This is a genomic window from Sulfoacidibacillus thermotolerans, from assembly GCF_003144315.1.
GTDB lineage: Bacteria > Bacillota > Bacilli > Alicyclobacillales > SLC66 > Sulfoacidibacillus > Sulfoacidibacillus thermotolerans.
This window is the reverse complement of the sequence record NZ_MPDK01000022.1, coordinates 1-43673: the sequence shown is the minus strand read 5'-3', so window position 1 is coordinate 43673 and position 43673 is coordinate 1. Positions and strand designations below refer to the sequence as shown.

Genomic DNA, 43673 nt, shown 5'->3' with positions numbered 1-43673 from the left:
GTGAATAATGGTCCTATCGTGATTACCGACTATCGCGAAATCCTCCTTAGCCAAAACGAGGATGTTCTTGTCATTTCCGGCGGCAAAGGGCCGACGGAATGGGTAATGCGGATTGAGGCAGAAAGATTAAGTACAACGGATTAACTAGCCTGTCGATTTAACCATTCCAAAAATTTTTCTCGGTACACACGGCGCATCGAAGGCGTGACAGGAAAAGAAGGAAAATCTTCTCTTTTCATAATGTTGCGGGCAGTGGTTTCACTGATACCAAGCGCAGTCGCAACATCCTTCACAGTCATTACCAATGGCAAGTTCACGGGAATCACCTTTCTTTTATATGGTTTATACAAATTGTATTTCGCTTTACGCGAAAAATCAATAGACTTTTTTGCGTAAAGCGATTTTAGGAGTGGTGTTTTGTTGGATGCGTTTGGAGAACGTTTGTCCGACCTGCGAAAGTCGCGCAATTTAACCATGCGAGAAATGGCAAAAATGTTAAACATTGCAATATCTACGTATGCAGGGTACGAAAGTGGAGATCGAGAACCGAATTTAAATGTCATCACGCAGTTGGCGAAGTTTTATGGGGTAAGTGTAGATTATTTGGTTTTAGGAAAATCAGGAAATGATATGAGTTTAGAGTTTGATTTAAAGGCAGCGCTACAAAAACAACAAGTAATGTTTGATGGTGTTCCTTTGAGTGAAGAGGATAGGCGAAAAGTAGAAGATGTTTTGACTGGTCTATTTTGGGAAGCTCTGCGCCGCAAACAAGATCGCTCGAAGGAGTGAGACTGTTGTCAAGAGCTAGAGAAACCGCACGCGCAATTGCACGTAAATTTGCCACAGATAATCCTTATCAAGTAGCGGAACAATTAGAATTTAAAGTAAAAATTAAAGATTTGCCATCGAGTGTAAGAGGATTTACAACAGCCATTTTTGGCATTCGGTTTCTAGTGATAAATAATGCTCTGGACGCTACCTTTGCAAAATTTGTTTGCGCTCACGAGTTAGGTCATGCTATTTTACATCCTGACTGTGATTATTTTGAGATAAAAGATACTTTATTTCCAATTGGCAAATATGAACGCGAAGCAGAAGAGTTTGCAATTTCATTTTTATCTTCGTTCAGTGCCCCTGAATACGGCGAACCGTTAGAACGGTTTTATCGTAGAATTGGAATTCCTGTGGCAGGAGGAATTTAGGATGACAACAGGACGAGTTCGCAAACGTGGAGACAAGTGGGGATATATCATTAACATGCCCTACGATCCAATACGCGGTAACTATCCAACAATTAGAAAAAGTGGATTTCAGTCAAAAGCGCAAGCTTTTGAAGCGATGACTCAAGCCATCGCTAAAATTGATTCTGGAGAAGTAGCCTTTGCCGCAATGAAAGTCGAGGAGTATTTGAATGAATGGCTTATCCAAATTCAAGATAAAGTTGCACCTAGAACGCTAGAAACCTATGAAGATACAAAAAAAATAATAAGTTTTTATATCGGCGATTTGCGACTTGATAAATTAGACCATTTTGCAATTGAATCCATGTATGAGAAATTAAAAGCAAAAGAATTAGCCCCGTCAACAATTCATCGCGTACACCGTGTGTTGCGTGCAGCATTAAATCGAGCAGTAAAGCGTGGAATCATTAAAGAAACTCCGATGAAAAGAGTGGATTCACCAAGCGGAAAAATTGAACGTCGCAATGTGCTATCCGTAGAGCAGGCACATCAACTACTAAATTGGCTTAAAGATCATCGTTATCTTTCTTATTTAGGAGCAACAATAGCACTTCATACTGGGATGCGGCGTGGTGAAATTTGCGGGCTTCAGTGGCGAGATATAGATTGGGAACGTAAAATCATCCGAATCACCCGATCACGTCAGCGAAGAAAAGGAAAAGATTTTATCGGTAATCCCAAAACAGTCGGCAGTATTCGCCCTATCCCGGTTGATGATGATTTAATCGAATTATTGCACGTATGGTACGGTGCGTTTCCTCTCCCTCCTATTGATATGCAATTTATACTTGCACACCCTGACGGCAAACCTATTGATCCAATGACATTATCGCGCGATGTCCGCATCGCGGTAAATAAATTAAACCTGCCAAAAGTATCATTCCATGATTTACGACATACTCATGCCACATTGTTACTTCAAGCTAATGTTCCATTAAAAATCGTATCAGAACGGCTAGGTCATGCCTCAATCGCAATGACAGCAGATACCTATTCGCATGTCACTGAAACGATGCAACAAGACGCTACGCAACGCATATCTGATTTATTACGCACAAAAAAATCGTAACAAATTCGGAGCATAACTTAAAAACGCGCTTTTTATAGACATAAAAAACCCCATAAATACGGGATTTTTTGAACGAGGTCGCAGGGTTTAACCATGCGACCTCCAACTTGCAAGGTAGGCGCGCTGCTCCTCCGTGAGCTCATCAATTTCAACTCCACTTGCAGCCAATCGCATGCGTGCTACTCGCTCATCAAGAGCTTGTGGCAAACGATGAACACCTGCTGAGAGTGGCTCCTCATTCACATAGCGGAGCGCGAGTGCCTGCAGAGCAAATGTCATATCCATCACTTCAGCCGGATGCCCATCCCCTGCGGCGAGATTCACAAGTCGACCCTCAGCGAGTAAGTACACTTTGCGACCATCAGCAAATGTATACTCCTCCACATTTTTGCGCACTGTCTGCACAGATACTGCTTTGGCACGTAAATCCGGAATGCTGATTTCTACGTCAAAGTGACCTGCATTTGCGAGGAGTGCCCCATCTTTCATCACGTCAAAGTGCTCTCCAACAATACAATTCTTATCCCCAGTCACCGTAATAAAAAAGTCTCCAAGTTTTGCTGCCTCGCGTATGGGCATGACGGAATAGCCATCCATCAGAGCCTCCAATGCCTTGATCGGATCGACTTCAGTCACAATCACTTTCGCCCCTAACGCGGCAGCGCGTAAAGCCACTCCCTTTCCACACCAACCATATCCGACAACGACCACTGTTTTTCCTGCCACAACAAGGTTTGTCGTACGCATAATGCCATCCCATACAGACTGTCCAGTTCCGTAACGATTGTCAAATAAATACTTGGAGTATGCATCATTCACGGCAATCATCGGAAACCCAAGAACCCCTTCTTCTTCCATTGCACGCAAGCGTAAAATGCCTGTTGTAGTTTCCTCACATCCGCCTTTGATCTCTGCCACTTGCTCTTTGCGTTCACGGTGCAATGTGGATACTAAGTCGCCCCCGTCATCGATGACAAGCTCCGGGTGAAAGTCAAGAGCCGCCTGAATATGTTCATTGTATTCAGTTGCGCTGGCGCCGTGCCAAGCAAAGGCATAAATTCCGTCATGGACAAGCGCCGCAACAACATCATCTTGTGTAGAAAGCGGGTTGGATGCCACGACCGCAACTTTTGCGCCTCCGGCTTGTACCACTTTTGCGAGGTACGCTGTCTTCGCCTCCAAATGTAAGCAAATGACTACGCGCTTGCCTGCAAATGGCTGCTCTTTGCGAAACTGCTCTTCCAACGAGCGCAACAAAGGCATATGTTCTTTTACCCAGGAAATTTTTTTTAATCCGTCACGATATAGCTCGTAATTTCGAATGCGCGAAATCTCGCGCACATTTGCTTCTTTATCTGCAATTTGACTCAAGGGTACAGCCCCACCTTTCATAAATTGAACTCTCCTCCAGAGTACTACGTTTTCCTGCTCGCGCAAAGCATTCACTTTACAGAAACCAAGCAGTGAGTAAATAAGCAGCCGGCGGCAGTGCAAAAGCGGCAAACAAAATGCCTTGCAACCAAGAATCCCGCTCACTTTCTGGCGATTCGATTGTGCGCAGTGATCCTAATGAGAGACCGATCAGTAACCAAATCACAACCAACGCCGCCACTTCAAATGGAGCCATCATCGTACCGATGTAATGATACATTGTTCCAGTCCATACAAGATGGAATAAACTTACGCCATAGAGCAACAAAATACTAAAACGCAGGTATCTTTCCGACCTCATTACACCCATCCCCCAGTTAAGAAGCGGTTGACCAGCAATGCGAAAGCAAAAATCATCATCGCTGCAAGAGGCAAGCCCACAACCATAGTTCGCTTCGAGAAAACTTGAGGCATGAGAAATATATTACGCACATCGATCATTTGCCCCGCAAGAAGAAAAGCCATCACGGCACCAGGAGAAAATAGTGTCGTTAAGCTGGCCGCAACAAATGCATCCGCTTCCGAGCAGAGTGAAAAGGCACTGCCAAGCACCATCAGTAAAACAATGGACCAGATCGAGTGCTGCGTAAACGCAGTTACCACTTTTAGTGGCCACAGTCCTTGCGCAACTGCTGCAAAGAGCGCACTGATGACAAAAAAGGGTCCGACAGTAAACAGTTCATCCACTGAGTGTTCTGCCGCATGACGCCACTTCGCAAAACCTTTTTGTGTGTGATGGTGATCCTCGGAATATTTCACATTCCATTTTTCCGTCAATCCTTCTTCCTGCAAATACACCGCAATTCCTGTTACTAATGCGATGATCAGAGCAGATCCAGCACGCAATAAAACAAAACCCAACTGTTGCCGGAAAGCAATAAACGTGGAAATGAGCGCAATTAGGTTCAACGTCGGCGTCGCCAGTGCGAAAGTAAATGCAACGGATTCACCAACTCCTTTGCGGCGAAATGTCCGTGCCACTGGAATCGTTCCGCAATCACAGACGGGAACCACAAGCCCAACCATACTCGCAGCCAAACGCCCAGTCATCGAATCTGATAACAGCGCAGATAAGTGATTGGCCCCAACCCATGTTTCAATTAGTGAGGAGAGAATGGAACCAAACAAAATAAAAGGAAACGCTTCCCACACAATACTTTGAAATAAAGTTTTTACCATATGCCCATGGACCAACGGGTGGACATTGCCCTCACTATACACTGCAATGGCTACTAAGCACACCACAATCAATCCGACCAAAGTCAGCGTCCTGACCTTGGCCCCAACGAGTGCCCCATGAATCAAAACGCCCCCGCCTTTCGTATGTAAAATCACTATTTGTACACGTTATTCGGGCGGGGGGCTGGACATGCCCTAGAAATGCAAATAAGGCTGATCTTAATCAGCCTGCTGACACGGGAACAACGTCCCACGCATAAACTATTTTCATGATGCACCTTGTCAGAATAAACAACTTAGAAATCAATCAGACCAAGGCTAATTTGAATCCCTTCGTTCACCCTTTGCATTAACTCATCGTCGAGATGTGTAATTTTCTCGGTCAAACGCTGCTTGTCGATCGTACGAATTTGTTCTAAGAGAACGACCGAATCGCGTTCTAATCCGTATGTTGACGCTTCGATTTCGACGTGAGTAGGCAACTTTGCCTTCTGAATCTGCGCGGTAATCGCGGCAATTATCACGGTCGGACTAAACCGATTTCCAATATTATTTTGAATGATCAGCACGGGACGGAAACCGCCCTGTTCAGAACCAACGACTGGGGATAAATCAGCATAATACACGTCACCGCGCTTGACGTTCATACGCCTACACCCCACTGACGAGCCGTTGTGCGATTCGCTCCGCCTCTGCTTCCGCTTCAAAAGCCTCGGAGGCCAAACGCAAATTAATAACAGCCATTTCTTGGTATCCTTGCTGTAAAAGTTCCCGAATGCGCTGCTTCTTGCGTTCTCGCAAGTACATGGCCGTAGCCTTCCGAATCAAATCACTGCGCGTGTTGCGTTCTTCCGCAACAAGCACATCGACTTCATCAAGAAGGTATGGTGGCATGCTGATGGCAATCCGCCGTGATCTAGACAATGCAAGATCCCCCTTACTACCTACAGATCCATTCATATTATAACGCACTTTATAGCAACACATCCAGTTCAATGGCAAGTCTCTTCTAGATTTTTCACGTAGGTGATGATTCTTGGTACACGCGCTGAAACTCGACATAGCAGTTCATAAGGAATCGTATCGAGTTGAGCTGCCACTTGCGCAAGAGAACCACACCCTTCGGATTCTCCATAAAAAGTCACCACATCACCAACTTTCACAGACAAGTCGGTCACATTAATCATCAGTTGATCCATACAAACGCGACCGACAATAGGAGCACACTGCCCATGAATTTTCACCTTTCCCACATTGGATAATGCCCTGGGAATGCCATCAGCATACCCAATGGGTACAGTTGCAATCACCTCTCGCCGCGTAGCAACATACGTGCGCCCATAACTAACGGCCTCGCCTGGTTCAATCACAGCGAGGCGTGTAATGCGCGAGCGCAAAGAGAGTACCGGGCGCAATCGAAACGACGAATCTTCCATAGGAATGGGAGAATAGCCATACATCGCAATCCCATATCTAACCATATTATACTGATAGCGTGGATCGCGCAGTGCAGCTGCACTATTTGCTGCATGGAGAATTGGAACGTGTATCCCTTGTTGCTGAGCAGCACTCGCAATTTCCTCAAACCGCAATCGCTGTTGCTCTACAAATGGGAGCGAACGAGTTGGGTCATTCTCTACTAACCGCGGCTGAATTCCGCTCTTTTCTTGGAGTAACTCTTCATCAGCTGATGCGAAATGCGTGAATAGACCCTCTAGCGTCAGCCATGGAGATTCTGCCGCTCTTTGCAAGAGCTCGAGCGCAGCAGGCAGAGTACGCACACCAAGACGTGTCATTCCCGTGTCGATCTTAACGTGAACTGTTACCCGATTTTTATACTCTTTTGCTTTTTTTTCTAAAAAAATAAGGTCTTGTATACTCCCCACTGTTGCCGTTAATCGATACTTTACAGCAGCTTCCGCTGCCGCTTCAAATAAAGCGCCATAAACCAGAATGTCCGTCTCAATACCAGACATTCGCAATTGCGCACCCTCTTCATACGTCGCAACGCCTAACCGATCTGCCCCTGCTTGCAATACAGCTTGTGCAACCGTCGACGCGCCATGACCATATGCATCTGCCTTGACTGTAGCCATAAAGAGGACATTCGGAAGAAGTCTTCCCTTTAAAAGCCTCACATTATGAACAAGGTCTTCAAGATTAATTTCAGCCCAAGTTTGTCTCCACACATCCCTCACCTATGAAGAGGATACCACAAAACACTTGTATGAAGGCAACTTTCGTTTATTTCCCGCCTTCATCAACCATGGATGCCGCCACCCGCACCATTTGTTGAATTGGCATATGCGAGGTCAACTGAAATTCCACCCCATGTTCCAACCAATACAGTTGATGAACGGCCACATTTCCAGTCAAAACAGCTGGAAGACCATACAAAGTCAGTAATTGACCCGAACCAAGCTCAATACTTCCAGGAGTAGGACGAGTTTCCACAAGCGTAAAAGGTTCTGGACCTGCATAGCGCACGAAGACAACTCCCCCCTGCTCTGCTTCGTCTTCAAGATTATCATTTTGCGGTATATAAGAAGGTTCAATCACGCCAAACCCTTGCTCAATTGCACTCACAGGAACTTCAATAGATTTTAAAGTCGTAGCTTGATCAGGAGAAAACGCATTGGGTGGAAACTGAACTCCCTTTTTGAATGAAATGTAGTTTAAGGTGATTACAGGACGACGCTCCTGATCGTATAACACGACCTGAATCGGATGAAAGGTCGCCTGATCTAATTCAATCTTTTGACTACTAATCAAAGCATTCGATGAATCCGCAGCAACCACGAATGTGACTACCTTATCCTTCACAGAATAACCAGGTTTCACAGCTGATACAATTTTACTCAGAAGTGAACTGTAGAGATACATTTGTCCCTGTTTCTCAGCCCAATCCCCTTGGAACCGAATCACTTTGCGTGTAGATGGACTGATAATATAAATCCCCTGTGCATTATGCAAAATAATTTGTGAGATCTCTTTGTTCTCATTCCCTAATGCGATCCGATACAAATTCGGCGCCTGGTACCAGGTTTCAACATAATAGCGCTGCACGGAATCTTGCACATGCACGGTCATAAATGCTTCACTTTTATACGTCGTGAGATTGTTTTGTACACTCTGCAGTTGTTTGGCCATTTGCGTTGCACTCATTTGCCCGCATCCAGATAGCACCAACGCTAGACTCACAGTCAAAAGAAAGGAAGCCCAGTTTTTCCGTCGCACATGATCACCCCTGTCTATCCATCAAGAGAAATGTCCATTGCCCGGGAAATTTGTCGAAATGCTGTCCCTAGCCAGCGAAATAAATCGGAGGCGAGCAAGGATTCTTCACTCTGCTCTTTCTGGCAAGCTAATTGTGCTGCTAACCCATGCACATAAACACCGACAATCGCTGCATCCTGCACATCATATCCCGACGCGACTAGTCCAGCGATCATCCCAGCCAGCACATCGCCCGTACCGCCAGTCGCTAATCCACTGTTGCCCGTTTGATTTATCCATATCCTTGGTTGTGGCGTAGCAATCACCGTCCCCGCTCCCTTGAGGACTACAACAACATTTGACGCTACCGCAAATTCTTTCGCATAGCCTAATCGGTTTGCCTGCACTTGTTCAACAGAAACATCTAACAAACGTGCAAATTCTTTAGGATGTGGAGTAATCACTGTTGGAAACGATCGCCGTGCAAACCAACTCTGCCCTCGATCTCGCAGTGACGCAAGTACAGATAAAAAATCGGCATCCAATACGAGGGTAACTGGCAGATTCGCCAGTGTAAAAAGCAATTCGACATTTTCCCGCAAATTCATTCCCAGTCCAGGTCCAATAACCCCCGTAGTCACCTCTCGAAACAATGCGACAAGCGCATCGATTGCTTCTTTCGTCCATTCTCCTGCTCGTCCGGGATAGCGCTTAATGATCGCTTCCACCGGGAAGGCGGTGAGCCATGCCGCTGAGAGATCAGTTGGCGCAAAGTAATAGACAAGACCAGCACCTGCACGATAAGCAGCTTCTACTGCCAAGCGCGCCGCACCATACATCCCCTTACTGCCAGCTAAAATGCCGACTCGTCCAAAAGTCCCTTTATGTGAATCAGTTGGTCGTTTTCGATATCGACTAGCTGCCAGATCAGGTGTAATTAAGTAATGATGTGCACCATGCGCTTCCGCCTGCTCCCGTGGCAATGCAAGCGAGGCAACTACGATCCGCCCTACAAAATTTCGCCCCGGATCCATGTACAACCCAGGCTTTGCAAAGCCACAAGTCACAGTGATCGCCGCTTGCACGCAATCTGCATCAATTTGCCCCGTATCCGCATCGAGACCCGTTGGCAAATCAATTGCGACAACTGTGCGCTCAGCTTTTCGTATGGCGCGTAAAAGTGGCTTAATGGGCTCACGCAAAGGAAGTTTACTGCCATTCCCAAGAATTGCATCCACTATGACATCCACATCTGCCAGATCATCTTGCTCCGCAGCCAATTGCCCTTGCAATTTGAGGTAAGCTTCGAACTGTAAACGTGTCATGGGTGCAAGTTCGTCCTCTGGCGCTGCTAACCATACCCGAACCTGATAGCCAAAAGCATGCAAATAGCGGGCCGCGACTAATCCATCTGCCCCATTATGTCCCTTACCAACTACAACAGCGATCCGCTTTACGTGAGAAGACACAGCAGTTGCGTTTGAGCGCTCCCCCATTTGTTCATGAACACCCATTCCATCTAACAAATCGATGATCACTTGTGCCACTCGCAAGCCAATCGATTCCATAAGTGCCGCAGAAGGCACTCCCATTTTCTTTATCATGAGCTCGTCAAGTGTTTGCATCTCGGCACTTGTCACAAGTAACACGTTTCTCCCTCCGATGTGTAAAGATATATTCATAACTACGTACAAGTAGTACAACCACTCACTTATGCCTATAAGAAGTCACAAGTGCGCAAAAGGCGCCCAATCGGCGCCTTTTGTTTTTCTGCTTTTCTTCCATGTCCCGACAAGTAAAGGATACTTTATTGTGCATATACGACGACAGCATTTGGATTCGGACTCCCCGGTTCAACAATTCCGTTCCCTGTCGCCAAAGTACGCCCAACTTGAAAGCCCCATTCGATATCGCCGCTCGGATACATAATCTGTACAGGATACGTACCATTGCCTGGCCCCATCCACGTGACAGGATATCCTGCTGACTTTAGTTCGTTGACAACAGCTTGTGAACCATAAACCTGTACAGGAATCTGACTGGGCGCCGGCAAAGGCGGCAGTCCTAATGAAGAGCCTGTCGAACCATAGGGTTTTAGCATTTGATAGATGTGCTGCGGATTTAGTACATCGTAGTACGCCCCCGTAATATAATTCTCCTGGTTAATACCAGGCAAAGGCGCACTCGCAATCTGCATCGAATCCCCTAAATTCCCTAATGTCACGTGGACTACTTTTGCCCCTGGAAGATCAGCTGCCAGCGCAATCAGATCGGAAGTACTCATGTCCGTAGCAATATCTTTTTTCCAGGTATTCATTAATCCGCCGATGCTCGTTATATCTGTTCCTGGACTCAATAACTTCTCCTTTAAAGCTTCCAAAACCTGCGCTTCGGCATCCATTCGTTGAAAATCGTTGACGCGGACTGTGCTACTCGCTTCATTTTGGCGAATACGGATATACGCCAACGCCTGTTGCCCATTTAACGTTTGCCATCCCGGATAGAGATTCGCATGGCTGTGCAGTGGATCATATAGACGCCCTGGCACATCCACTCTCACTCCACCAACAGCATTGACTGCATCTTCAAATCCATTAAAATCAGTGACTACCCAGTGGTTGATCTTCATCCCCGTCAACTGCTCAACTGCCTGTACAGACAGTTGCGCCGCTTGATTGGGGTGCATCTGTGCCCCAATAAAAAACAAGCTTTTAATCTTAGGAATCGGATTATTAAACTGAGGTTGTGCGAATAAAACATTGCGCGGAATCGAAATTAAAACTACTTTATGATGTTTCGGCTCGACGTGCGCGATCATCAGAATGTCGGCCTGTCCACCGCCTGTACCTAAATCAAGCGGCCCTGCCGGGTCTCTCGCATTATTCCCAATCAGCAAAATATTCTCCTGCGGAGCCCCCATCAACGCTGTGACGACGTGTTCAAACGGATTGCCGCCACTTGGATTTTTCACGCTCGTATAGACTGCCGCCAGCGCCGTACCGAGTAGAATCGCGGCAACCCCTGCACCGACAAGTGTCGCTATCCTTCTGCGTTTCTTGCGCCGCGCCTTGTCTGCTGTTCTCCGGTTTTGCGGGCGATTTGCCCCGGACTTCTGATCCATAGTTTCAACCTTTCTACTAGATATGCACCACTACATCTTTGTACACAAGTTCGTCATTGACATACCATAAAAAACGCTATTTATTATATCATACTACGTCGATCCTCTCACTATAAGCAATCGGATCTGTTAAACCCGCTTCTGCAAACCCTTTGCGGCGCAATCGACAACTGTCACATACACCACAAGCAACAGACCCTCCTTCATAACAAGAAGACGTTAGTTCATAGGGAACTCCGAGTTTTGTGCCGAGTGTCACAATTTCCGCCTTGCTCAAGTATAAAAGTGGCGTTTTGATCTGCAAGGTAGCTCCCATCGCCCCAGCCTTTGTCGCAAGAGTCGCCGTGCGCGCAAAAGACTCGATAAATGCCGGACGACAATCTGGATACCCGCTATAATCAAGTGCATTCACTCCAAGGTAAATCGCATTTGCCCCTACCACTTCCGCATAGGCTGTAGCAATCGACAAGAAAATCAAATTGCGTCCCGGGACATACGTAACAGGAATTTCATTGGCAATCACTCCGCTATGTGGCACAGCAATCTCTTTATCCGTCAATGCGCTCCCCCCGATCGCACGCAAAAACGGCAACGTAGCGATTTGATGCTCCTTGACTCGATAGTACTCAGCTACTTTTTTTGCTGATTCAATCTCAATTCGATGCCGCTGTCCATAATCAAAAGTTAGCGCGTATACTTCTTCCCCTTCCTGTACAGCGACACCAAGACAAGTCGTGGAATCCAATCCGCCACTTAAAATAACGACTGCTTTCTCATATTGCTTCAAGAATATTTACCTCCTTATCTAAGACGCGATCGAACTCGTGATCAGGTCATACAACATCAGACTCCACGCTGTGCTGGATCCCAGATCACCTTGTGAATTTGCAAATTCAGCTTCACGTGAGCCAACCCCTTTTCCAGCATCCACTTTACAAGTTCGCTCGGCTCAAGGGCACCCCACACTGGACTAAACAGCGGCGTCCCGCGCACGTGATAATCTGTAAGAACTGTACAAGCTTGATCAAAATCAGAACGACTGGCTATGACAAATTTTAATTCATCCTGTGAGCGCAAATCTTTTAGATTCGAAAGTTGCATCTTGTCTGTCTCACCTGAACTGGCCAATTTATAATCGAGAATATAGCGGACTTTTGGTGATGCCACCTCGCGCAAAAATGGCGCCAAATCAATAGCTCCACTGGTTTCCACGTGAATGTCGACGATTGCTTCAAGGGTTGCGAGTTCATTTAATAAAGCGATTGCCGGACGGGTGTAAAGCAACGGTTCACCACCAGTAAGACAAATTCGCGCTGCTCGAAACTGCTTTACACGCTGTATAATCTCATCGACAGAAAGCACCATTTCCGCTGAAGCTGGCGGATAACTATACGGAGTATCACACCAACTACAACGCAATGGACATCCAAAAAGGCGAATAAATATTGTAGGAAAACCTGCTGCCGTTCCTTCCCCCTCCACCGTTTCAAAAATCTCCACCAGAGGAAGAGTGAGTGTACGCATCGCTTGCCCTTGTTCCATTTGCCCCTGTGACACAGTTATTCCATCTCCTCACGCGACACTTCTGCGCAGGAAGTTGGCGTCTCCCACAAAACAACACGTTCCACGCGAGCAGATGAACCTTCTTGTTGCAATGCTTGTGCAATTTGTTCATACATCCATACCACCATGTTCTCTGCTGTCGTATTCATTGGCGGCAAAACAGCATTTAAATACTGATGGTCAAGACGATCGACGACACTTTGCTTTACGATCCGTTTTAAATCTGCAAAATCAATGGAAATCCCGATGTCGTTGGGTACAGCACTGGCACTGACAAGCAATCGATAGGTATGACCATGTAGCCCAACACATTTTCCTTCATACGCATATAGGTGATGAGCAGCATCAAACGTGAACTCCTTGGTGACGAGCACACGTTTCTGATGGTAACGCAATTGCTCGCGGGCGATATCGATATCCAATTGTAATAATTTTTGAGGCACCACAAATTCCATACTTACACCCCAATTTAATCCTTAGATTGGTCTTCAAGCAGCAGAAAGGCATATCCAATTTTGGTGAGACTCATAATAAGCATCTCACAGTTATCCGCAAATGTGAAGTATTGCAAGCGAATCCTGCCAAAAGTTAACGCGGAATTCTTGCCTTGCTAAACTGAACGTGACATAATGGCTGGAAGCAGAGTGATACGGCATTCTATCTGAAAGGTTGGATGAAATCTGTTCTCCAATGTGAAGAGACTACTGATTGGTCCTCCGAAGAAGCTACAACAGTTACGTGAAGAACGCCTGTCCAAATTAAAGGCGCTTCCTATTCTTTCTTCGGATGCTTTATCTTCTGTCGCATACGGATATCAAGCAGCTCTTTCCGAAATTGCCTTTATTGGAGTTGCTGGACTATGGATTGGACTTCCCATTGCTGCCGTGATTGTTTTGCTCCTCATCGCGCTGATTCTCTCTTATCTACAGGTCATTCGCGCGTATCCAAACGGGGGCGGCGCTTATGCAGTCGCTTCTGATCAGTTCGGCCCAATCGCTGGACTCGTCGCTGGAGCTGCTTTGTTGATTGACTATACTCTGACAGTTGCAGTTTCCGTATCCTCTGGGATCGCGGCGATTACAACGGCCTATCCGAGCCTTTTGCCTTGGACCGTGCCGCTCTGTGTTCTCGCGATTTTTGGCATTATGATCATGAATCTGCGCGGTCTAAATGAGTCTGCCAGTATATTTATGTGGCCTACCTACCTGTTTATTTTTTCGATTTTTACCTTAGAAATCGTCGGTTTTGTCCATTTAAGTCACGCCGGTTGGCATTATGCACAAACACCACCTTTTGGTGTTATTCCTAAGGAAATTTCTGTATTGCTGATCCTGCGCGCCTTTGCGTCAGGGTGTTCCGCGTTGACCGGGATTGAAGCCATATCAAACGCAACTCCACAGTTTCGCGAACCAACGATCCGAAACGCACAAAAGACACTGCTTTGGCTTGGCTTATTACTCGGTCTCATGTTTGCGGGCACAAGCTATCTTACTTATATGAAAGGTCTGCAAGTCAATCCAAATTTCACCCTGCTCGGAATGCTGGCACAGTCCTACTTTCATACGGGCTTTTTCTTCTACTTTATCCAGTTCACTACCTTCGCGGTACTAATTCTAGCTGCTAACACCTCCTATAGCGGTTTTCCGTTGCTCGCCGCACTGATGGCGCGCGACCGTTTCATGCCGCGGATGTTTGAACTGCGGGGAGATCGACTCGGATATTCCAACGGCATCATCGTCCTAAGTATTCTTGCAATTATTCTGATCGTTGCCTTTAATGGACAAACGGACGCACTGATTCCACTCTATGCGATCGGCGTCTTCTTATCCTTTACACTCGCTCAAACAGGATTAGTGAAACGCTGGATGAAAACTAAGCCACCAGGATGGCTGTGGCGTAGCGCAATCAACAGTTTCGGTGCCATACTGTCAGCCATTGTTACGGTTGTTTTTGCAGTGGCTAAGTTTTCACAAGGGGCATGGATTGTACTTGTCATCTTACCTCTTATTATTTACTTTGGAGTAAAAGTGCGCCGTCATTACCAAACCATCGCTGACGATTTGCGCATCAATATCACCCAAGTAAAACCTTCTCCTCACAAGACAATTGTCATTGTCCCCATCGCGGGGATCAATCGCGTCGTAGCTGGTACTCTCTCCTATGCATTATCTGTTTCAGATCAAGTCATCGCATTCTATGTTGGATTTGACGACGAAGCGATTGAACGCATGGAGGAAAAGTGGAAACAATGGAATACTGGCATTCGCCTGGTCACAGCGCGTAGCCAATACCGTTCAATCGTACGACCACTCATGCGCTTTTTAAACACTGTAGAAAATTGGGAAGGTGCACCTGACCACATTGTTGTTGCTATCCCTCAATTTGTCACGCGAAAATGGTGGCATAACATGCTGCATAATCAAACAAGCATTATGCTCCGCACCATTTTGTTGTATAGAAAAGACATTGTGGTCACCACAGTACCGTATCATCTAAGCGACTGAGGAGATCGACATGCGAATTTGGGTTGATGCTGATGCTTGTCCGCGAGGAGCACTTGCAATCATAAAAGAACAAGCAATGCTTCATGGAATCGAAATCACAACGGTCAGTAACTACAATCACGACCTTCAAGGAAGCAATCATTTAACCGTCGATGCTTCTGCACAAGCGGCTGACATGGCCATTGTTTCGCGCATGATAAAAGGTGACCTTGTGATTACGCAAGATTATGGACTGGCAGCACTCGCGCTCGCTCGGCAAGGGATGGCCATTTCACCTATGGGCCAAGAATTCACCCCCCAGAATATCGACCATTTGCTTACCATGCGAGCCATAAATGCAAAAGTGCGGCGATCAAGTAAACATGCAAAGATACGAGGCCCCTCTGCCCGAACGCGTGAAGATGATCTGAACTTTCAGCATACACTGATAGAAGTTCTTTTGCGAATGAAGTCAGCCGATTAGGGAAGCGTATAAAAGAGAACAAGAGCAAGCGACCTGAAAAATTCAGATCGCTTGGTTCATTTTTTCTCGTTTCTTAACCCTAGGAGGTTACGTATGCGTCAATCACGGACTATCTTTCACATCACATATGCGCTAGTGGTTACTCTTTATTTTCTTTTTTCCCCGTTCTTTGAAAAGCACACTTTAGCCTCCTATCATTACACAGATTACCTTCAATTCTATCCCGATGTATTTTCATACCAAGGACCACCTAATAAACGCATCGCCCTCACTTTTGACGATGGACCAGACAACCTCTATACACCTAAAATCCTCGCGATTTTAAAGGAAAAAAAAGTTCGCGCCACCTTCTTTGTCCTAGGCCTGCACGTTCGAAAATACCCAATCATCACCAGGCAGATCGCGCGTGCCGGACATGTATTAGGCAATCATAGTTATGATCACCCCAACTTAACGCGCATCAACCAGGAGCAACTTCTATGGGAAGTAAAAGCAACGGAGCGTGAAATTCTTCGCCTCACGGGAAAACGAACTCGTTATCTACGCCCTCCATATGGGGATTTAGACCCGACTGTATTGAAGAGTCTCGGAAACATGGGATATCATGTTGTCAATTGGTCAGTAGATTCAAACGACTGGCGCAGTTTAACCAAAGCGCAAGTTTTGGCAAACGTCTTACCACATGTTCAACCAGGCGCAATTATTCTTCAGCATTCCGCTGCGGGCGGACCACAAGAAAATTTAACTGGAACCGTAGAAGCACTTCCTGTCATCATCGACACATTGCGCGCAAAAGGGTATCAATTTGTCACTATTCCTGAGTTATTAGCTACAGATACAAGAAGTGTTCACACTAAGACATCCCATTTTGTCTCAACGATTCATCATCGCTCCTCCGGGATTCGCGGATCCGGACGCTGAAGCTGCGCATGCGTAAGAATTTGCGCCGTGGGTTCTCATGTCCATTTCCATGGACCACAATATAGCGCCTTCTTGTATCAGTAACGGCTCCAATCGAACAAGCGGATATTGCGCAGGATACAGTGTTTTCGCCCATTGTTTGGAGAGGTCTCCCGACTGTTTTTCAGAAACAGGAATTCAGGAAACAAATTTTGGCAGATCTTCGCTTTAACGATTATCATTTACGACTTTCCCCGTATTTGCATCCACCATCACATGGATAAAACTTTTTCTGCATAAAAAAACGCCTCCTTATCTTTCTATCTTCCCGACGCAAAGACTCAGAAAGAGGTTACAGGAGGCACAGATTTCCCTTTGTATTAATGACGAATTTCTAGATGTAAGCCGTTCTCGTTCGCGTCCACATGAATTACTCCATGCGAGACAGGTTCCGCGACAAGTAAACGGCTTAAAGGAGTCTCAATTTCCTGTGATATGATCCGTTTTAGAGGCCGTGCACCAAATACTGGGTCATAACCCTTTTTCCCTAAATAAGCAAGAGCAGCTTCTGTCCACTGTACTCTTAGTCCAATATTTTTTTGTATCCGTTTATCGAGACGCTCCAACATTTGTTGTGCAATCAAACTCATGTTTTGTGGACTAAGTGCATGGAAAACAATGATCTCATCGACACGGTTTAAAAATTCCGGACGAAAATGCCGTTGCAGAATTTGTCTAACCTGCATTTCAATCACTGAGAATGGTTCACCTTGTTCTGTTCTGCGCAAAATTTCTTCACTGCCAAGGTTGGACGTCATAATAATGACCGTATTTTGGAAATTAACAGTACGTCCCTGTCCATCCGTTAAACGTCCATCATCAAGCACTTGTAGCAACAAATTAAAAATATCTGGATGAGCTTTTTCTATCTCGTCCAATAAAACGACAGAATAGGGTTTGCGTCGAACAGCCTCAGTCAATTGTCCCCCTTCTTCATAGCCGACGTATCCTGGTGGTGCTCCGATCAAGCGCGCAATCGCATGTTTCTCCATGAATTCAGACATGTCAATCCGAATCATCATGCGTTCATCGTCAAATAAACTTTCCGACAAGGCCCGCGACAACTCAGTCTTTCCGACCCCAGTTGGGCCAAGGAAGATAAAACTCCCAATTGGGCGATGCGGATCCTTAATCCCAGCTCGCGCGCGCAAAACTGCATCTGCAACGACTTGCACCGCCTGATCCTGCCCAATCACACGACGATGTAACGCCTCATCTAAATGCAACAGTTTTTCACGCTCGCCTTGCATCAGACGACGAAGTGGAATTCCCGTCCAGCGACTGATTACCTGTGCAATATCCTCTTGGTCTACTTCTTCTTTTAATAACATCCCATGACTTTGTTTGCTCGCAAGCTCTGCTTCTTCTTCCTTGAGTTTACGTTCCAGTTCCCCTAAACGTCCATAACGCAATTCAGCTAAACGGTTGAGGTCATACTCCCGTTCTGCTCGTTCCATGTCGTAACGCGTCTGTTCAATCGCCTTTTTGATCTCTCGCACGCGTGCAATATACTGCTTTTCAAGTTCCCACTGTGCCTTTAGCGCATCTGATTCTTGGCGCAAGTCAGCGAGTTGTGAACGGATTTTCCCAAGACGTTCCTTTACCGCTTCGTCCTGCTCTTTACTCAGCGCAGCTTCCTCGATCTCCAGTTGCATCATGCGCCGCATCATTTCATCTAATTCCGTGGGCATGCTATCGATCTCCGTGCGCAAGCGCGCAGCCGCTTCATCCATTAGGTCAATCGCTTTATCAGGTAAAAAGCGATCACTAATATAGCGATCAGATAACGTCGCTGCGGCAATAATCGCACTATCCTTAATGCGCACCCCATGAAAGACTTCATAACGCTCCTTTAATCCGCGCAAAATCGAAATCGTGTCTTCTACCGAAGGAGGGTTTACAATAACAGGCTGAAAACGACGTTCTAACGCTGCATCTTTCTCGACATGTTTGCGATATTCATCCAGCGTAGTGGCGCCAATCGTACGTAACTCTCCGCGCGCGAGCATCGGTTTTAACAGATTGCCAGCATCCATTGCCCCTTCTGCTGCTCCCGCACCAACGACAGTATGCAATTCATCAATAAAAAGAATCACGGTCCCCGCCGATTCTCGTACTTCTTTTAGCACGGCTTTAAGGCGTTCTTCAAACTCGCCCCGATACTTAGCGCCGGCAACAAGCGACCCCATGTCTAGACTAATGAGGCGCTTATTTTTGAGCCCTTCTGGCACATCCCCCGCCACAATTCGACGAGCTAATCCTTCAACGATCGCTGTTTTTCCAACCCCTGGCTCACCAATCAAGACAGGATTGTTCTTCGTCCGCCGGGACAAGATCTCAATCGTCCGCCGAATCTCATCGTCTCGACCAATCACTGGGTCAAGTTTTCCATCTTTCGCCTCTTGTGTAAGATCGCGACCATACCGTGCTAATGCCTCATAGGTCCCCTCAGGATTATCTCCCGTTACCTTTTGATTGCCTCGAATAGCGCGTAGTGCTAGTAAAACCGCATCGCGCGTTAACCCTACCTCCGCACAAGCAGCCACCGTTTCGCGTTCACTATCCACGATAATCGCAAGCAGTAAATGCTCGACACTAATGTACTCATCTTTCATGTCTTGGGCTTCTCGCGCTGCGCGTGCGAGTGTCCGCGCAAGCCCTGTTCCCATGTGCAACGCACTATCATAACCTGTGACTGCAGGAATCTGACGCAATAATTGCTCCACTTTATTTTCTACAGCAGCGTCGATCCCGATCTGTTCAAGCAGACGAGGAATGAGTCCACCTTCTTGATGTACCAATGCATAAAGCAAATGTTTTGCCGTAACTTCTTGATGATGGCGCTCTGCAGCAAGTTGTTCGGAGAAAACGAGCGCCTCGCGCGATTTTTGTGTATATTGATTCCCGTCCATAATTTTTAAAAACGCCGTCCTTTCACCACTCTAGATTACGAAAAGCTAGCCACAAATCAATCATGCCCATCTGGGACATCTCTCTTGCACGTTCTGGCGCCGCTACGAGTCTTTGCTTTACTACAGCAATAGGAAATCGCTCTGTTTCGCCATACTATAAAGAAATAAAACTTACCATCGACAGAAAGGAAATATTAACCTTTCTACTGTTCATGGTAACATACTCACTTGAATTCTCTCAATCACTTTGTATTCACTATGTTAAACTAGAATGAATTGCGCGATCTACTAGAAACCCTAGGAGTGAGACGATGGAAATAGCGCCGAATGTTCACTTACTGGAAGAGACAAAAGGAAGTTATTGTTATTTGATTACAGGACAAGAACCTGTGCTGATCGACACGTTTATGCCAGGAAGAATCGCAAATGTCATACAAGGGTTAGCACGTATTGGATTACAGCCTACAGACCTCGCTCATATCTTACTCACACATAGTGATGTCGATCACATTGGAAATGCAAAGCAATTACAAGAACAATCTGGCGCCACACTTTGGGCGCCACGCGAAGAATTGCCGGTGATTTATAATCTACAGAAAGATCGTGGAATCCGACGTGTAATTCGGGCGCTGATGAAAGTTGAACAGCCAGTGATTGATCAAACGTATGAGGCATGGAATCAGATTGCTGGATTGGAAATTATTCCAACCCCCGGCCACACTCCTGGACATGTTAGCATACGGTATGGGGATATTTTGCTTGCTGGGGATTTAGTGACCACACGCAATGGAAAATTGCGACCTGCACCAGCGTTTCTCACCTGGGATCGCTTAGCTTTACAAAAATCGCTTAAAGAAATCGGAAAACGACCTTTTCAATGGATTTGCCCCGCACATGGCAAGCCGGTGCAAAGAGGAAGTTTGTGGGATATATTACAATAGACTGAGTGTCAAATGCAGATCACCGCAAGGAAGTGGAGGTTAGAAAAATGACCGTTGAACATGTACACGCGATGGACGGGCACGACCACAGCGGAGTCTTTCACACACATGCACCCGTAGGAAAGATGAAGCAGGCTTTTATTTTCACGTTAGTGATTTTAGTTGTTGAATTTTCTGGAGGACTCATCTCACATAGCCTCGCACTGCTCTCTGATGCTGGACATGTTTTAACCGATCTGGCTGCGATTGGCCTTTCTTGGTATGCAATCAATCAATCAAATAAGCCTCCTACAGAAAATCTGACGTATGGCTACCATCGAACAGGCATTCTGGCAGCTTTAATCAATGGGATTGCGCTCATTTTCATTGCCATTGTGATCATTATAGAAGCCTATCATCGCCTCTTACAACCTGAGCCTGTTCATTCACTTTGGATGATTGTAAGTGCAGGTATCGGACTTTCGATCAACCTATATCTCGGGCTGGGACTGCGCGGCGAAGAGAACTTAAATGTACGCAGCGCCGTTTTGCATATGTTAGGTGATGCCGCAGCTTCCGCAGGAGTTATCCTTGGCGCAGTACTCATCCTTTATACCAAATGGTATCTCGTAGATCCCATCTTGAGCGTCCTTATCTCACTGTTGATCGCATTGGGGGCTTGGCACATCGTAAAGCAAGCAATCAATATTTTAATGGAAGGTGCGCCCAAGGGCATCTCGCTATCTACTGTGGCGACAGCGATCCGCCAAATCCAGGGTGTCTACGATGTGCACGATCTCCATATCTGGTCTATCACGAGTGGGAAAAATGCGTTATCTTGCCATGTTGTACTCGATGGTACACTCTCGATCCGCGATAGTCAGGCAATCTTGCGCAATATTGAACATGAACTGATTCATTTAGGAATCGGACACAGTACGATTCAAATGGAGGACGCTGGTCATCCTCACCCAGATTCCGTATTATGTGCAGACGACGCCTCACACCAAGGCCATGGGCATTGCCAGTAAAATCAAAGAGAACCAGTCCCGACCTAAAACGTTGCACCTGCCCCAAACATTCTTGTCATCCAAGAGGTGAGTACCTCGAGCCGATGTGTCAGTAACAATACGCCCATCAGCACCAGTACTGCCCCGCCAATCCGACTGATCGGCTCACTGTAACGCTGCAAAAACCGAACGGAACCAAGCGTATAAGCAAGGATAAGAAAGGGAATGGCAAATCCAAGTGCATAAGCAGTCATCAACATCGCTCCATTGACTTGACTCGTCGCAGCAATTGCAATAACAGAAGCAAGGATGGGGCCTATGCATGGAGTCCAACCAGCTGAAAAACTAACCCCGATCACAAAAGCACCGAGATAGCCCGCTGGTTTAACTTTCGCATGCCATTTCGCCTCGCGCATCAACATGTCAAATTTGACAACCTTAAGTAAAATGAGCCCCATGAAGATTACAATAACCCCGCCAATCTCACTTAACAAAGAGCGGTATTGTGCAAACAAAAAACCTATTAAATTTGCTGATGCGCCAAGCGCGATAAAAATGACAGAAAAACCGAGCACAAAAAAGACAGCATGTGCTAGCGCCTTTCTACGCACCGCAGAAGTCACCAATTGCGATTGCCTACGATCGTAGGAAACTCCAGAAATATACGATATATACGACGGATATAATGGCAATGTACACGGCGAAACAAAAGAAGCTAGCCCCGCGAGAAACGCAATCCAAATTGTCGGCGTTGAACTCATCTCTTTATATCCTCCTAAAGGCGTATGCCGCGTACAAAAGATACACAGCATACGCGATTACCTACTTAGTGCAGAGTAGACAACTTGGAAAACTCTGACTGCATAAAAGACGGCGTCATCATCCCCGTAATGCGGGCAATAATCACTCCTTGTGGGTTAATAAAGAAACTAGTCGGAATATCCATTACATTGTAGGTAGACTCAACAGTTCCTGACGAATCCAAAAATACTGGGTATGTTACACCAAAAGTTTGGATATAGCTCTTAACGCCTGCAAGGCTATCGCTTGGTGTCATATTGACCGCTAGAAAATCGATGCGGTTCCCGTATTTTTTATACATGGTTTCAAGATCAGGTGTCTCCAACTTACAAGGCGGGCACCAAGAAGCAAAGAAATTAATATAGACTGGATGCCCTTTCAGTTGTGACAGTGTCACCGTCTTTCCTTGCATATCCGTCAACGTAAAATCTGGCGCTAAGTAACCTTGTTGCGGTAAACTCTGAAGCTTTGGCTTTGCCGCCATAAATCCAACCAATGCGAGAGCTGCACCCACAACAAGAACAGCAATCACAGTTTTGCGTTTGCTCATCTGTTTGCTCACCTCTTGCTTTACGAATCTCTTATAAATTTTCAATCTCCACAGGCTCAGCATCAAAAGGAACTGAGAAACCAAACACTTTGGAGTAAAAGTACAGCTCTGCATCTAACGTTTTCTTGATGTGATCTGCTTTGCGAAAACCATGCCCTTCTCCTTCAAACGCAACATACGCTACGGGCACACCCTTTTTACGCAGTCCCTCCACCATAAGTTCAGCCTGATTGGGAAGTACAATTTTATCGTCTAATCCTTGAAAAAAGATGACAGGAGCATGAAGTTGGTCAAGCGCATATAGTGGAGACCGAGCCACATAAACGTCGCGCAATTCGGGATAGGGCCCAACCATGCTGTCCATATACCTCGATTCAAATTTATGGGTCTCTTTTGCCAGCAATTCAATGTCACTAACTCCATAGTAACTAGCTCCTGCAGAGAATACATCGCGAAACGTCAAAGCAGATAACGTAGTGTACCCACCAGCACTTCCACCGCGAATGGCCAATTGGTCACTGCGTACATCACCTCGTTGGACCAAATACAAAGCGCCATTTGTACAATCATCTACGTCCACAATACCCCAATTGCCATTCAATCGCTGACGATACTCGCGTCCATACCCTGTACTCCCTCCATAGTTCACGTCCAGCACAGCGAAGCCTCGACTCGTCCAATATTGAATATGTAAATGAAAGGTGGTCGAAGCAGCTGACGTCGGACCGCCATGACACATCACGATAAGTGGAGGACGATCTGTTGGCGGCCCATCAAATTCAGCACTCGCCGGTGCATAAAAGAAGCCATAAGCCGTACGATCAAAGGACGTAGGAAACTCCACAACTTCGGGAATTGAAAGGAATTCCGGGTCAATCATCAATTGCGTCGATTCCCGCAGCAGTGTAAATTCATTGTGAGATCGCACGTAGCGTACAATTGCCGTCGGCATCGTAGGGGATCCACCAATAAAACACGCGCTCCCCTGTGCCGCCCGCACATATCTGACCGCAGTAAAATGAGAATCGAGCGTCTGCAACTCCCCAGTTGACAAATGAATCATAGCGAGCGACCACTGTCCATGATCATTGTATGTACAAAAGATTGTAAACTCATCAAGAAACCCATAGGTCGACATACCAAATACCCACTGCGGCATTCCAAACTCAACTGCTTTTTGAACAACGATCTCAGTGCGCCCCTGTGCATAGCGATAAAGATTCCACCAATTCGTACGATCTGACACATAGTACAGATCACCTAAAGGAGACCATTCTGGTTGAAAAACAGACTCCTCCTTACCACCCGCCACACGAATCGCTTGCGAAAGAGTACCGTCTAAATTAAATTCTGCTTCAAATAGCTCTGTACCATCCCATGGCATATTCGGATGATTCCACGCCAACCAAGCCATTTTCAAACCGTCAGGGCTAATCCGTGCAGACGAATAGAAATCACTTCCTTCCACTAAAACGCGTACCGTGTTAGATCCATCCAGTGCAATTGCAACGAGCGCATTAACCGCCTCTCCTGAACCCGTATGGTCCTCTCGCACACAAATCAGCTGTTGATGAACCGTGTCAACTGTAAAGTCTGCATAGCGGTATGCCCCATCTGGAGTGATAGGTTCAATTCCTTGCTCTGTCAAGCGATAAACACGTCCATCAGAAAAATTCGAAAAATAAACAACCCCATTTTTCACCGTATATGCACCACCCCCGTACTCATGCACGCGGGTTCGAACATTAAACGGCTGCGGTGTCAGATCAATCACTTCTCCCGTCTCTGTACGCTTCACAAGGACGTTTCGGCCCCCTTCAGTCGGACGCCCCTCTAACCAATACACATGATTTTCATCCAGCGTGATTTCTTGTAATTCACTCGCTCCAGAAACAATGAGATCTGAGGTAATCGGTGATTCCCACGACCCAAAAATGCGTTGCTTCACTTCCGGCAAATCTTTTCCCTCCCATAATTACATACTGTTTCATTACAGTATACGGCAAGTCGAACACAAAAGGACAATCAACCGTGTCTAAATGAGTATAGTCTAAATGGAGTAGTCCGTGGGGATGATAAGAGAGGGTTCAAAGCAACCAAAAAAAATAACTCATTCCACACTGTTATACATAATTTCTATACGATTTAATAATGAAATAGGGATCTTGCAGTACGAAAGGGTTGAGCTTGATGAGACCGTCTGAAACATTAACCTGTACCCCAGAAATGTTTCGCATGGAAGAAAATTTGCGCAATATACATCTATTTCGTGAACTGGACGATCAAGTACTGCAAGAATTAGGTGTTTTTACAAGGGAAATCGATTACGACCGCAAGCAATATATTTTTATCGAGGGCCAAACACGAGACACGGTTTATTTTCTTCATACCGGAACCGTAAGAGTTTTTCATGTATCCTCCGATGGACGCGAAACCATTCACCAAATCGTTCGGAGTGGTCAAATCTTCCCGCAGACGGGTGCATTTGATCTCTCTGTTTACCCTGGAACCGCCGAAACGATCACACCTTGTACGATTCTCTCAACTCCCCGTAAAAAATTTGAGGCTTGGTACATCAAAAATGTCTCTCTTTTAAAGGATGCAAACAAAACGATGCGAGCAAAATTTCCTCATCGCGGTGGGGCTCGTCGACCAGAACTCCCTTTTTACGATTCAATCGAACGCATCGTCGCAAATTCACGATCTACGAGTTGAATATGAGATCGTCAGCTGCGCGTGTCGCTGTCTGGCGATCTTTCATTTTGGCAACTGCGTCATCACTTGCAGAACCTGTAAATAAACACAAAAGTACAACAGTTGGCTCAATCGCAACAAACGAATGCAGTCTCAATGGCTCGATTTCAATCATTTCAAAAGCGCTGATTTCAAAGTTTTGCTGATCGAGAAAAAACTGCAACTTCCCAGCAAGCACGATCAAAACTGCATGGTGATTTGTGCGATGGTTTTCAATCCCTTTCCCTTTGTCAAACGATAACTGAATCATCCGATCATCGCCAATTTGCAGGAGATTTCGTAGAACTTGTTCATGAAATTGTAAAGAAGTCACTTGTGCCATCGCCAAATCCCCCTTTTTCCTCAGCATACCACGAAAATGCACAACTGTTGCAAATTCAATTAAGTATGCGAAGCGGGAATTTTGTAGACATTCCCATGCACATAGGCTAGGAAAGATGTACACTAGGAAGTGTTAGAAAGATCACAGATGAGATGAAAGAGGGCAACACATCATGAAAATCACTTTGTCGCAGGATGCTGTTGAATGGGTCACTCGCGAATTGCATCGTTCTCCAGACGAAGCCATTCGTTTTTTTGTTCGCTATGGCGACTCAACCATCCATCCCGGTTTTCGTTTAGCTCTTACTGTGGCAAAACCTGTAGACCCTGCACTTACGTGGACGGAGCAAGGAGTCCCCTTCTTCATTGAACAGAGTGATATCTGGTACTTAGAAGGCTATCATTTAGATGTACATTACGATACAACCCATGATGATCTACAATTTTCCTTTACTAAATTACAAAGTGACCACCGCAAATGAGCAACAAAGCGACAGGCCCATAGGACTTTACACACTAGACATTGAGCAAAGAAGCGCCTAAAACTTTGGGCCCTTGTGGGGTCTGATCATTTACGTGTGGCTCCAGTGTGATTCCTACTCCGGAATAGGTCACGGTAAGTGGGAGACGAATCGTCACTGCCCCTTCTCCCAAACGATTTACTGTAAACTTACCACCTAAAGTGCGCGAACCGTCTTCTAACAACCATACGGTATAGCAACCGTGGCCTTTGATAGGAGTAAGATCAAACACTTGAACGATCCATTCTTGCATGCGCCCACTTTTCACAATCGTCACCTGTCCGTAAGCGGTCGGCGCATACGCAGTCGATACAAGGGATGTATTTCTTACCCATGTACTCGGAACCGTCGTGTCTTGCGATGATGGGAAACTCCCTGGAGACGCTTTGATTCCTGCGCCGATCCAGATGCCTGCAAATAACATCGCTACACTGAGCGCATAAGGTAACAAAGTCCACCCTCGCCTTCTAGAAAATCGGCTCGTGGCGTGCTCTTTAGACATGGGTTGTGGCTGAGAAGCATGAACTGACGACACACGAGAAGCGTCATCTCCAACTCTTGGAGCACGTGTAGAAAATGCTTTTTCTAACGTTCTACGCTTTAAATCCCCCTGCAGATCATTAGCCACCCGAGTCTCCTCCATTGTCATGAGTTCCAAATGAACAGGCCAAATCGCATCTAACTCCTCTCTACAATGTGCGCAAGTTTGTACATGACGCAAGAACGCTTGGAAGTCATGGTCACTTAGCTCACCCAACACAAAGGGCATCAGAAGATCACAAAAAGCTTTTTCATCTCCCTTCATCCTTCCACCTCCCATGACCAAGCGTCCATGGACTTGCGCATCTTGCGCAGTCCCTGATGCAATCGTGTTTTTACCGTTCCAAGAGGAATGCCTAGAGCCTGAGCAATTTCTGTTAGTGTATGCCCCTCCATGTATGCGAGTTGTAGGACAATTCGCTCCTCTGCTCGCAGTCCACCTAACGATCGCTGTAAATCTTCACGCAATGTCCATTCAAGCATCCCATCTGAACTCGTCGCCGGGATATGGCAATCCGCATACACTCGTTCAGAATCAGGGACATCAACTTGTCGACCCTGCTTGCGCACATAGTCAAGAGCAATATGCCTTGTCACGACATAGAGCCAATGCTCAAATTGGCCGCGTTTAGAATCAAACGCAGCCGTAGTCCAAATTCTAGTGAAGACATCTTGAACGATTTCTTCAGCCGCATGAGAATCCGCTACAACTTTACGCGCAATGGCATATACCCGATAGACATAGCGATCGTAGAGTTGGGCTAACGCCTCCCCATGTCCTTCTTTAACCAGCGCAAAGAGTTCCTCATCAGACACCACATGGGCCTCTCCTGTTCCTCATCTGCCATTTACATAGGCCTCTATCCGCACATTGATCAATTCTAAGAGGCTCGCGACAGAGCGCTTTTTATAAGCGCTGCTTCTACTATATAGCGATACGGGGTCAAATTCCAATCATTAAATGGATAGCAGGTTTCCAATGCCAAGGCAGGAAAATGCGTAGTAGAAAGCGTCTCACCTACATGCAAAAGGCGATGCTCCATGACTTGGAAAGTAAATTCACCTTGCTTCGTGTCGACTTGAATGAAATCCCCCGAACGCAATCTTCCAATTTCATGAAAAAAGGTTACATTGTGTCCTGCTAAAATACTCACACCCATTTCTCCAGGAAAAGGCGTTCCAATCAAATGTCCCACAGCGTCTCGCAGTTGCCAATCGCTCGTTCCCTCCACAATGGGTGCTCGCAAACCAATCGCCGCAATCCAAAGCGATCCCACAGGTGTTCCCGCCGTTTGTGCCGCCATCGCTTTGGCGGGCGCCGGATAGAGCACTCCTTGCGCTTGTGATAAAACGATGTGAATCGGCGCGGGAGCCGCGCGCAGTAAAGCCCGGGCTCCCACTTTTGACTGCCAAAAAAACAGCGGAACAGAGATGACCATCGCGACTCCCATAAACATGAGCAGCACACCAAACCATGTAGTCACCCGCTTCATCGCCAAATCCTCCGCCAGCTTAGGACGCTTTGCGTTTAAACGCAATCAATAGCCCCCCGCCAGCTATTAACACTGCGCCAACTGCCAACCAATCTGCGAGTGGAACACCAGTCACGGGTTGTGTCGTATTGGTTATCGGAGTCACAGGAGAGGTAATGACCCAACCTACACCAGCCGCCGCATTTCCGTGTTTTAGAGTATCTCCTGAAATTACAGGTGCAAACGGATTAGCCATATATTTGCCCGTCGGCGTGATATCCCAATACTCGCTCTTCGCATTCACCGTTTGATCTGTATATGCAATCACCACGGGTTTATTAAATTTCCCTACTAATTGATGTGTTTGTTCATTCACTACTTTAAACGCAAAATCCACCAACGGTGTTTGCCCACTCGGAGCATTACTCATAAAATTCGAAAGCGGGCCTTCAAGCAATTCGAATTTTACCGTGTGTGCAAAAGCGCCTTGTGGAATTTTCACCGTTAATCCACCATACTGCAAAGTGGCAGCTTGGCCCATCTGAACAGTCGTCGACGCGACGACATGAGGAAATCCAAGTTTTGTAAAATCAGGAACCACGCTCGCAAAAGCCGGAGCCACACTTAATGCCGTAACAGCGGCAGAAGCTAAAGCGATCGGAAATGCTCTATTTTTAATCGTTTTCATGTAAAAAACCCCCTCTATATTTTTTGGTTTTAGTAGGAGTGAACCTTCTCACTCTAGATAACGATGAAAATCGAGAAATGGTTTTCTAGAAAAAAAGCTTGAAACCTCTTTAGCTATAAAGTGAGTAGGGAGACTCAAACATAAAGGAAAAATCGTGCACAATGGCGAATTATCTTTATTAAAAAAGCAAATTTGGCTATTTTTAAGAAAATCATTAAAATGGGAGGGCTAAATCCATGACGTTCTCAGACTTTTCTACTAGTTCTAACAAAGAGGGTCTGCGTGCCCGCCGCCATACACTTGGTGATCTGTTGACGCGCACGGCCAAGCGTTATCCTGATAAAATCGCCCTCATTTATGGGGCAACCCGCGTCACGTATCGCGAACTCGAGACTCTGACCAATCAAACAGCACGCTTATTTGCTGCGGACGGAATAAAACGCACAACAACAGTTGCCCTGCTCTCAAAAAATAACTTAGATTTTGTGATTGCTAAATATGCACTTGCCAAACTCGGCGCAATCCTTGTCCCGATCAATTACATGTTGACTGCTCACGAAATGGCTTATATTCTACAACACGCTCATGTCTCATACGCAATTGCAGCAAAAGATTTGATCCCTGCACTCGATGCTGCAATCGCAACTGCAGACAACTTACAAATTGCCGCGCGCTATTCGATTGATACAACCGAAAATATATCGCCATCTTGGAAAACGCTTGCAAGTTTGTGCCACACATGCAGCGGCGATCAGCTCGAGACAGACGTAAGGGATGACGATGTCGCGCAGATTCTTTATACAAGTGGTACAGAGTCGCGACCTAAGGGAGTTATGCTCACACACCAAAACCTTATTTCGCAATATGTCAGTTGTATTGTAGATGGTGCCATGGTTACGCAAGATGTCATCATCCATGCACTCCCGTTTTACCACAGTGCGCAACTCAATTGTTTCCTTGGCCCTGGCGTGTATTTGGGCGCTACAGGAGTGATCTTACAGCATGCTACTCCGGAACTAATCTTACAAGCTGCCAAAGCAGAGCAAGCCACACATTTATTTTGTCCCCCCACCGTCTGGATTGCCTTACTTCGCCAAGAGTTGTTTGACGTAAGCTTGCAATCCATCGCAAAGGGGTACTATGGAGCTGCCATTATGCCGATGGAAATATTAAAAGAACTAGCTCAACGCTTACCAAACACCCAGTTCTATAATTTTTACGGCCAAACAGAAGTTGCCCCACTCGCAACCGTCCTAAAACCAGAGGACCAGTTACGTAAACTCGGTTCAGCAGGCCGACCTGCACTCAATGTCGAAACGAAGATTGTCGATGAGTTTGGCCATGACGTACCTCCCCTGACTGTTGGCGAGATTGTCCATCGCACACCTCACGCCATGCTCGGTTACTTGAACGATCCATCGCGCACAGCAGAAGCATTTCAAGACGGTTGGTTTCACAGCGGAGATTTAGGATATCTCGACGAAGACGGGTATCTCACAATCGTCGATCGCAAAAAGGACATGATTAAGTCAGGCGGCGTCAATGTTTCAAGTCGCGAAGTAGAAGAAACCATTTATCAATTTCCGGGCGTTCTTGAAGTAGCCGTGATCGGAATTCCTGATGATTATTGGATTGAAGCTGTCACGGCAGTAATCGTGATGAAACAAGGACAATCGTTAGATCAAGCCGCTTTACTCACACATTGCCTAGAACGGCTGGCAAAGTTTAAAGTTCCGAAGCACGTGATCACAGTTGACCAACTCCCACGTAATCCCAGCGGGAAAATAGTAAAGAGAGAATTGCGCGAACAGTATAAAACGTATGCGAAATAAATAACCGTTTATCGAAGCAAACCGGGCACAGACTGTGTCTAACGTAGAGACCGAGTCCTGCGCCCGGATGCAAAAGAAGGATGATTTTGGAGAGATCACCTCATGGTTACTTGCACACTTCACGACAAGCAACTCAACTGTGCATAGGAGGAGCAAGGCCAACCGCCACTTCCTTTTGCGCGCTCCCCCCCATTACTTTAGATGACAACAGCGCATAGAAAGCTTGTGCCCACGCGAGCGGCGTATGGCTGTTAGGCATCCCAGAGCGTCCGCCGTACAATTCAGGCAACACGCCAGGGGTAGGCATGACCTGTTCCGTCCACTGAAGGTACGAAACAGCTTTTACTACGTCGTCAAACGTCAAGTAGCACAATCCAAGCCACAGCAATCCCAAACTCCATTGTGCTTCCTTACCATTCTCATGGAAATATTGATCTCCCACATAGCGAATTACACCTTTTTCACGCAATAATTGTTGCTCGATCTGCCTAACTACTCTGCGCGCCAAATCTCTAGGCAATAATTGATACGGGTAAACGAGGCTTAATTGCGCGAGATCACACTCTTTTGTAGCGCTTTCACGTGGCAATAGCTCTATGAGCGCATGCATGCCACGGCGTAAAACAGACGTGTCAACTGTTACATAAGGGGCAACAGCAAGCAACCCCGCTACACACGCACCGATACTACTTGCATGAATCTCCGCCTGCTCTTCCCACATGCCATTATCCGCATCATGCCAAAATTCGAGATTGGCAAGGTATTGCACAAGGAGTTGTACCAGTTCTCGATCACTCTCATCTCGCAGGATCCACTTTCCTTGCCGCAATCCTTCCCCTATGCCATATAAAAAGAGCCCGATCGCGTCATTTTGTGCATTGCCCCAAGGTTCTTGCAACTCTTCTAACCGATCTGGGTCATAGCGCGGATGAATGTATTCATATGCTGCCCTCGGGCGCCTTTGTGCATGAAACGCAATTTTCCATCGATACTTTTTAAAAAGGTCAAGTAACGCATGATAAATGCGCTCATAGCGTCCCTCACTTTGTTCCAAGTACAAAAGAGACACATAGCATGTATCTCGAATCCACACATATTGATAATCAGGAGTCACACTCGCAACATAAAGTCCACTTGGTTGTTCGAGTGTCAAAAGAACGCGAATCGCTTCCTCCATTGCTCATTTCCCCCTTTGCTGCAGGTGCAAAGAAGTCTCTTTCCTTTTCAATGTACGCAAAGACTCATCAAACAGAAAGCCTGAATTTATGACTTCTTAACTCCTTCCCTGATAAGGACATTCAAACATCTGAACCAGTTCTAAATTACAAAAATTCCCTGAAAGTTTGCTGCAATGCTGCTAGCAGACTTTCAGGGAATGTGATAAAACATCTATGTTAGATCATCCCATACGTTGCGCGCTCGAAAGTGGACGTTCTGCATTCCTTGTCAAAACCTTGACTTCACTAGGCAACTTCACACGAACCCGCCCGTTTAACATGTCTAATTGGGTTTGATAATATTGGTGCAAGGTTCCAATATCAGACCAGTATCCTTGCGCTTCATACCCATATAGAGGGAACCCTTCTTCAACAAACCGAGGGAATAAATCACGCCCAAAATCACAAGGGAATCCCTCTGGGATATAACGTAACACTTCTGGCTCAAAAATATAAATCCCTGTGTTCACTAAATAGCGCTCTCCTTGTTGCCAAGTTTGCGGTTTCTCAATAAATCGCTCGATGTACCCCTGGGGATCGAGTTGAACGATCCCATATCCGAGCGGACATGCCATAGAAGTGAGCAAGACAGTAGCTAAAGCGCCTTTTTGACGATGATATGCAAGAGCTTGCGTAAGATCGAAATCAGTCATCCCATCCCCACTCATTACCACAAACGTGTCAGTTAGAAATTCATGCACCGCTTTAATGCCACCAGCCGTCCCAAGCGGTACGGATTCATAAGAATAGTGCATGCGCGCGCCAAATCGTTCCCCTGTTTGAAAATAACTTTGAATGGCGTCTGACAAATAACAGGTTGTAACCATTAAATCTGTAATCTGATGCGACACGAGCCAGTCGACGATATAAGCCAGAGTTGGGCGATCAAGCAAAGGAAGCATCGGCTTTGGCAGACTGCGCGTCAAAGGCTGTAAGCGGGTTCCAAATCCTCCTGCCATAATCACTGCTTTCATCCTACAGTCGCCTCCTTCTGAGTGATAGCATCCATACTTTGTTCATACACGGCTACGGTACGTCTAGCGAGTGCCTGCCAATCATACGATTGCAAGCAGACCTCGTATGCCCGTTCACTCAAACGTCTAGAAAGTTCTGGGTCATCGAGTAAGCGCATGATTTGATCAGCTAAAGAATCTGGATTGCCCGCATAAAAAGTTAGTCCGGTCTCTTCATGACGCACTACTTCACAAAGCCCTCCCACGTCAGCAGCAACAACTGGTGTTTTAAAGCGCATCGCCTCTAACGCAACAATCCCAAAAGGTTCATAGAGGCTTGGAAACACCGCAATTTGCGCAACAGATAGCCATGCATTGCGCCTTGCATCTGAGACAAAGCCCAAAAAATGCACCTGTGCAGATAATCCATTCGCTCGCACCTGCGCCTGCAACTCCTCACTTGCCGGTCCCTGACCCAAGATGACGATCTGTACATCGCTCCCTTTTGTGAAGATGCGCGAAGCGGCCGCAATTAACAGATGCACTCCTTTCTCACGCACTAAACGTCCCACATAGAGGATCGTTCGCTTCCCTGCAGCTAATAACCGATCCGCTTCCTCCAGTTCCCCTACATTCGACATAAGCTCTTGTGCATCTACACCATTTGCGATAACCGTCATCTTTTCAGAGGGCAAAGCAAAGACTTGTTGAACTTCTTTTTTCATAAACTGGCTGCATACAATCACGCGATCGGCTGCAGTGGTCAATTGCCCTTCGATCGAACTAATTTTGCGCTGTAAATCAGTATAAATGCCATGATTGCGCCCGTACTCTGTCGCGTGCAGCGTAGCAATGAGAGGTACTTGTAAACGTTGTTTGAGCATGCGCGCTGCATCGCTCACAAGCCAATCGTGCGCGTGGAGCACATCCACTCGCTGACCACGTTCGATCATGGCTTGACAGGCATCAATCAATGCCAGATTGAGGGCAAACACCCAGTGATAAAAATGTCCTCCATCTGGTTGCAACGGCCGTACACGATGCACGTGTACCCCATCAATCATTTCTTCATAAGGACAATCCTCTCGATGGGCCGTCACGACGTGCACCTCCCACCCGGCTCTGACCAAATGGCGAGAGAGATCATATACGTGACGAGCAAGTCCGCCCACCGTAAGGGGGGGATATTCCCACGTCAACATCCATACCGAACGTTTAGAATGAACTCTGGACAAATGAGGCGTGGTAGGTTGTTCCACCAGGCATCCCTGTGTGCGATAAATACGATAGTCTATATGGGGGAAAAGGGGATCTAGCATTGCGATTTCATGCACAAATTCAGAATCAAGTACACCCTCGATTAACATCTGATATAACTTAGTGAAAGCGTTCACATGTCTCTTGACGCGTCGCACGGCATAATCGACGACAGTCTTATTATCCATAATGAATGCCCAATCACTGCTTTGCGCAAGTAATAATTCTCGCGCAGCTTGATTTAATGCCTGCTCCTGTGCAGCTACAGGTTCTAAAAAACGATCTGCCAGTTCTATCATCTGGTGTTCAGCCACATGTAATGCTGGATAGATCCAGGCATTATCCTCACCAAGCCATACATCAGAAACTCCTCCCCGACCCCAAGAAGAAAGCGGGAGATCACAAACTTGATAATCTGCATAAAGACGCAAATACTCAGAAGGTGTGAGTGCTTGGATCGAAAGTCCATGATCTGCTACATGTGACGCTGACATTTGACGCAAGAGCTGCTCAATCCAAATGGGACCCTCATACCACCAGTGCCCAAATAGTTCTGCATCATATGGGCATACAACGATCGGACTACGTCCCATCTGCCGTTTTGCTGCTGCAAGTTGTTGTTGCTTTGTCTGCAAGAAATGTGCCGCATGTAAGGCAGCCTTCTCTCTCGCTAGTAAGGGGTCATACGGTTCCTTGCGTTCACTCCCTGTGATCCGATAATATTTCACCCCTGTATGGACACGAGTCCCATCTGGATGAATCACTGATTGAAGCTGATGAAGCGGCAAGTCGAACCCTAGATCGCGATAATATTCACGATAGGAGAAATCACCGGGATATCCATGTGTCGATGACCAAACCTGATGAGCAGACGACGCGTCACGCGCAAAAGCAGCAACCCCAGAAGGGGTTAATACGGGAGAAAGCGTTCCAAAAACAGAACGCGGCTGCGCCATAGCAACTCCTTGTGTGTCGGTAAAGAAAAATTCAATTCCGCACTCGCGCAAAAGTTCATCAAGCCCGGGCACAAACCCGCATTCTGGTAGCCAAATCCCTTTAGGCCGCTGGCCAAAGTGTGCAGTGTGCAAATCAAGCGCCGTCCTGAGTTGTGCACGCCTAGCTTCCCTTGTCTGTACCAAAGGCAAATAGGCATGGGTAGCAGCTGATGTGATCAACTCTATCATGCCCAGATCCTGTAAAGCACGCAATCGCTCTACAAGATTCCCTTGGCATGACTCGTAATCTTTTAAAAGGAGCGAGAATTTTTCCCTATAATAGCAAGCAAGGGAATAAAACGCCGAATCGTCCTTTCTTGTACGGTTGATCTCTTGTTCCGTAAACGCAATGAGCTGCTCCATGTGTCGTACATATCTTTCTTGTAAAAGTTCATCCGTCCACATTGAGAGCAAGGTCGGACTCACTGACATGGTCACGCGAAAATCGACCCCATCGCGGATCAGCCCATCAAATACTCGTAATAACGGCAAATACGACTCCGTCAATGCCTCAAAAAGCCAGCGTTGCTCCATGCCATGTGAATCCTCATTGTGCCGCACATACGGCAAATGTGCATGAAGAACCAGACAGACATACCCCTGATTCACGTTTTTTCCCCTCTCCAACCATCCTCTAGCTACTGATCAGTCCACGTATACCCGTTAAACAAACGATCAAAGGGTGCAGTCAAGCGCACCTTTGACTGCTCATGGAAACGGCTTGATTGGCTACTTTGCGCAAAGTCGTACTCTTGGCGCAATGGTTCAAAACAAACGGACGGATGCTCGATAAGTAAAGCGAAAGAGGGAGGAGTTTGAATCACATTGGACTGTAAAATGGCAAAAAGGCCGCCTTCCGGAGTTTGTGTGCAAATGTCAGCAAGATAATGGCGAGTGGGTGACACATTGGAGAAGAACCAATGATCAGATTCTGGATGAACCGATTCGGATCTTGTTTCGTTCGCATGATAGCCATCAAAAAGGAGATCTGTGACATCGTGAAGACGGAGGAACAAGGGGAAGTCACTCCAAGATCGAGAAAAATGTTCGCATAAGAGGTTTCGTTGAACATCTGCTATTTCCCAATAAGCAAATACGGTGGTTGCATCTTTCACCAGTAAGACGAGACGATTCCTTTGTCTTCGCCTTTGCCAAGTGTATTCTAATAAATCCAATTGATCACGAGAAAGCCGCACGCCATAAACCACTCCTTTTTCTGCACGTATGTGGATGATTCTTATCTATATGCGTGAAAATCGAAAACTTGCCCTCGACAGATAAACTTTAATCATATCGAAAAACTCTGTGATTTTTCTCGATCTACGAAGATTCATCAACTCACCATGAAATTGCTCATCCTCAGAAGAATAGACGGAAAAATATGCTATAGTGAAAATAACTAAAATGCTGAGGGGGCCAATAAAAGACCATCGGTCGCTAAACTATGCTACAAATCTGGCTAGAGTTGCTCATCAATTTTTTCATCGTTGGATTACTCGGATTTGGCGGCGGATTTGGCATGATTCCTTTGATGAAAACCGTCACGCTAGGAAACCACTGGCTCACGGCCAGTGAGTTTACCGAAGCCATCGCGATGGGACAAATTACACCCGGCCCTGTAGCGATTAGTGCAACCTTTATCGGAGACCGTGCTGGGGGTTTCATTGGCGCTGTGATCGCTACTTTTGCCGTCTTTTTGCCATCTATCCTCGTCGTGATCGCACTCACTCACATCTATCGCTACGTCCGCAAAATCCCTGGCTCGCAGGACGTTCTTCACGCAACGCTCGCTGGTGTTGTGGGCTTAATCGCAGCTGTAACACTGTCACTCGGACGCAGCGTCATCATCAGCCCACTGGCAGCTGCAATTGCTGTGATCACAATTTTTGGCGTTCTCAAATGGAAATGGCCCTATTGGGCAGTTATCATCACTTCGGGGCTCGTGGGCGCTTTGCTTTTGCGCCCTTAAGGTGCCTCTCACTAAAATACGCAACAATTCCTGCCAATGCTGCAAACAATACAACGAGTGCTGGATTTAACCCCAAAAAGGTAAGCAGGCCCGCTAAGATGGCAAGGACAAGATAAAATTTTTTGCGTGGCAACTCTAAATAGAGCGAGCGCACGACAACCACCAATAGACCAACTACTGCCGCCTCAATCCCTGCCAATATCCCTTGCACCCATGGAGAGTGGATCATTGAAGTCACCGTTGCCAACCCCAAAATCAATAAAAAAGAAGGCCATAATACAGCTGTAATTCCGACCACTACACCCATCCAACCGCGAATGCGATACGCAACCGCAGTCATCACATTGATCGTCGTAGCTCCCGGCGAAAAGGAAGTAAATTCAATCACGTGGTCAAATTGTTCATCCGTCAACCATTGGTGGCGTTCAACGGTTTCCGTACGAATAAAAGACAGTACTGCAAAGCCCCCGCCAAATCCCAACACCCCAATTTTTGTATATACTCTCCATACATCTCGTAATCGGACTTTCTGCTTTTCTGTTTTTTTATTCACCGCTACAAACCTCACTCATGCTTAGTGTAAAGAGGAGATCGCCAATCTATGACATTGTAACACGCAAGTTAGCAAGGCCATAGAACATCTCCATACAAAGGAATGAAAAGCCTTTCTCCAACACATGCTACAGTTCAAAATCTGTACATTTACTTTGACCAACCTGTTTGAAAGAGGTGTGCTAGCGCGTGACATCTGCCCATGTATCGCTAACTTTTCTACAACTGAATGATTTGCACGGACAACTTTTCCCTCACGCAGAACTTTTTTGGCAAAGGGGAACTCCCTTGATCAAACAAAATATCGGTGGAATTGCACGCATTGCAACTTTTCTTAGAACTCGCAAACAACAAGACCCTGACCGGACGTTTATTGCAGACTGCGGCGATGCATTTTTCGGTAGCTATTTTACACAAATCGACCAAGGGGCTGCCCTTCTCCCTTTCTTAAATGCGCTCGGCATTGACGCGAGTAACGGCGGTCATTGGGAGTACTATTATGGACCCGAACGCTTTCTCGAACTCGCAAGAGCCTTAAATTATCCCCTTTATGCGTTAAACGTTTATAAAAAGGGGACGCGCACTCGTATCTTTCCGCCTTATGGCATCTTTGAGAAGGCGGGAGTAAAGATCGCCGTCCTTGGGTTGGCAGCGACGATCGTCGACGACTCTATGCCTGCCTCCTTTGCTGGCAATCTTGAATTCACAGACGGAATTGCTGCGGATGAGCTCCCTGCACTCTTGCCAGAAGTGCGCGCACAAGCTGATCTAATTTGTCTCATCTCACATATGGGACTCCCTCAGGACATTGCGATCGCACAAGGTAACCCTGGCATTGACATCATTTTTAGCGGTCACACGCACGACCGCTTATGGCAACCGGCTGTAGTCACAGGAGGGAATGAGCCTTACGGGGATACACTCTTGATTTCTGCAGGATTTAGTGGATCATTTATCGGCGAACTGCAACTACAACTTGAGCGCACACCAAGCGGACGCCTGCACAAACAATTTTCCTATCGCTTGCACGTAATCGATGAATCCATTCCAGAAGACAGCACCGTGCAACAACAGCTTGACACTTTACTGGAACAGCACAAAGCTACACTCACACCAACACTTGGCACAGTGACGACCGATTTGCACCGCATGTTAACTTTTGAATCAACAATGGACAATTTTCTCTTACTTTGTATGCAAAATACTTATCGTGCTGACCTTTATGTCTCACGCGCTTGGCGTTTTTGCCCACCTAAGCCTAAAGGGGTACTCACTGAACAAGATTTGTGGGATATGGTCCCATTCCAAGTACAGCTATTTGAAGCGCACATCACCGGTTTGGAATTGCGGGCGGCCGTAGAAAAATGGTTGACTAACGTCATGACGACACCCCTGTCACAAAAAGGTGGATATGTGACTCGCCAGCTAGGCATGCACGTAATCGCCCGAATCAACAATCCGGATGGATACCGTGTTCAAGAAATTGAAATTGGCGGGAAACCACTTGACCTGACCATGAAATATCACGTAATCATTGCTGGCGAGCAAGTGAAAAAAGACTTTCTTGCCAACTGGACGCCTTTACCACAAGACTTGCATACCGTTGTACGCAGTGCACTTGCAAAAGGACCTATTCACAGTCCTCTCACTCATGATAAATTTATTATAAGTTAAATTAAATAAGAATCCCCGGTGTGGGGAATTTGCGGTTTCCTGCGTGCACTTCAAGATAGCCATACTCTGTTGTTATCGCAACAATCAACTCCATGGACCTTAGTACCTATGAATGGATAGAACTTTCCCAACAAATGATTGTGAGTTATAGAAATATTTTGTATACTAAGTGTATTCTACTCTTGAAAGAATCGTAGACCGTGAGAGGTGATCTCCATGGAAGATAAGGAGTGGCAAGCAAGAAATCGCTTACCGTTTCCCTTTGAACCAATCGATCTATTTTCCGAAGTGCATCAAGCAACAAGTAGCGGAGTGCAACTGCAAAGAATCCGTGAAACAGCACCACATTTTCAAACTTGGTTTCGTAAAACAGGCCAAGTAAGTGCCTTTTACTCCTACGACCTGATCACACTTCCTTACCCGACTCGCTACGGATTATGGCGAGCAACGCAAAATCCAGCTCCCTTTCTGTGGTTTACTAATCGCATGTTCCTTGTACAATGGAAGGCTCACGGGAAAACGTGGACCCTATTAAGTGAACCTACAGATTACGAACGAGCAGCAAACACGCCCTACTATGCAAATTTGATCGATAAATATGGCACTTATGTATCGAATCGCTTACTCGCAAAGCGCCACGGTACAGTAGAAAGTCACCTTGCGGCCCTTGGTCTGCGACCAGAAGATATAGACTTTATCACATATGATCATTTACACACGCAAGATATTCGACGCTGGCTCGGGACGACTAAACCGCAAGCTGACTGGGAGCAGAATGAGCCGCTATCCCCCTATTTTCCAAACGCGAAACTGATTGTCCAACGCAAGGAATGGGATTTACTACAGACTCTTCATCCACTACAAAAAATATGGTATCAACCCGCCACCTTTCGAGACATACCAAGAGAACGGATTCTCTTGATTGACGGAGATGTCCTATTGGGACCAGGAGCGGCGCTGATCTGGACTCCCGGTCATACAGAAGGCAACCACTCACTTGTGGTCAACACTGAGACAGGGATTTGGGTCTCTAGCGAAAATGCAATCTCCGCAGAATGCCTAACACCAGGTGACAGTAGCCTTCCAGGACTTCGCAATTATTCGAAAACAACCGGTTTAGAAGTGGTCATTAACGGAAATACCCTCGAATACACTGCACGCCAATATAATTCCCTCGTACTAGAAAAAGAACTCGCAGATCCAGTGCCGACAAACTCGCAGATACGACAATTTTTCCCTAGTTCGGAATGGACGAGTCACCCACTCGCTTTAGGGCTAAAACCGTCATTTCGACATTTGCGCGTTGCACTCGGTAAGATAGAAATACCCTCTGATCACACATAAAATATCTCAGCTGTCCCAAAAGCAGAATGCGAATCTAATCGATTTTAGGGGAAGTAGGATACCGACATGAGAGCAATTGTGTATGATTTTTCCATACCAAAATACCTAACCGCGAAAGCAGTTGGAAAACGGTACCCCAAGCTCTACTATGGAAAATTTTCCGCGCTCAGTTTGCGGGAATGGCCAGAAACTAAGACCCTTGGACCCCATGAGGTACAAATTCGACCTTTACTCGCTGGCATATGCGGGACGGATATGGGCGCGATTCTCTATAAATCATCGCCTGCACTTACTCCTTTCAATTCTTTCCCTGCAGTATTAGGTCACGAAGTAGTCGGAATCGTTGAAAATTGTGGAGCCCGCGTGAAAAGTGTCGAGCCAGGTCAGCGAGTTTCTATTGACCCTTTCATTTCTTGTGCAGTGCGTGGAATCGACCCACCTTGTCCAGCTTGTGCAAAAGGTCTACATGCGATGTGCTATTACTCAGGGAGTGAGCGCGGTCTCTCTGCAGGAATGCTGATGGGATTTTGCCGCGATCTACCTGGCGCTTGGAGCGAGCGTTTTGTCGCACATGAATCCATGATTATCCCCGTGCCAGAACAAGTAGCCGACCGCTTAGCCGTCATGATCGAACCACTGAGCGTCGGTATACATGCTGTGTTGCGAAAAAATATCCCCCCCAACAGTTCCGTACTTGTAATTGGCGGTGGAATGATCGCCTATGCAGTCATCGCAGCGCTACGCATGCTTCATCCTTCGAGTCATATCACGCATTATAGCTTGTTGCCTTATCAGCGTGACATGGCATTACAACTAGGAGCAACCCAAGCATTTATTCGTCAAGAAGAGCTACTAAGCGATTTAGAGACACGCTTAGGTGCAAAAAAACATCCCCCTGCTCTCGGACGCGACGTCTATTTAGGCGGTTATGACGCCGTTTACGATTGTATTGGAAGTAACCAATCACTCGCAGATGCCTTACACTATACGCGAGAGCGCGGCAACATCACAGTCGTAGGGACAGCTGGACATATGCACGATCTCGATTGGACTTTTGTCTGGGCAAAAGAATTAGATATCCAAGGGTCTGTCGGCTATGGAAGAGAATCCTGGGAAGGTGAAACCCTCTCTACTCATGATCTGACCTTACGCATGATCATGAAAGAGCATCGCAAACCATTTGAAGCACTCGTTACCCATGAATTTGCGCTTGAAGATTATGAACAAGCAATTATTGCAAATATCGAACGAGCAAAATACAAATCAATTAAAACTGTTTTTAAGATCCATGAATCATAGGCCTAGTTAAGCTTACCACCACCGCAACCTGATGTTATATAATGAGTCTCTATCTGTTTTTAGGGAAGGGGCGTGACACAATGTATATCCCATCGTCGTTTGTCATGGATGATCCTCAAGCGCTTTCGAATTTCATTCGTTTGAACAGCTTTGGCATCTTAGTTAGCACCGATCAAGTGACTCCTATTGCAACGCATCTCCCCTTTCTTTACGATGAGAAGCAAAATGCACTTTTTGCCCACATGGCAAAAGCAAACCCTCAGTGGAAAGCACTTGATGGACAAATGGTACTCACTATATTTCCAGGTCCTCATGCCTATATCTCGCCTTCCTGGTATGGAGATCCCGCATCAGTTCCGACATGGAACTACCTCGCAGTTCATGTGTTAGGGAAATGCTCCATCATCAAGAGTAGAATTGAACTTGCTTCAATCCTCGAACAATTGGTACGATTCTACGAGCCAAGCTCTGATCTACCAGAGCGAGCAACTGAACCATTTTACCAGAATATGATGAATGAGATCGTCGGATTTCGCATTGACATTACTCACATAGAGGGCGTAGCAAAACTGAGTCAGAATAAATCGCCTGCCATTCAACAGCGCGTCGCAAAGCAACTTAGCACTTCTACTGACGTTATGGCTAGGAACATTGGAGCCTTGATGCAAGATCGAGCAAAAGGCGAGCTCGGAAATTGAAGACGAAGGGATGTTTGCTCAAATGGACAAGGAACACTTAAAACAAAAGTTAACCCCACTACAATTTCAAGTCACACAACAGAATGCCACAGAGCCACCTTTTCTAAATGAATACTGGGATTTACATCGCGAGGGTATTTATGTGGACATCATTTCTGGCGAACCCCTTTTCTCTTCCTTAGACAAATACGATTCTGGTTGCGGTTGGCCAAGTTTTACAAAACCTCTTAAAAAACAACAAATCATAGAGAAAAAAGATACTAGCCATGGAATGATTCGCACAGAAGTACGCAGTAAAGATGCTGATTCCCATCTAGGTCATGTATTTCCTGACGGTCCTGTCGAAGCAGGTGGTCTCCGCTATTGCATCAATTCCGCTGCCTTGCGCTTTATACCTAAAGAAGATTTAGAAAAAGAAGGATACAGCGAATACCTATCCTTATTTGCTGAACATTAACGCTATAGACGATTCGAATCATTTATGACTATTCCCAAAAGTTAATCCCGCCTGCGAACTCTATAAAGGCGGGATCCATGATTCAGCCTGCGCTGTGTTTTATTATGTAATTACATGTTTATATAATAAAACGCATGAAGGTGATTGACAATCGTCTTCATGCGTTAAGCTTTGTCGCCTCTCACTTACA

General features: G+C 46.3%; 44 protein-coding genes. 17 read left to right on the top strand and 27 right to left on the bottom strand.

The genetic code is table 11. The features are described 5' to 3' along the window. Positions 1-140: 140 nt before the first annotated feature. On the bottom strand, positions 141-317 hold the full coding sequence (locus tag BM613_RS15115; RefSeq protein WP_181363087.1) for a helix-turn-helix domain-containing protein: 177 nt from the start codon (positions 315-317) through the stop codon (positions 141-143). 100 nt (positions 318-417) lie between these two features. Between BM613_RS15115 and BM613_RS11295 the strand changes: the two genes are divergently transcribed. The 3 genes from BM613_RS11295 to BM613_RS11285 are packed head-to-tail and all read left to right on the top strand — an operon-like array spanning position 418 to position 2310. After that, the gene (locus tag BM613_RS11295; protein ID WP_109431292.1) at positions 418-789 is read left to right on the top strand and encodes a helix-turn-helix domain-containing protein; all 372 of its coding nucleotides are present in this window, start codon (positions 418-420) and stop codon (positions 787-789) included. Positions 790-794: 5 nt separating this feature from the next. After that, entirely contained in the window at positions 795-1202 is a 408-nt protein-coding gene (locus BM613_RS11290; RefSeq protein ID WP_181363086.1) for an ImmA/IrrE family metallo-endopeptidase, read from the top strand. A gap of 1 nt (position 1203) precedes the next feature. Next, positions 1204-2310 carry a tyrosine-type recombinase/integrase gene (locus tag BM613_RS11285; RefSeq protein ID WP_109431290.1) on the top strand — a complete coding sequence of 369 codons (1107 nt, stop codon included), beginning with the start codon at positions 1204-1206 and terminating at the stop codon, positions 2308-2310. 87 nt (positions 2311-2397) lie between these two features. On the opposite strand, the gene BM613_RS11280 is transcribed toward BM613_RS11285, so the two are convergent. The 12 genes from BM613_RS11280 to queD all read right to left on the bottom strand — a co-directional run bounded on the left by BM613_RS11280 (position 2398) and on the right by queD (position 13275). Next, complete coding sequence (locus BM613_RS11280; protein WP_109431289.1) at positions 2398-3702, bottom strand: adenosylhomocysteinase; 1305 nt, start codon at positions 3700-3702, stop codon at positions 2398-2400. Positions 3703-3757: 55 nt separating this feature from the next. Then, positions 3758-4042 carry a DUF1980 domain-containing protein gene (locus BM613_RS11275; RefSeq protein WP_181363085.1) on the bottom strand — a complete coding sequence of 95 codons (285 nt, stop codon included), beginning with the start codon at positions 4040-4042 and terminating at the stop codon, positions 3758-3760. Then, entirely contained in the window at positions 4042-5046 is a 1005-nt protein-coding gene (locus BM613_RS11270) for a permease (protein ID WP_146192802.1), read from the bottom strand. The genes BM613_RS11275 and BM613_RS11270 overlap by 1 nt, the downstream gene beginning before the upstream one ends. A gap of 170 nt (positions 5047-5216) precedes the next feature. Continuing rightward, entirely contained in the window at positions 5217-5567 is a 351-nt protein-coding gene (locus BM613_RS11265; RefSeq protein ID WP_109431286.1) for a type II toxin-antitoxin system PemK/MazF family toxin, read from the bottom strand. A gap of 4 nt (positions 5568-5571) precedes the next feature. Further along, entirely contained in the window at positions 5572-5880 is a 309-nt protein-coding gene (locus tag BM613_RS11260; RefSeq protein ID WP_109431296.1) for a CopG family ribbon-helix-helix protein, read from the bottom strand. A 32-nt stretch (positions 5881-5912) separates the two neighbouring features. Beyond that, positions 5913-7109: an alanine racemase gene (gene alr / locus BM613_RS11255; protein ID WP_281267855.1), complete on the bottom strand. Its 1197-nt coding sequence runs from the start codon at positions 7107-7109 to the stop codon at positions 5913-5915. A gap of 55 nt (positions 7110-7164) precedes the next feature. Then, positions 7165-8121, bottom strand: a complete 957-nt coding sequence (locus BM613_RS11250) for a LolA family protein (protein ID WP_181363084.1) — start codon at positions 8119-8121, stop codon at positions 7165-7167. Positions 8122-8171: 50 nt separating this feature from the next. Further along, positions 8172-9785 (bottom strand): NAD(P)H-hydrate dehydratase, encoded by a 1614-nt coding sequence (locus BM613_RS11245; RefSeq protein WP_181363083.1) that lies wholly within the window; start codon positions 9783-9785, stop codon positions 8172-8174. 158 nt (positions 9786-9943) lie between these two features. Then, positions 9944-11257, bottom strand: coding sequence for an LCP family protein (locus tag BM613_RS11240; RefSeq protein WP_109431282.1), 1314 nt, complete (start codon positions 11255-11257; stop codon positions 9944-9946). Between the two features lie 88 nt (positions 11258-11345). Beyond that, positions 11346-12044, bottom strand: coding sequence for a 7-cyano-7-deazaguanine synthase QueC (queC, locus tag BM613_RS11235; RefSeq protein WP_109431281.1), 699 nt, complete (start codon positions 12042-12044; stop codon positions 11346-11348). Positions 12045-12100: 56 nt separating this feature from the next. Further along, complete coding sequence (locus BM613_RS11230) at positions 12101-12814, bottom strand: radical SAM protein (RefSeq protein WP_342767168.1); 714 nt, start codon at positions 12812-12814, stop codon at positions 12101-12103. A gap of 2 nt (positions 12815-12816) precedes the next feature. Continuing rightward, positions 12817-13275: a 6-carboxytetrahydropterin synthase QueD gene (gene queD, locus BM613_RS11225; protein WP_109431280.1), complete on the bottom strand. Its 459-nt coding sequence runs from the start codon at positions 13273-13275 to the stop codon at positions 12817-12819. Positions 13276-13512: 237 nt separating this feature from the next. Here queD and BM613_RS11220 point away from each other — a divergent pair, with 237 nt between their 5' ends. The 3 genes from BM613_RS11220 to BM613_RS11210 all read left to right on the top strand — a co-directional run bounded on the left by BM613_RS11220 (position 13513) and on the right by BM613_RS11210 (position 16708). Next, entirely contained in the window at positions 13513-15324 is a 1812-nt protein-coding gene (locus BM613_RS11220) for an APC family permease (protein WP_342767167.1), read from the top strand. Positions 15325-15334: 10 nt separating this feature from the next. Next, on the top strand, positions 15335-15787 hold the full coding sequence (locus tag BM613_RS11215) for a YaiI/YqxD family protein (protein WP_109431278.1): 453 nt from the start codon (positions 15335-15337) through the stop codon (positions 15785-15787). Between the two features lie 93 nt (positions 15788-15880). After that, on the top strand, positions 15881-16708 hold the full coding sequence (locus BM613_RS11210; protein ID WP_109431277.1) for a polysaccharide deacetylase family protein: 828 nt from the start codon (positions 15881-15883) through the stop codon (positions 16706-16708). 359 nt (positions 16709-17067) lie between these two features. Here the strand turns inward: BM613_RS11210 and clpB are convergent, their stop codons facing one another. Then, positions 17068-19659 carry an ATP-dependent chaperone ClpB gene (gene clpB / locus BM613_RS11205; protein ID WP_109431276.1) on the bottom strand — a complete coding sequence of 864 codons (2592 nt, stop codon included), beginning with the start codon at positions 19657-19659 and terminating at the stop codon, positions 17068-17070. A 311-nt stretch (positions 19660-19970) separates the two neighbouring features. On the opposite strand from clpB, the gene BM613_RS11200 reads away from it, so the two are divergent. Both BM613_RS11200 and BM613_RS11195 read left to right on the top strand, forming a co-directional pair. After that, a complete protein-coding gene (locus BM613_RS11200) occupies positions 19971-20600 on the top strand; it encodes an MBL fold metallo-hydrolase (protein ID WP_109431275.1) in 630 nt (209 codons plus the stop codon). Between the two features lie 47 nt (positions 20601-20647). Beyond that, a complete protein-coding gene (locus BM613_RS11195) occupies positions 20648-21610 on the top strand; it encodes a cation diffusion facilitator family transporter (RefSeq protein ID WP_109431274.1) in 963 nt (320 codons plus the stop codon). A gap of 23 nt (positions 21611-21633) precedes the next feature. Here BM613_RS11195 and BM613_RS11190 read toward each other — a convergent pair whose 3' ends face one another. The 3 genes from BM613_RS11190 to BM613_RS11180 all read right to left on the bottom strand — a co-directional run bounded on the left by BM613_RS11190 (position 21634) and on the right by BM613_RS11180 (position 24888). Further along, complete coding sequence (locus tag BM613_RS11190; protein WP_109431273.1) at positions 21634-22350, bottom strand: cytochrome c biogenesis CcdA family protein; 717 nt, start codon at positions 22348-22350, stop codon at positions 21634-21636. Positions 22351-22415: 65 nt separating this feature from the next. Beyond that, on the bottom strand, positions 22416-22940 hold the full coding sequence (locus BM613_RS11185) for a TlpA disulfide reductase family protein (protein WP_181363082.1): 525 nt from the start codon (positions 22938-22940) through the stop codon (positions 22416-22418). 31 nt (positions 22941-22971) lie between these two features. Further along, entirely contained in the window at positions 22972-24888 is a 1917-nt protein-coding gene (locus tag BM613_RS11180; RefSeq protein ID WP_109431294.1) for a S9 family peptidase, read from the bottom strand. A gap of 287 nt (positions 24889-25175) precedes the next feature. Here BM613_RS11180 and BM613_RS11175 point away from each other — a divergent pair, with 287 nt between their 5' ends. Then, positions 25176-25655: a Crp/Fnr family transcriptional regulator gene (locus BM613_RS11175; RefSeq protein ID WP_219930682.1), complete on the top strand. Its 480-nt coding sequence runs from the start codon at positions 25176-25178 to the stop codon at positions 25653-25655. Here the strand turns inward: BM613_RS11175 and BM613_RS11170 are convergent. Further along, positions 25645-26016, bottom strand: a complete 372-nt coding sequence (locus tag BM613_RS11170; RefSeq protein ID WP_109431270.1) for a cupin domain-containing protein — start codon at positions 26014-26016, stop codon at positions 25645-25647. The genes BM613_RS11175 and BM613_RS11170 overlap by 11 nt on opposite strands. Before the next feature lie 172 nt (positions 26017-26188). Between BM613_RS11170 and BM613_RS11165 the strand changes: the two genes are divergently transcribed. Further along, positions 26189-26497, top strand: a complete 309-nt coding sequence (locus BM613_RS11165) for a HesB/YadR/YfhF family protein (protein ID WP_109431269.1) — start codon at positions 26189-26191, stop codon at positions 26495-26497. Between the two features lie 34 nt (positions 26498-26531). Here BM613_RS11165 and BM613_RS11160 read toward each other — a convergent pair whose 3' ends face one another. The 4 genes from BM613_RS11160 to BM613_RS11145 all read right to left on the bottom strand — a co-directional run bounded on the left by BM613_RS11160 (position 26532) and on the right by BM613_RS11145 (position 29236). Further along, on the bottom strand, positions 26532-27341 hold the full coding sequence (locus BM613_RS11160; RefSeq protein WP_181363080.1) for an anti-sigma factor: 810 nt from the start codon (positions 27339-27341) through the stop codon (positions 26532-26534). Next, the gene (locus BM613_RS11155; RefSeq protein WP_245926366.1) at positions 27338-27892 is read right to left on the bottom strand and encodes an RNA polymerase sigma factor; all 555 of its coding nucleotides are present in this window, start codon (positions 27890-27892) and stop codon (positions 27338-27340) included. Before BM613_RS11155 ends, BM613_RS11160 begins: the two co-directional genes overlap by 4 nt. 65 nt (positions 27893-27957) lie before the next feature. Further along, positions 27958-28614, bottom strand: coding sequence for a class D sortase (locus BM613_RS11150; RefSeq protein ID WP_146192801.1), 657 nt, complete (start codon positions 28612-28614; stop codon positions 27958-27960). Then, positions 28589-29236 carry a hypothetical protein gene (locus BM613_RS11145; protein WP_109431265.1) on the bottom strand — a complete coding sequence of 216 codons (648 nt, stop codon included), beginning with the start codon at positions 29234-29236 and terminating at the stop codon, positions 28589-28591. Before BM613_RS11145 ends, BM613_RS11150 begins: the two co-directional genes overlap by 26 nt. 236 nt (positions 29237-29472) lie before the next feature. Here BM613_RS11145 and BM613_RS11140 point away from each other — a divergent pair, with 236 nt between their 5' ends. Beyond that, positions 29473-31068, top strand: a complete 1596-nt coding sequence (locus tag BM613_RS11140) for a fatty acyl-CoA synthetase (protein ID WP_109431264.1) — start codon at positions 29473-29475, stop codon at positions 31066-31068. Positions 31069-31201: 133 nt separating this feature from the next. On the opposite strand, the gene BM613_RS11135 is transcribed toward BM613_RS11140, so the two are convergent. From BM613_RS11135 to BM613_RS11120, 4 genes are all read right to left on the bottom strand, one after another. After that, positions 31202-32245 (bottom strand): glycoside hydrolase family 15 protein, encoded by a 1044-nt coding sequence (locus tag BM613_RS11135; protein WP_109431263.1) that lies wholly within the window; start codon positions 32243-32245, stop codon positions 31202-31204. 222 nt (positions 32246-32467) lie between these two features. Then, entirely contained in the window at positions 32468-33259 is a 792-nt protein-coding gene (locus tag BM613_RS11130; protein ID WP_109431262.1) for a nucleotidyltransferase family protein, read from the bottom strand. Continuing rightward, positions 33256-36099, bottom strand: a complete 2844-nt coding sequence (locus BM613_RS11125) for a 1,4-alpha-glucan branching protein domain-containing protein (protein WP_109431261.1) — start codon at positions 36097-36099, stop codon at positions 33256-33258. Before BM613_RS11125 ends, BM613_RS11130 begins: the two co-directional genes overlap by 4 nt. Positions 36100-36128: 29 nt before the next feature. After that, positions 36129-36686, bottom strand: coding sequence for a DUF4912 domain-containing protein (locus BM613_RS11120; RefSeq protein ID WP_181363079.1), 558 nt, complete (start codon positions 36684-36686; stop codon positions 36129-36131). Between the two features lie 248 nt (positions 36687-36934). Between BM613_RS11120 and BM613_RS11115 the strand changes: the two genes are divergently transcribed. Beyond that, the gene (locus BM613_RS11115) at positions 36935-37459 is read left to right on the top strand and encodes a chromate transporter (RefSeq protein WP_109431259.1); all 525 of its coding nucleotides are present in this window, start codon (positions 36935-36937) and stop codon (positions 37457-37459) included. On the opposite strand, the gene BM613_RS11110 is transcribed toward BM613_RS11115, so the two are convergent. Further along, positions 37419-38012 (bottom strand): chromate transporter, encoded by a 594-nt coding sequence (locus BM613_RS11110; protein ID WP_109431258.1) that lies wholly within the window; start codon positions 38010-38012, stop codon positions 37419-37421. The two genes, BM613_RS11115 and BM613_RS11110, sit on opposite strands and share 41 nt — an antisense overlap. Before the next feature lie 188 nt (positions 38013-38200). On the opposite strand from BM613_RS11110, the gene BM613_RS11105 reads away from it, so the two are divergent. The 5 genes from BM613_RS11105 (at position 38201) to msrB (ending at position 43483) form a co-directional block, all read left to right on the top strand. Continuing rightward, positions 38201-39685 carry a bifunctional metallophosphatase/5'-nucleotidase gene (locus BM613_RS11105; protein WP_109431257.1) on the top strand — a complete coding sequence of 495 codons (1485 nt, stop codon included), beginning with the start codon at positions 38201-38203 and terminating at the stop codon, positions 39683-39685. A 216-nt stretch (positions 39686-39901) separates the two neighbouring features. Continuing rightward, a complete protein-coding gene (locus BM613_RS11100; protein WP_109431256.1) occupies positions 39902-41029 on the top strand; it encodes an MBL fold metallo-hydrolase in 1128 nt (375 codons plus the stop codon). Positions 41030-41095: 66 nt separating this feature from the next. After that, positions 41096-42328 carry a zinc-dependent alcohol dehydrogenase gene (locus BM613_RS11095; RefSeq protein ID WP_109431255.1) on the top strand — a complete coding sequence of 411 codons (1233 nt, stop codon included), beginning with the start codon at positions 41096-41098 and terminating at the stop codon, positions 42326-42328. 80 nt (positions 42329-42408) lie between these two features. Then, positions 42409-43026 carry an FMN-binding negative transcriptional regulator gene (locus BM613_RS11090; protein WP_181363078.1) on the top strand — a complete coding sequence of 206 codons (618 nt, stop codon included), beginning with the start codon at positions 42409-42411 and terminating at the stop codon, positions 43024-43026. A gap of 22 nt (positions 43027-43048) precedes the next feature. Continuing rightward, positions 43049-43483 carry a peptide-methionine (R)-S-oxide reductase MsrB gene (gene msrB / locus BM613_RS11085; RefSeq protein ID WP_109431253.1) on the top strand — a complete coding sequence of 145 codons (435 nt, stop codon included), beginning with the start codon at positions 43049-43051 and terminating at the stop codon, positions 43481-43483. Positions 43484-43673 lie beyond the last annotated feature (190 nt).

What these genes read in the sequence shown, in the direction of transcription:
- BM613_RS11285 (WP_109431290.1), top strand. Translation starts at nt 1,204, where the DNA reads ATGACAACAGGACGAGTTCGCAAACGTGGAGACAAGTGGGGATATATC.
- BM613_RS11280 (WP_109431289.1), bottom strand. Translation starts at nt 3,702, where the DNA reads ATGAAAGGTGGGGCTGTACCCTTGAGTCAAATTGCAGATAAAGAAGCA.
- BM613_RS11275 (WP_181363085.1), bottom strand. Translation starts at nt 4,042, where the DNA reads ATGAGGTCGGAAAGATACCTGCGTTTTAGTATTTTGTTGCTCTATGGC.
- BM613_RS11265 (WP_109431286.1), bottom strand. Translation starts at nt 5,567, where the DNA reads ATGAACGTCAAGCGCGGTGACGTGTATTATGCTGATTTATCCCCAGTC.
- BM613_RS11260 (WP_109431296.1), bottom strand. Translation starts at nt 5,880, where the DNA reads ATGAATGGATCTGTAGGTAGTAAGGGGGATCTTGCATTGTCTAGATCA.
- BM613_RS11240 (WP_109431282.1), bottom strand. Translation starts at nt 11,257, where the DNA reads ATGGATCAGAAGTCCGGGGCAAATCGCCCGCAAAACCGGAGAACAGCA.
- queD (WP_109431280.1), bottom strand. Translation starts at nt 13,275, where the DNA reads ATGGAATTTGTGGTGCCTCAAAAATTATTACAATTGGATATCGATATC.
- BM613_RS11215 (WP_109431278.1), top strand. Translation starts at nt 15,335, where the DNA reads ATGCGAATTTGGGTTGATGCTGATGCTTGTCCGCGAGGAGCACTTGCA.
- BM613_RS11210 (WP_109431277.1), top strand. Translation starts at nt 15,881, where the DNA reads ATGCGTCAATCACGGACTATCTTTCACATCACATATGCGCTAGTGGTT.
- clpB (WP_109431276.1), bottom strand. Translation starts at nt 19,659, where the DNA reads ATGGACGGGAATCAATATACACAAAAATCGCGCGAGGCGCTCGTTTTC.
- BM613_RS11200 (WP_109431275.1), top strand. Translation starts at nt 19,971, where the DNA reads ATGGAAATAGCGCCGAATGTTCACTTACTGGAAGAGACAAAAGGAAGT.
- BM613_RS11195 (WP_109431274.1), top strand. Translation starts at nt 20,648, where the DNA reads ATGACCGTTGAACATGTACACGCGATGGACGGGCACGACCACAGCGGA.
- BM613_RS11190 (WP_109431273.1), bottom strand. Translation starts at nt 22,350, where the DNA reads ATGAGTTCAACGCCGACAATTTGGATTGCGTTTCTCGCGGGGCTAGCT.
- BM613_RS11185 (WP_181363082.1), bottom strand. Translation starts at nt 22,940, where the DNA reads ATGAGCAAACGCAAAACTGTGATTGCTGTTCTTGTTGTGGGTGCAGCT.
- BM613_RS11175 (WP_219930682.1), top strand. Translation starts at nt 25,176, where the DNA reads ATGGAAGAAAATTTGCGCAATATACATCTATTTCGTGAACTGGACGAT.
- BM613_RS11170 (WP_109431270.1), bottom strand. Translation starts at nt 26,016, where the DNA reads ATGGCACAAGTGACTTCTTTACAATTTCATGAACAAGTTCTACGAAAT.
- BM613_RS11165 (WP_109431269.1), top strand. Translation starts at nt 26,189, where the DNA reads ATGAAAATCACTTTGTCGCAGGATGCTGTTGAATGGGTCACTCGCGAA.
- BM613_RS11160 (WP_181363080.1), bottom strand. Translation starts at nt 27,341, where the DNA reads ATGAAGGGAGATGAAAAAGCTTTTTGTGATCTTCTGATGCCCTTTGTG.
- BM613_RS11145 (WP_109431265.1), bottom strand. Translation starts at nt 29,236, where the DNA reads ATGAAAACGATTAAAAATAGAGCATTTCCGATCGCTTTAGCTTCTGCC.
- BM613_RS11140 (WP_109431264.1), top strand. Translation starts at nt 29,473, where the DNA reads ATGACGTTCTCAGACTTTTCTACTAGTTCTAACAAAGAGGGTCTGCGT.
- BM613_RS11135 (WP_109431263.1), bottom strand. Translation starts at nt 32,245, where the DNA reads ATGGAGGAAGCGATTCGCGTTCTTTTGACACTCGAACAACCAAGTGGA.
- BM613_RS11130 (WP_109431262.1), bottom strand. Translation starts at nt 33,259, where the DNA reads ATGAAAGCAGTGATTATGGCAGGAGGATTTGGAACCCGCTTACAGCCT.
- BM613_RS11115 (WP_109431259.1), top strand. Translation starts at nt 36,935, where the DNA reads ATGCTACAAATCTGGCTAGAGTTGCTCATCAATTTTTTCATCGTTGGA.
- BM613_RS11100 (WP_109431256.1), top strand. Translation starts at nt 39,902, where the DNA reads ATGGAAGATAAGGAGTGGCAAGCAAGAAATCGCTTACCGTTTCCCTTT.
- BM613_RS11095 (WP_109431255.1), top strand. Translation starts at nt 41,096, where the DNA reads ATGAGAGCAATTGTGTATGATTTTTCCATACCAAAATACCTAACCGCG.
- BM613_RS11090 (WP_181363078.1), top strand. Translation starts at nt 42,409, where the DNA reads ATGTATATCCCATCGTCGTTTGTCATGGATGATCCTCAAGCGCTTTCG.
- msrB (WP_109431253.1), top strand. Translation starts at nt 43,049, where the DNA reads ATGGACAAGGAACACTTAAAACAAAAGTTAACCCCACTACAATTTCAA.